This is a genomic window from Gammaproteobacteria bacterium (assembly GCA_028817225.1).
Taxonomy (GTDB): domain Bacteria; phylum Pseudomonadota; class Gammaproteobacteria; order Poriferisulfidales; family Oxydemutatoraceae; genus Oxydemutator.
This window is the reverse complement of the sequence record JAPPQC010000028.1, coordinates 1-43,911: the sequence shown is the minus strand read 5'-3', so window position 1 is coordinate 43,911 and position 43,911 is coordinate 1. Positions and strand designations below refer to the sequence as shown.

Below are 43,911 nucleotides of genomic sequence, written 5' to 3'. Positions count from 1 at the left end.
GCGCGTTGCCGGCAACCCCGAGTCGGTCGCGCCCGTCGCCGAAATCCGCCGCCGCCTGTCGTCCGCCGCCGATGTCGCGCCGGCGCTCGTCGGCGATGTGCTGTGCGAATTGTGGCAGGCCGGCGTGCTCGTCGAGCCGGGCTGGGCGCGCCTGGAAACCGCCCGCTGACGCACTTCGGGGCCGGGCTTTCGCTGCCAAAAGTTGATGAACCGCCGCGCCGCGCCGGTGCTGTACAATGCCGGTCAAGACAAACGATGCCGGGACATCTGACGATGCCGGGGCATCTTATTTTCGGAGGAAAGAAAAATGGAAGAAAAAAGTTATTCAGGCGCGCCTCAACAAACCGAGGAGGAAAAAGCCAACTGGGTGAAATTTGAGACGCTTGCGAAACAATATCGGGAAGATGCATCGTTGCGGGCGCGGATTGACGCCGGTGATGTATCCGACACGCTGGAGTATCTCGGCGTCAGCATCGCCGACGGCGTCAAGGTCAGAATCGTCGCCGACACCGCCGACCGGATTCACTTTCCGGTGCCGCCGCCCGGCAGAGTCGGGGAGATGTCGGTGGAGAATCTCAGCGCCGTCGTCGGCGGCAACACCGCCGGCACCGCGGGCTGCATCGGCACGGCGGCCACTTTCGGGTGCTCCTGCGCGCCGAGCACAATGAGTACGGCGGGCACCGGCGGCACCATCGGTTCCGCCAGTTCGGAAAGCGGCAGCCGCCCGGACAGCGTCGGCCTTGAGGCTTGAGGCCCGGGCATTCACAACTGGAGGAAAGAATCATGCATATTCCATACAATGAATCCATCGGCGCCCATGTGCGCCGGATTGCCGTAAAATACCGGAGCGACGCGGCCTTCCGGAAGGAGGCGGCGCGCGACAGTTGGGCCGTGGTGCGGCAGTTGCCGCCGGAGGACGCGGACCTGATTGGCCGCCAGGTCGGCAGCCGCGAGCTGAAGGTGCACTTCAACACCGACAAAACGCTTTATGTGGTGTTTCCCGCGATGCCCAGCGAGATGCAGGGCCTGGAGGCCGACGATTTGTCCGCCATCGCCGGAGGAGGGTCCGCCAGCAGCGTCGGCACTGTCGGCACCGCCAGCACGACGCCCAGTTGCTTCGGCAGCGCGGGCACCATCGGCAGCGCCAGTTCTAAAGGCTGAGCGCGGCCTGCGGCGGGCATCGGAAAAGCCCGCAGAGAGTCCGTGAAAACGCCCGCGCCGCACACCTGCGGCGCGGGCGTTGTCGCATGTTCGGGTGGTCGGGAAAAAAGGTGGCGCCCCGGGGGTGGGGCGCCTTGCTCAAAAAGGAGGAGCAAAAAGGGTGGAGGAGAAAGTCAGTCCCAGTTCAGCGCGCCCCCGGTCTGGTATTCAATGACGCGGGTCTCGAAGAAGTTCTTCTCTTTCTTGAGGTCGAGAATCTCCGACATCCACGGGAACGGGTTGGCGGCGCCGGCAAACTGCTCGGGCAGGCCGATTTGTGAAAGCCGCCGGTTGGCGATGAAATCCACATACTGCTTGAACAGGTTGGCGTTCATGCCGAGCATGCCGCGCGGCATCGTGTCTTCGGCGTAGAGTTTCTCGAAGCGCACGCCGTCCAGTATCAGTTCGGTGATTTCGGCCTTGAATTCGTCGCTCCACAGGCTCGGGTTTTCCATCTTGATCTGGTTGATGACATCAATGCCGAAGTTCATGTGCATGGACTCGTCGCGCAGGATGTACTGAAACTGCTCGGCGACGCCGGTCATCTTGTTGCGCCGCCCCATGGACAGAATCTGGGCGAAGCCGACATAGAAGAAGATGCCCTCAAACACGACATAGAACGCGATCAGGTCGCGCAGCAGGCGGCGGTCGTTTTCGGTGGTGCCGGTGACGAAGTCCGGGTCGCCGAGGCTTTGGGTGTAGGGCAGCGCCCATTCCGACTTGCGCGCCACCGACGGCAGTTCGCGGTACATGTTGAAGACCTCGCCCTCGTCAAGGCCGAGGGACTCGATGCAGTACTGGTAGGCGTGCGTGTGCAGCGCCTCCTCGAACGCCTGGCGCAGCAGGTACTGGCGGCACTCCGGGTTGGTGATGTGGCGGTACACCGCGAGCACCAGGTTGTTGGCGACCAGCGAGTCGGCGGTCGAGAAAAAGCCGAGGTTGCGCTCGACCACCATGCGCTCGTCCGCGGTCAGGCCGTCGGCGCTTTTCCACAGCGCGATGTCGGCGGTCATGTTGATTTCCTGCGGCATCCAGTGGTTGTTGCAGGCGGCGAGATACTTGTCCCACGCCCAGGTGTACTTGAACGGCACCAGTTGGTTCAGGTCGGCGCGGCAGTTGATAATCTGCTTGTCGTCCACCTGAATGCGCGACGCGCCCATCTCGATGGTTTCAAGGCCGGTGGCGCCGCCGCGCACCGCCGCGCCGTTGGCGGCGTTGGCGTCCGCGGTGCTCGCGCCGTTCGTGCCGTTGGCGTTCGCGGCGTGTGCGCCGTTGGCGCCATTCGTGTCGTTGGCGTTCGCACCGTTGGCGCCGTTGCCATTGGCGCCGTGTGCGCCGCCGGTGTCGTCCGGGAGTGTAACGGCGCCGTTGCCGCCGCCGTTGTTCGGGACGGGCGGGCGGATGCCGGGCGGCGGCCCGGCTTCGGCCAGCGGGTCGTCCCAGTGTCGGGTTGTCGCAGTTTGCATGTTTTGCCTCCGGTTGGTTACTGACAGGCTTCGCAGTCGGGGTCGGTGATCAGGCAGGCCCCCCTCGCGTCCTGTCCGGACGGCACCGCGTTGAGGTTGCCGTCCACTTTTTCCATCGTGCTTTTCTCGACATGTGTGGCGCCCATCGAGCGCAGGTAATAGGTTGTCTTCAGCCCCCTGAGCCACGCCAGTTTGTAGAGGCTGTCCATCTTTTTGCCGTCCGGCTCGGCCATGTAGAGGTTCAGCGACTGCGACTGGTCTATCCATTTCTGGCGCCTTGCGGCGGCCTCGACCAGCCAGCGCGGGTCCATCTCAAAGGCGGTGGCGTAGAGCGACTTGATCTCGTCGGGCACGCGGTCCATGCGCTGGACGCTGCCGTCGTAGTATTTGAGGTCGGTCACCGTGACTTCGTCCCACAGATCAAGCCGTTTCAGGTCGTCCACCAGGTGCGAGTTGATGACGGTGAACTCGCCCGACAGGTTGGATTTGACGAACAGGTTCTGGTAGGTCGGCTCGATGCTCTGGGTGACATTGCAGATGTTGGAAATCGTCGCCGTCGGCGCAATCGCCATCGTGTTGGAGTTGCGCATGCCGGTCTTGGCGATGCGCCGGCGCAGCGCGTCCCAGTCGAGCGTGGACGAGTCGTCCACCTGCAAAAACCCGCCGCGGCTTTCGGCCAGCAGGCGCAGCGAGTCAATCGGCAGCACGCCCCGCTCCCACAGCGAGCCGCGGTAACTCGGGTAGGCGCCGCGCTCGCCGGCGAGGTCGCACGACGCCTGGATGGCGCAGTAACTGACCGCCTCCATCGAGCGGTCGGCGAAGTCAACGGCGGCGTCGCTGGCGTAGGGGATGCGCAGCCGGTAGAGCGCGTCCTGGAAACCCATCAGCCCCAGCCCGACCGGGCGGTGTTTGAGGTTGGAGTTGCGCGCCTTGCGGACGCTGTAATAGTTGTAGTCAATGACATTGTCGAGCATGCGCATCGCGGTGGCGACGGTGCGCTCGAGTTTGTCCATCATCAGGCCGTCCTCGTTGACATGCAGCGCCAGGTTGACCGACCCGAGGTTGCACACCGCGATTTCCTCGTCCGAGGTGTTGAGCGTGATTTCGGTGCACAGGTTGGAGGAATGGACGACGCCGGCGTGCTGCTGCGGCGACCTCAGGTTGCACGGATCCTTGAAGGCGAGCCACGGGTGGCCGGTCTCGTAGAGCATGTTCAGCATCTTGCGCCACAGGTCGGCGGCCTCGACGCGCTTGAAGTTGGCGATGCCGCCGTTGTCGGCGGCGGCCTCGTATTCGGCATAGCGCTTCTCGAAGGCGTCGCCGCACAGGTCGTGCAGGTCCGCCGTCTCGCTCGGCGAGAACAGCGTCCACGAGCCGCCCTCGCGCAGGCGCTTCATGAACAGGTCGGGTATCCAGTTGGCGGTGTTCATGTCGTGCGTGCGGCGGCGGTCGTCGCCGGTGTTCTTTCGCAACTCGAGAAATTCCTCGATGTCCAGGTGCCAGGTCTCAAGGTAGGCGCACACCGCGCCCTTGCGCTTGCCGCCCTGGTTGACCGCGACCGCGGTGTCGTTGGCGACCTTCAGAAACGGCACCACGCCCTGCGACTTGCCGTTGGTGCCCTTGATGTGCGAGCCCATCGCGCGCACGCGGCTCCAGTCGTTGCCGAGGCCGCCGGCGAACTTCGACAGCATCGCGTTGTCCTGCACCGCCCCGAAAATGCCGTGCAGGTCGTCGGACACCGTCGTCAGGTAGCACGACGACAGTTGCGGGCGCAGCGTGCCGGAATTGAACAGCGTCGGCGTCGAACTCATGAACGCGAACGACGACAGCAGGTTGTAGAACTCGATGGCGCGGTCCTCGCGCTCCACCTCGTTCATCGCCAGCCCCATCGCGACGCGCATGAAAAACGCCTGCGGCAGTTCAAAGCGCGTGTCGCCGTGGTGGATGAAGTAGCGGTCATAGAGTGTTTGCAGCCCGAGGTAACTGAAGACATGGTCGCGCTGCGGGTCAATCGCCGCCGCCAGCCGCGCGACATCGAATTCATCGCGCAGTTTCGGGTCGAGCAGTTCCAGTTCGCAGCCGCGCGCGACATAGCGCTCGAAATAGTCGGGGTAGCGCGCCGTCATCTCGTCGCCGGTGGCCTCGTCGAACTGCCCGGCGAGGAACGACAGCGCCTCGCGCCGCAGTTTGTCGAGCAGCAGGCGCGCGGCGACGACGCTGTAATCCGGCTCTTTCTCGACCATCGCGCGCGCGCTCATGATCAGCGCGGTGCTGACATCGGCGGCCTTCATGCCGCTGAAAAGGTTGTGCAGGGTTTCCTTGATAATCGGCTGCGGCTCGACCTGGCCGGTGTCGCGGCACGCCTCCTCGACAATCAGCCGCAGGCGCGCGCTGTCGAGCGGCTTCTCGGAGCCGTCTTCGTGCAGCACCAGAATCTCCGCGCCGTCGGCGTCGGCGCGCTCGTCGCCGGCGTCGTTTTGCGCCCGCTCCTTCGCGCGCTCCTCGCGGTAGAGCACATAGCCGCGCGCGACCTTGTGGTAGCCGCCGCGCATCAGCGCCAGTTCAACCTGGTCCTGGATGTCCTCAATGTGGAAGGATTCGCCGCCGCCGCGGTTGCGCATCAGCGCGGCCACGACCTGTTCGGTCAGGTCGGCGACGATTTCATGGACGCGCGGCGACGCCGCCGCCATGCCGCCCTCAACGGCCAGAAACGCCTTGGCCAGCGCGACCTTGATTTTGGACGGGTCAAACGCGGTGACCTTGCCGTTGCGGCGAATCACCTTGTACTGGGCCAGCGCCGTGACCGGGGCCTCGGCGCGGACGGCTGCGGAGGGCGCCGCCGCTTCGGGCGCCACCGTGGATGGTTGTTGCATCAGAAAATGGTTCTCCGTTGTCGTTTGCATGGTCTGGATTATAACCCGGAAAACACAAGATATGCCAGTCCGCCGCCGCAGTCAATACGACATCTTGTGGTTTTCCGCCGGAAAAGCCTTGAAAAACCTTGTGGACAGCCTGTGAGGGCGCCCGGCGGCCCCGGCCCCGGCCCCGGCGCCTGCGCGGTTGCCAGATGTTGCTGAACGGCCTGTCCCCTTGACGGGGGAGAAAGGGGAGGGTCTAATTATTGTCAGGGAAACAAACCTTTTGGGGGAAAAAAATGGAACCTATTTATCAACAATTGAACGCTCTTTTCGAGAATCCGCAATTTGCGAAAGAGTTTGAGGCGAATCCGAAGGAAGCCTACGAAAAGCACAGCGGAGAAAAATGGCCTTATCGTCAGGCCAATGTCAAGGTGGTGACCGATGACGCCAGCACCCTGCATGTGACCTTTCCGCCGCCGCCCGGCATGCTGTATGACGACGAACTGTCGGACCTGTCCGGCGGTATTCATCTCAGCGACGCGGCGAGCGCGGCTTCGGCCAGCACTTACAGCACTTTCATCGGCTGTCTCGGCTGTCTCGGAACCGCCAGCTCGAACTCCGCGCAGCGGGTCGCGCAGGCCGCCGCGCAGATCATGCACGGCGATAGCGCAGTCACTCCGCCGGCGGACGGGCAAGCATCAAGGCCGCCGACGGAGTAAAGGCGGCCTGAAGGCAGACGCTGAAGGCGCCCATATCCCACCCCCCTCCTCGGGGGTAGAGGGATTGAAGGCAACGCCTGAAGGCAGACGCTGAAGGCGGGCCGTCAGCCGTCCATCTGCGGCGATTCCTGGTCGTGCTGATGCCCCGCCGCCGCCGTCAACCGGCCTTGTTCCGGTTGACGGCGGCGCCTTTCCCGGTTATGGTGCCGGGCCATGTTTGATGTACTGACAGGCCAGGGCCTGATCCAGTTGCCGTGGTGGGGTTATCTCGCCGCGGCGCTTGTGTTGTGTCACCTGACGATCATCTGCGTGACGCTGTTTCTGCACCGTTCGCAGGCCCACCGCAGCGTGGACTTCCACCCCGCCGTCAGCCACCTGATGCGGCTGTGGCTGTGGCTCGCGACCGGCATGAACACCAGGGAGTGGGTTGCGATACACCGCAAGCACCACGCCCGCTGCGAAACGCCCGACGACCCGCACAGCCCGGCCTTTAAGGGCATCCTGACGGTGCTGCTGCGCGGCGCCGACCTCTACCGCGACGAGGCGCGCAACGCCAAGACGCTGCGCGTATATGGCCGCGGCACGCCGAAAGACGCGCTGGAAAAGCGCCTCTACTCGCGTTTTCCGACGCTCGGCATCCTGCTGATGCTGGCGCTGGACTACATCGTGTTCGGCTTTTTCGGCATCGCGCTGTGGGCCGTGCAGATGATGTGGATACCGTTCTTCGCCGCCGGCGTCGTCAACGGCATCGGGCACTACGGCGGCTACCGCAACTTCGCCACCGACGACAACTCGACCAATTTCAGCAACCTCGGCCTGCTCATCGGCGGCGAGGAACTGCACAACAACCACCACGCCTTCCCGACTTCGGCGAAGTTTTCGTTCAAGTGGTGGGAATTCGACATCGGCTGGCTGTACATCCGGCTGCTGCGCGCGGTCGGCCTGGCGCGCGTGCTGCGGCTGGCGCCGGTGCCGCGCCGCCGCGCCGCGCAGGCCGGCGCGCTCGACCTGAAAACCGCCGCGGCGCTGTTCCACAGCCGCCTGCATGTGATGCGCGAGTACGCCGCCAGCGTCATCGTGCCGGTGATGCGCGCCGAACTGGCTTGCGCCGACAGCGGCTACCGCAAACTGCTGCTGCGCGCGCGCCGCGTGATGCTGCTGCACGACCGCCATGTCAGCGACCAGGACCGCGACACGCTGAAACGGGTGCTGGACGACAACCGCCAACTCGAGGTGGTCTATGAATTCAAGCGCAAACTGCACGAACTGTGGAGCGCCGACCACGCCGACCAGCACCGGCTGTGCGACCTGCTGCGCGAATGGTGCCGCCAGGCCGAGGAAACCGGCCTGCAGAAACTCGCCGACTTCTCGCGCCGCATCCAGGGCTACACGCTGAAGCCGTCGCTCGCGGCGATACACCACACGGGCTGAACGCCCGCCCCGCGCGCCGCGCGCCGCCGCGCCGCGCATCACCGCCCTTTCCGCGCCCGTTTCAGTTGAAGCGGGCGTCCAGCGCGAGGTTGTCGCGGTGGATGAGTTCCTCCTCGTAGCGCGCGCCCATGATGGCCTTCACCTCGCCGCCGCTTTTGCCGATGATCAGGCGCGCCTCGTCGGCGGCGTAGTTGGCGAGGCCGCGCGCGACGGCGTCGCCTGAGGCGCTGCGGCACACGACCATGTCGCCGCGCCGGAAGTCGCCGTCGAGCGCGGCGACGCCGACCGGCAGCAGGCTTTTGCCGAGATCGCACAGCGCCCGGCAGGCGCCGTCATCAAGCGTCAGCGCGCCGCGCGGCTTGAGGTTTGCAATCCAGCGTTTTCGGAGCGCCAGCGGCTTGCCGCCGGCCTGAATCAGCGTGCCGAGCGCCTCGCCCGCGGCGATGCGGGCGATGACATCCGGCTCCTGCCCCGGCGCGATGATGGTCGAGGCGCCCGACTGCGCCGCGCACCGCGCCGCCGCGACCTTGGTGATCATGCCGCCGCGCCCCAGTTCGCCGATGCTGGGGCCCGCCGCGTCGTCGAGCAGCGTGTCGCCGGAATGCGCGCGGCGTATCAGTTCGGCGCCGTCGTCGCGGTTCGGGTCCTTGCTGAACAGGCCGCGCTGGTTCGTCAGCATCAGCAGCAGGTCGGCGTCCACGAGGTTGGCGACCTGCGCCGCCAGCGTGTCGTTGTCGCCGAGTTGAATCTCGTCGGTGGAGACGGTGTCGTTTTCGTTGATGACCGGCGCCACGCCCAGTTCCAGCAGCGTCGTCAGCGTCGCGCGCGCGTTCAGGTAGCGCTGGCGGTCGCGGAAATCCTCGTGCGTCAGCAGCACCTGCGCGGTGTTGACGCCGTGGCTTGCGAAGGCCTCGCGGTAGCCCTGCATCAGCCCCATCTGGCCGACCGCGGCGGCGGCCTGCAATGCGTGCAGGGTCTGCGGCCTTTCGCGCCACCCGAGGCGGCTGACGCCCTCGGCAATCGAGCCGGACGACACCAGCGCGACCTGGCCGCCGGCGCGCACCAGTCGCGCAATCTGCGCGGCCCAGTCGCCAATCAGCCCGCGGTTGAGGCCGCAGCCGCCGTCGGTGACGAGCGAACTGCCGACCTTGATGACCCAGCGCCTGGCGCCGCCGCCGGCGTTGCCCGCGGCGTTGTCGTTGTCGTTCCCCATCGCGGCGATTATATTCCATCCCCCGCGCCGGTTGCTTTCGCCCGGCGGCGTGGTATGCTGTGCGGCCCCGCGGGGGAGAACCGTCATGTCCAGAGTCTGCCAGGTAACCGGAAAGAAGCCGATGAGCGGCAACAATGTGTCGCACGCGCACAACAAGACGCGGCGGCGCTTTTTGCCGAACCTGCATGTCCAGCGTTTCTGGGAGCCGGACGAGAAGCGCTGGGTCAAACTGCGGGTGTCGCGCAAGGGCATGCGCATCATAGACAAGAAGGGGCTGAAGGCCGTGCTCGCCGATTTGCGCGCGCGCGGCGTCAAGGTGTAGGGCGCCATGCGCGACAAGATCAAACTCGTCTCCAGCGCCGGCACCGGCCATTACTACACGACCTCGCGCAAAAAGACCGCCAACGCCGAAAAACTCGAGATCAAGAAATACGACCCCGTCGTGCGCAAGCACGTCCTCTACAAGGAAGCAAAAATCAAGTAACGGATGCGCGTTGCGCCGTTCCCGCCCCCGTTCAGAAACCTTTGTCATTATTGACAAAGCGGGCGCCGCCTCTATCATCCAAGACAGGTTATCCCTTGTGGATAAGATGACACAAGTCGTGAAGCGTGAAGGAGGATTCAATGATGGAAAAACAGGAAAAATCGCCGGTGCCGACGCCGGAGGCGACCGCCGCGCTGGTCAATCTCTACATTTGCGACGAGGGATTCCGCGCCGAATTCGACAAGGACCCGAAAGCGGCCCTCGCCATGCTCGGCGGAAAACCGCTGCCGCCCGGCCTGGAAGTCGTGGTGCACCGCAACGACGGCAACCGCTGGCATCTGACGCTTCCGTCGGAAGAAATCGTTGAAGCGCTTTCCAGGGCAATGGGGGACAAAGACCTGGACAACATCTCGGGCGGCACATCGCGTGAAGAAAGACTTCAGCGCTATCAACAGTTCCTTGCACAGCACGGCGCGTCGGCGGCGGGCAACTTGCCGCCGAGACCGGCAAGCAGACCGGAAGCGCTGCTCGACATCGTTCGCGGAGGCTGGGGATGGGAGCCTTGAGCGCCGCGCCCGCGCACGGATAGCGCGCACAGATAAAAGCCCGCGGCAGGCGCTGCCTCCGCGGGTTTTTTTATGGCTCTGGAAAGGGCGCCGGAAAAGCGCCATTTGCCAAAAGGCCGCGCCTCCCCGTTCAGGGAAACGCGGCCTTTTGTCGTTGTGCGGTGGTGGTGGCCGCTGTGCGGCGGAAAAGCCGCCGCCGCCGGCGCGGCGCTTACTGCATCTCGCGCACCAGCCGGTTCAGGCGGCTTTTGTGGCGCGCGGCCTTGTTCTTGTGTATCAGTTTCTTGGTGACGCCCGAATCAATCAGCGGCACCGCCTTGCGAAAAGCCGCGCGCGCGCCGTCGGCGTCGCCCGCGGCGGCGGCCTTGGCGATGTTCTTGATTGAGGTGCGCAGACGCGCCCGCAGGCTCATGTTGTGCCGCCTGCGCTTCGCCGCCTGCCGCGCGCACTTGCGCGCCGTGGATGTGTTTGCCATCGGTGTCTTTCCTCTATGAATACGGGCCGCGCAGTGTAACGGCAACCTTGCTGCCGGTCAAGCCCGCTGTTTGCCCTCTTCTGTTGTCAATTTTTCTGTGCAATTCCGCAAATGAACATATCAATCCGGCTTTTCCGGAGACCGTTTCCTGAAATCGAGTTTCTTCCCGACAAGTTTTGTTTTCTTCATCAATTCGATTTGCTCTCTCACCACGGGATCCGCAAAAAACTCGTCCGGGTCCACACGGACTCCGCCGTATTTGCCGACATGAATCCTGAATGTTCTGCGGGGGGTGGTGTTTTTGCTCATGGTCTCTTTCCGGTTTCGGGGTTGGTGAATGCACGATACCACAATTCCGGCCCGCAGGTGACTGCAAAAACAAGTTTGACAGCGGCGGTTGTTGTCCTGATAATCGTTCGCGCGCGGTGGCATTGGCCATCATCATCGCGTTGCACCCGCTTGTGTGATAAGCGAGGATAACCATGTCGAGCAAAGGAAAACTACACGAGCAAGGTTTCAACTACGCACTCGCCGCGTCGCTTCGCAAGTGCTTCCCTGCGTGGGGCACGGACGGATACATCAGGGCGGAACGCGCCGGTGACCGCAGCGGCAAGCGGATTGACATCAGCGTTGACATCCCCGATATGCCGCCGGTTGTGATTGAGTGCGCCTATGGCGGCGATGACGGCAAGGACGCGGCCAGCCGAATTGCTGACAGCGAGGGGCTTGACACGGCCATCTCGGTCAACATCCCGCCTTCGTTTCAGGCGATGGGCGACCAGGAAGTGGAAGTTGCGCTGGATGACGGTGCGGAAATCGGTTACGCGGTGCTGCAGCGAGGCGGCTACCGCTTCCCGCAACCGGGTTATCTTAACGGCAGCGTGCGTGACCTGGCGGCGTTCATGCAAGTCGCGTCGGTGTCCAAGGACAGCGTGGAGCAAGTCGCCGATGATGTCGTCGGGCGAATTAACCGGGCGGCGGCCACACTTTCCGAGGGTCTTCCGGAATCTGATATCGCCGAAATCAGCGAGAGCATCTCGCAGCGCTCAATCTTGACTGGCATGCGCACGATTGCGGTGTTGTGGCTGGACGCCCTGCTGGTGCAGAACATGATTCGCTGCGTCAACCCGGCAATCGCAAAATTGCCGCTGCATACTGAAACCGTGCATCCGCAGTCTCTGGTGAAAGAATGGCGCAAAATTCTCGAAACCAACTGGCGTTCCATTTTTGATCTGGCGGTAGTCAAACTGGAGAACGCTGCAAAATCGTACGACAAGTGTGTCGGCAATGCGTTGTGCAGTTTGCTCGAGGGCGTTGAAATCCTGAACGGCGCGCGCCTCGGTTCCCACATTAATGTCGGCGCCGAACTCTTCCCGAAAATCAGCGAAGACCGAAAACAGGCGGCGGCGTTTTACACCATGCCGTCCACCGCCGAGTTATTGGCGGCGCTCACCATCAAGCCGCAAGACCGCGACGACTGGCGGGACGCGGACTTGTTCAAGCGGCTGAAAATAGCCGACCTGGCCTGCGGCACGGGCACGCTGCTGCGCGCCGGACTGCGTCGTGTCGTTATGCTCCACACCAACGCCGGCGGCGACTTGGCCTCGCTGGATGTCATTTACCGCGACGCCATGGAGGGCGGGCTGACCGGCGCCGATGTTAGCCCCATCGCGGCGCACTTGTCGGTGTCCAGTCTGGTGCTGGAAGGCAACGGCAAACCGTATGTCACGTCCAACATCGGCTGGGTCGGCGCTGGGTACGAGACCTCCGACAGAAAGGGCGGGCTCACGGTCGGCTCTTTGGAGTTCTTCGCCGAAGGCCGCACTGTGGATGCTTTTGCAACCCATGAAACGCTGCTCCGCGGCAATGACGACTCAAACTCCCGCAACTGGGTCGAAGCCGAGGATGGCTCGATGGACTATGTGCTGATGAATCCGCCATATAGCCGCACGCGCGGCGGGCAGAGCGCGTTTGACATCGCAGGCCTCAATGCCGCCGAGCGCAAGGCCTGCCAAACACGCTGGGGCAAACTCACCGCAGACCAACCAGCCGACAAGCGCGCTGGCATGGCGGCGAGTTTTCTGTGCCTCGCGCGCAACAAAACCAAACCCGGCGGCAAAATCGGTTTTGTGCTGCCGCTGACCGCGGCCTTTGCGCAGACCTGGGACAAAACCCGCGCGATGCTGGTGACCGAGTTTGAGGACATCCTGGCGGTGGCGGTGCCAAGCGGCAGCGGCGGCGCCGAGAATATGAGCGCCGACACTCACATGGGTGAGATGCTGCTGGTGGCGACTAAGCGCAAAACAAAGAGCGATGATATGTCGCCGGTGCTGTGCATCTCGCTGGACAAACTGCCCAATCGCTCCGGTGAGGCCGGTGAATACGGCCGCGTGATGATGCAGGCGGTGCATGCGATGACCGATTCACATTGCCCGATTGTGGCGGGCGATGCGGAGATTGGGCGGGTGGTGCGGTTTGACCCGCCGCAGGCAAGCAGCCCGTGGTCGCATCTGTCCGCAGACAACGCGGAGTTGAGCACGGTCGCATCAATGCTGGCATGCGGTGTTTTTGAGGACCTTGCAACGCAGCAGCGCATGAAGTTGAATTGCCCGATGGTTACCATCGGCGAACTGTTCACCGTCGGTCCCACGCACCACAGAATCGGACACCTGCGCGGCGGCGACCCAATAGGCGCATTTTCGCTTGACAAGATTCAGAGCGAAAACGACACGCTCGGCAAAAACCGCGCTTTGTGGGAGGCGAGCGCAAAAGCCCAAACTGCTTTGCGCGTGCTGCCAACACACAAAGGCGTCATTGTTGACCAGAAAGCGGCGGATGCCGTCCGCAACACGCGCGGCACGTTGCACTACGCGCGCAATTTGAGATGGACTTCACAGAAACTCGTCGCTGCGACCACACCCCATCCAGTGTATGGTGGGCAGGCGTGGACGACATTGCAAACGGATGATGAAAGCATTTTGCGCGCGTTCGCGTTGTGGGCGAACTCCACGCTCGGCGCGGTCGTTCACTGGACGCGCGGCAGCCGCACCCAGCAAGGCCGGGCGCGCGTGCAAGTGAACGCCATCAAGCAAATCCCATGCCCCGACCTGCGGCAACTGCCGCCAGATAAACTCGCCGCAGCGGCGGCGGTCTTCGAAAAATTGGCAGACAAAGAACTCCTGCCGGTCTGCCAACTGCACGCCGACCATGCGCGTCATGAAATCGACCGGGCAGTCATGATGATGCTCGGCCTGCCCCACGACGCCAACGCGCTGGCGTCCCTCCGCACCCTCTGGTGCACCGAGCCCAGCGTCCACGGCGGCAACGCGCATGCCCTCGCCATGCTGAGCGCCCCGAAGCGGTAGGGCGCGATGGATGGGTTGCTTGTCCTTTCCTTAAATAGATTGTAGTTCCGGCGTATTCAAGCATGAAAAAACTTCCCAAAGGCTACCTGCTTCGGCAAAAGCGGATAGAGCATGCTCTACTCAAGAGAAAGAGCAAACAACGCGTGCGTCGCCGGGCGTCGCCATTTATTCGCAATTCAGGCCATGAAAGGATTCACGCTCCAGAATGTCTTGCCTTGCTACCGGAACATGCAGACCGAGTCATTCGTTTTGTACATGAGCTGGAACGCAAAGCCGTTGCCGCCCAAAAGATAGTCATCGATTTTTCCAAAACCGAATTAGTTCATGCATTAGGTGCAGTGTATCTCTATTCGGAAATTGACCGTGCCCGGATGAACAGAGCCGTAATCCGCGTACAAGGCATGTCCAATAATTTGCAAGTGTTCGATGCACTGCGAATCACCGGAATTTTGGCCGTATGCAGCCACCCGGCCCTGCCAGATAGTGCCCACATCCCCGTCATCAGAGGGAAAGATGATAATCATCTGCCCATGATTATTGAATACTTGATGAATACTGCCTTGGTTCAAAAGCAACTGAATATTAAAGATTCAGATTATGCCGAGAGCTTAGTGAACAAAGCCATCAGCGAAGCGATGCTTAATGTCAAGCAACATGCGTATCCTCAAAACGAGGCGAACGACTTTTGGTGGGCAACAGCAACAATCTTCGGGAACAGCCTGCATATTGCGTTATGTGACAGAGGAGTGGGAATTCCCAAAACTTTGAAGGACAAGAATTGGTTTAAAAAGGCTTGGGCAACACTGAAGTCCGACTCTAGTGATGCCGCAATGATTAAGGCGGCGATGGAATACACGAGAAGTTCGCGCGAGGGGCACGGTGGCGGACTGGGTAGTCACGACATCCAACAACTGGTGTTGGGCGCGCACGAAGGCCATTTGACCATTATCAGCGGCAAGGGTTATTACTGCCTGCGAGGCAAAAATAATGACCAAATCGCCCAGAAAATAGGTTATGATGTCGCTGGTACCCTTATCCATTGGCAAATTCCACTACATCGTCAATCGGAGGCGCATTATGAAAGAGCACATAATTGATGTTGCCCGTGACTTCACGGATCGCCCCTTTGGGCGATACCGGGATGACGGCAATCGTAGCGGCGAAGTTTTTCGTGAAGACATACTGGTGCCCGCCCTTCGCAAATACGATCATGTTACGGTCAATCTTGGCGGCACTAATTTCTACGGTTCATCATTTTTGGAGGAAGTTTTCGGCGGCTTGGTGCGCAGACATTTCTCTAGGACCGAACTGAAGCAAAAACTCACCGTGGTACATGACAAACTCCCCTCTGTCGTTAAAGAGGCGGAAAAGTATATCCGAAAAGCCGAAGAAGCCCAATCCTGATGCCCTATGTTTATGCCCATAATTGCCATTTCATTGGCCATCTTTGGGTGGTTTCTTGCCATTGTATTGACTCTTTGTGGGTGGCGTCTTATCACACGGCTAACAAAGCGCCGCGAAGCCTATGATTTATGCAGTTCCGTGCAGTCGCTCCTTGAGCAACTGGATGCCGATGGGCGACATGCATGGGAAGGCCAATCAGACACCTTGGACGAATACACTGAGCGGAAACTGCTTTCGAAAATCGCAGCAGTTGAGCAACGGCTTGGGTTGATTCGCAAACATTATTATCCTGCCGACCCCTCAGGAATCACTGATGAACAACTGCTTTACTTACGCCAACTCCTGACCGCAGACTCCCGATTAATATCCCCGAAAGAGCCGCGCACCGTCGCAATCCACGGCCTCATCACCGACATGGTGGGGAGTTTACTTGAAGAAAACTACGCGTATATCAACGAAAGCCCGTGGAGGCCAACCCAAATGTGTCCCGTGAACCGCCCGCTCCCGCCCATTTGCTGGTTACTCCTCTGCGCCGGCTTGGGGTTGCTCTGGGTGGCGGTGTATTACCTGTACGTCCTCGCAGTCATCGGCCCGGGTTTCTTCGCCGCGCCGCTCAGAGCAATTGAGTGGCTGCCAATGGCAATGATAGGCGTCATCACGCCGGTGCTGTGGTCGCTGTTTCGGCCATGGCGGTTGGCACCAGTCATGCGCCGCGGCATCCTCATCGGTTACATTGCCGCAATGCCGGTGGCCTTTTCGCTGGCGCTGGGCTTCAGGATGCTCGCCAGCCCGGTGGTCTGGGTGCCGGGCATCGGGGTTGTGCTGCTCATCGGCATGGCGCTCGGATATGCCGCCGCCCGCCTGCTATATAATCCCCGCCCTTGACGATGGCATTGCAACGATGAGCAGCAATTTATTGATAGTCGAGTCGCCCGCGAAGTCGCGGACGCTGAAGAAATATCTCGGCCCGGATTTCGAGATCATGGCCTCCTACGGCCATGTCCGCGACCTGGTGCCGAAAGAAGGCGCGGTGGACACCGAGAACGGCTTCGCGATGAAGTACGAAATCATTGACCGCAACCGCAAGCATGTCAGCGACATTCTGCGCCGCCTCAAGGGCGCCGACAACCTGTACCTGGCGACCGACCCCGACCGCGAGGGCGAGGCCATCTCGTGGCACCTGTACGAGATTCTGAAGGAGAAGAAGGCGCTGAAAGACAAGAAGGTGTACCGCGTCGTGTTCCACGAGATTACGAAGCGCGCCGTGCAGGAGGCCATCGCCCACCCGCGCCGCCTGTCGGACGACCTCGTCAACGCGCAGCAGGCGCGGCGCGCGCTCGATTACCTGGTCGGCTTCAACCTGTCGCCGCTGCTGTGGCGCAAGGTGTCCGGCGGGCTGTCGGCGGGGCGCGTGCAAAGCCCGGCGCTGCGCCTGATTGTCGAGCGCGAGGAGGAAATCGAGGCGTTCCAGTCGCGCGAATACTGGACCATCGAGGCGCAACTGGAGAAAGACGCCACTGCCTTCACCGCGAAATTGATCGAGGCCGAGGGCGACAAACTGGAGCAGTTTGACATCACCGGCGAGGAACACGCGCGCCGGCTGTGCCGCCTGATTGAGGAGGGCATCGGCGCGGCTGAAAGCAACGCCGCGGCTGAAAAGGCCGGCGCGCCGTCCGCAGGCCCGCCCGCCGCGACCATGCCGGTGGTGCGCTGCGAGAAGAAACAGCGCAAGCGCCGCCCGCCGCCGCCGTTCATCACCTCGACGCTGCAACAGGAGGGCGCGCGCAAACTCCGGTTTCGCTCGTCGCACACGATGCGCATCGCCCAGCAACTGTACGAGGGCGTTGACCTCGGCTCCGGCCCGGTCGGCCTGATTACCTACATGCGCACGGACTCGGTCACGCTGGCGCGCGAGGCCATTGACGACCTGAGGGGCTACATCACATCGCGTTTCGGCGCCGACCAACTGCCCGCCACGCCGAACCTCTACAAGACGCGCTCGAAGAACGCGCAGGAGGCGCACGAGGCCATCCGCCCGACCTCGGCGTCGCGCGCGCCGGAAGACATCCGGGGGCATCTGAGCGGCGACCAGTTCCGGCTGTACGACCTGATCTGGAAGCGCGCCGTCGCCTGCCAGATGATTCCGGCGACGCTCGACACCGTGTCGGTGGACTTCGCGGGCGGCGCCGGTTTCACTTTCCGCGCCACCGGCTCGACCGTGCGCGACCCGGGCTTCATGATGGTGTACACCGAGGGCCGCGACGAGGTTTCCGATGCGCCGCGCAAAGACGACGGCAAGGAGAAGAAACTGCCGGCGCTGGAGGAAGGCGACGATGTTGATGTGCGCGCCATCGTCCCGGAGCAGCATTTCACCGAGCCGCCGCCGCGCTACAACGAGGCGACGCTGATCAAGACGCTCGAGGAATACGGCATCGGCAGGCCCTCGACCTACGCGAGCATCATCTCAACGCTGCAAAACCGCGAATACGCGACGCTCGACAACCGGCGTTTTCAGCCGACGCCGACCGGGCGCCTCGTCAACCGCTTTCTGACCGAGCATTTCACGCAGTATGTGGACTACGACTTCACCGCGCGCCTCGAGGATGCGCTCGACGCGGTGTCGCGCGGCGAGAAAAAATGGGTGCCGCTGCTCGACGACTTCTGGCATCCGTTCAAGCAACAGGTTGACGACAAGGCGACCATCAGCAAGCAGGAGGCGGCGCTGGCGCGCGAACTCGGGCAGGACCCGAAGACCGGCAAGCCCGTCTTCGTGCGCTATGGCCGCTACGGGCCTTTCGCGCAAATCGGCTCGGCGGACGACGATGAAAAGCCGCGCTTCGCCAGCCTGATTGGCGAGCAGACGCCGGAGACGGTCACGCTGGAGGAGGTGCTGGAGTTGTTCAGACTGCCGCGCGATTTGGGCGAGACGCCGCAGGGCGAGCCGATGCTGGTCGGCATCGGGCGCTTCGGGCCGTATGTCAAGTACGGCGACAAATATGTCTCCATCCGCGACGACGACCCGTACACCATCGGCGCCGAACGCGCGCTGGAACTGGTCGAGGAGAAAAAGCGCGAGGACGAGAAGAAACTCATCCTGAACTTCGCCGACGAGGGCATCTGCGTGCTGAACGGCCGCTACGGCCCGTATGTCACCGACGGCGCGAAGAACGCAAGCGTGCCGAAAGACCGCGAGCCGTCGGAACTGACACTCGAGGAATGCCGCGAGTTGATCGCCAACGCACCGGCCAGAAGGAGAACCTCAAAGAAAGGCGCCGCGAAGAAAGGCGCCCGCAAAAAGTCGGCGAAAAAATCCACCGCAAAAAAGGCGCCGCCGAAAAAGAAAAAACCCGCCACCGCAAAAAAACGCCGCGCCGCGACAACAAAGAAAACCTGAACCGCGGCGCCTTCAGCAGGCTAAAGCCGGAGACACTTCCTTGTTATCAACCATTGAAAAAACCAGGCTGCAGATATCAAAAAACACCGGGGCGGAAGAAAAATCCCGGCTCGGCCAGTTTTTTACACCGGCAAAAACAGCGGTATTCATGGCGGGACTTTTCCCGGCAGCCGGCGGCAGATGCCATTTGCTTGACGCCGGGGCGGGTATCGGTTCTCTTTCAGGCGCCTTTCTGGAAAGGTGCATGGGGGAAGCCTTCAATTTTGACAGGATTAAACTGACGGCCTTTGAGTTGGACAAAAATCTCCATGCGGAATTGCATGGTTCGCTTCGCGGGTATGCCGATAAACTGCCTTTTGCACTGGAAATCACCGACGGCGATTTTATAGAGGCCGCAGTCAACAGGATTCAATTTGGGCGGAGCGACTTTACTCATGCCATTCTCAATCCGCCGTACAAGAAAATAAAAAGCAATTCCCGCCGCCGTCTGCTTCTTCGTCAGGCGGGAATAGAGACTGTCAATCTTTATTCGGCTTTTGTCGCATTGTCTCTTTTGCTTGTAGTTCCGGGCGGGCAAGTGGTGGCGATTGTCCCCCGCAGTTTCTGCAACGGGCCGTACTACCGGCCCTTCCGTGGCTTCATGTTGAAGCACGCGGCCGTCAGGCATATACATCTGTTTGAATCACGCAGCAAGACATTCAGGGATGACGGCGTATTGCAGGAAAACATCGTCATCCGGCTTGAGCGCGGCGGAAAACAGGGACCGGTGACAGTTTCCACATCAACCGATGACACTCTCGCCGATTTTGCCGCTCGCGTGCAGCCGTTCAACCGGATTGTGATTCCGGCCGACCCGGAACAGTTCATTCATGTGCCCGTATCGCCCGGGAAAAGCGCCATTGAGGCGTCCCCGTCCATATGTTATTCCCTGAACGACATTGGCATCAAGGTTTCCACCGGGCCGGTGGTTGACTTTCGGCTGAAGAAGCATCTGCGTGACATGCCGGAGGCCGGAACCGTCCCTTTGCTCTACGCCGGACATTTCACTGACAGCGGCATGATATGGCCGCAGACCGGCGCTAAAAAACCAAATGCCATTTGCAGAAACAGCGACACTGAAAAGTGGCTTTATCCGAACGGTTTTTATTGTGTGGTGCGCCGTTTTTCCTCAAAGGAGGAAAGGAGGCGAATTGTGGCGAGTGTGGTCAACTCCGCCGCATTCAACGGCGCGCCTATGCTGGGTTTCGAGAACCACCTGAACCTGTTTCATCAAAACAGGCGCGGTTTGCCGCAAACGCTGGCGCGCGGATTGGCCGTATTTCTCAACACAACCGCCGTTGATGAGTATTTCCGGTGCTTTAGCGGTCACACACAGGTCAACGCGACCGACCTCAAATTGATGAAATACCCAAGTCGTGAAACCCTGATTAATCTCGGCAGGTGGGCCATGCAATGCGGGAAAATAACCCAGGCGATGGTTGATGACAAACTGGAAACTCTGGTTGCATGAACACCGGGGACAATCACATTGAAGAGGCAAGCCGGATTATTGTTTCGCTGGGCCTGCCGCAGGGGCAACAAAATGAGCGCTCCGCACTCTGCCTGCTGGCCTTGCTGAATCTTGCGCCGGGCAAAGCGTGGGCTGATGTCGAAAATCCGCTTGTCGGCATCACGCCGATGATGAACTGGGTCAAAACGCACTACGACAGGGAATACGCCCCGAACACACGCGAGACTTTCCGCCGCCGGACAATGCACCAGTTCTGCGATGCGGGTATTGCATTGTGCAATCCGGACAAACCCGGCCGCCCTGTGAACAGCCCCCATACGGTTTACCAAATTGAGCCTGCAACCCTGGAACTGTTGCGGGCCTTTGGCGCCCCGTCATGGCAAGACAAATTGGCGACTTATCTGGCCCGACGTGAAACACTGGTTGCCCGCTACGCCAGAGAGCGGGAGCAAAATCGCATCCCGGTCAAGATTGCGCCGGGGAAAAACATCGCTCTTACACCCGGCGAGCACAGTGAATTGATTCGGGCGATTATCGAGGAATTTGCTCCGCGCTTCGCTCCGGGCGGCACATTGGTCTATGTCGGGGATACCGGCGACAAATGGGGTTACTTTGACAGGGCCTTGCTGGCCGGCCTGGGTGTCGGCGTGGATTCCCACGGCAAAATGCCTGATGTGTTGCTCTACTCCGCCGGGGAAAACTGGCTATTGCTGGTTGAGTCCGTTACCAGCCATGGCCCTGTTGATGGAAAACGACATGCCGAACTTGCCGCGCTCTTTTCTGAAGCGACTGCCGGTCTGGTTTATGTAACCGCCTTTCCGAACCGGGCGGTCATGGGTCGGTATCTCGCGGAGATTGCATGGGAAACAGAAGTGTGGGTGGCGGATGCGCCGTCCCACCTGATTCACTTTGATGGTGAGCGTTTTCTCGGGCCATACAACGATTCTGCGCCGCCTGTTTGAGACTATGCCGCCGCGCCTTCAGCGCCACAACTTCAGCGGTGTGCGCGCGCCGCGTGAATCCAGTGTCAGTGTCTGCAAACCGGAATCGGCGCGCACCGGCGTCGCCGACAGCCGGATGCAGTCTTCCAGGCCGCCGCCGCAGGCGGCGCCGGTGATGCGGTAGCGCTCGTTGTCCGACAGCGCGCCGGCAATATCCAGGTCCTTGACAAGGCGCACGGTGTAGGCCGCCTTTCTCGCGTGGTGGTCGTTTTGCAGGTGCATCAACTCCGTCAGTTTGTTGCGCGCGTCCAGCACCGCCATTTTCTCGCCCCACGTGCGGTACGCGGGGATTGCCGTCGTCACCAGCACGGCGACGATGGCGATGACCGCAATCAGTTCAATCAGCGTGAAGCCGCGCGCGCGATGCGCGCGACGCGGGAACAAACGGTTCATGCGTCTCACGGCGTGATGACGCGCACCGCGTCGAGCGTCACCGGCGGCATGGAAACCACGACGGCGCCGGTCGCAGCCGCCGCCGCCAGCGGCGCCGACACCAGCGCCTGCGCGAACAGCACCTGGCCGCCTGCGGTTTGCGCGCGCGCCGTCACCAGCAGGCGGCACTGCGCGACGGTCTTGCCGCCGGCGTGCAGCGCAGGCCCCCGCGCCAGTTGTTCAATGATGAAACCGTCGCCGTCTTTCCACGAATAATCGCGCCGGCGCCCGTCGTGCGCGCCGGTGAACAGGCCGTCCTTGCCGGCGGAAAAGTCGTCCGCATGACGCGCGCGCGCGTCGGCAACCCCCGCAGCCAGCGCCGACATCGCCGCTTCGTGCAGTTGCCCGCGCTCATCGGCGCCGCCCGCCAGCAGACGCTGGTCGGCGGAACGCTCCAGCCCGGCGACCGCCACCAGCGCCGTCAGCGACAGCAAAACCAGCACAACCGGCAGAATGCCGCCACACTGCGCCCGCCGCGTTTTGCAATGCCGCCCCATCACGCCGCCGCCGATTTGCCCGGCAAATTGCCCGGCGAGGACACTGCGCGCCCGCCGCTTCCGGCAATGCGGTCTTTCTGCACCGCCTGCGATTTGCCCGGCGAGACCATTGCATTGCGCCCGCCGCGTTTTGCAACGCCGCCCCATCATGCCGCTTGTGATTTGCCTGGCAAAACCGCCGCGCCCGTGCCGCTTCCTACAATGTAATGACAAACGCATGACTTTCCTCGCCGCCGCCCGGGCCGTTGTGTCCGTTGACGACGGCTTCCAGCGCAATCGCAAACGGTGAACCGCCGCCGCTGCCGCCGCCGCCGGCGTCGGCGTAGCGCAGGCGCCCGCCGTGCCGCACGACGACCTCGGCTGCAATCTGTTGCACGCCGGTGATGATTTCCTCCGCGCTCAATGTCAGGCGGCGCGTGGCGCCCGCGCGGACGACGCCGGGCCGCTGCCGGTACAGCGAAAAACCGCCGCCGGACTTGCCGACGCCGACATAAAACACCGACGCCGCATAGCGCGCAATAACGGCGCCGCCGCCGAAGCGGTGCTGCTGCGCGCAGCCGCCCGCCGCGAAAGCGCCGGCGCAGTTGCCGGGCCGCACGCCGCCGCCGCCGTAGCCGAGCGAGTGCGCGCCGACATCGGTCACCTGAAACAGCGCCGCCGCGTGTTCGTCGCAAATCAGCGCGGCGTCGCCGGGCCTGAAACCCGCCGTGTCCGAAACGACAAACGCGCGCGTGCCGGTCGCGTGGCCGCTGACGCTGACCGCCGGCAGCGCCGCGCCGCGCACAATCAGCACATCGCTTTGCGCGCGGCGCTCGCCGGGGCGGTCGCCGGCGCGCTTGAGGCCGTCCGGCGCGCCGCCTTCGCCGCCGCCGATGACCTGCACGGTGCTTTCAAACAACTTCAGCCAGAACGGCGCCGACGCACCGGCGGTCATCAGGTTGAAGCGCCGCGCCTTCGCGCTGCACATCGGCACGATGCCGGCGACCGACTCGCCGACGGCGCGCCGCAGCACAATCAGTTTCTGCGCGATGGCGGCGCGGTTGGCGGCGGCGGCGTGCGCCCACTGCGCGTTGTGATGCAATTTCAGCAACGCGGCAATCAGCAGCGCGCCCAGCGTCAGCGCGGACAGCAATTCAACCAGCGTAAAGCCGCTGCGCCGGTCGCAAGTGCGGCGGCGGAACATTCCGGAGTTGCCGCCGCGTTGGTTGCCGGCGCGGGGACGAAACATTCCGCAGTTGCCGCTGCGCCGATTGCCGGCGCGGGAACGGGACATCCTGCGGTTGCCGTCTTGCCGGTTGTTGGTGCGCGAACAAAACATCATGCCGCCGTTTTGCCACGATTGCCGCCGCACCGGGCCGCGCGCCCGACGAAACGCCCTGTTCAGCCGACGAAAGGTCGCTTTTGCTATACTGCGGCTCGCGCCCGGCTTTCAGGGGCACGCCCATGCCGCAAAGCCGGACGCACCGGTCGCGCGGCGCGGCGGACTGACAACGGGCACACGGCGCCCCGCTCCGCCCCGCAACGGGCGCCCCGCAACGGGCGCCACCAACGGGCGCCACCGACAGACACCATCCATGGGCATCAGGCAATACCAGAACCGCAAACCGCGCATCCATCCGACGGCCTTTGTGGATGAAGCCGCGCTGGTCATCGGCGATGTCGTCGTCGGCGCCGACAGTTCGCTGTGGCCGATGAGCGTCGCGCGCGGCGACCTCGCCGAAATCCGCATCGGCGAACGCAGCAACATCCAGGACGGCTCCATCCTGCATGTCACCGGCGACAGCCGCTTCGTGCCGCACGCCTGGCCGCTGCACATCGGCAGCGGCGTCACCGTCGGCCACAATGTCATCCTGCACGCCTGCACCATTGAGGACGACTGCCTGGTCGGCATGGGCTCAACCGTGCTCGACGGCGCCGTCATCCGCACCGGCGCGATGCTGGCCGCCGGCAGTCTGGTGCCGCCGGGCAAGACCATCGAGGGCGGCTTCCTGTGGCTCGGCAACCCGGCCCGCAAGGTCCGCGAACTGACCGGCGACGAACGCGACTTCCTGCTGTTCTCGGCACAAAGTTATGTGGATCTGAAAAACGCCCACATGCCCCGCCCATAAGCGGCCCGCACCGCGCGCCGCAGCGTTTTCTATCACTCAAAAAGCGCCGCGGCATGAGTTACAAGACCGAAGTCTATAACTCATGCAATGGAGTCGGCGGCAAAAATGCCGGCCTCGCCGGTCAAGGCCGCGCACCCGAACGGCGCGCCCCTTATTGTTGTTCGCGCAACGCGCGGATGATGGCGGCGGTTTGCGGGCGGACGCCGCGCCACAGCAGGAAGGATTCGGCGGCCTGCTCAACCAGCATGCCGAGGCCATCAAAGGCGTGTTCAACGCCGTGCGCGCGGAGCCAGCGGACGAAGGCGGTGTCGCCGGTTGCGTCGTAGGCGAGGTCGTATCCCCAGGCGGCGCCAGGCGCGTTGGGCAGCGCCGGCACTTCGCCGGCGAGGCTGGCCGAAGTTGCGTTGACGATGCCGTCGAAACGGCGCCCGCCGAGTTCGTCGAGCGCGCACGCCGTCACATCGCCGAGCGGCGCGAACAGGCGTTCCAGCGTGCGCGCGCGTTCAACGCCGCGGTTTGCGATGACCAGCGACGCGGCGCCGCTTTCCATCAGCGGCGGAATGATGCCGCGCGCCGCGCCGCCGGCGCCGAGCAGCAGAATCGCGCGCCCTTCCGGTTGCAGTTTGCAGTTGACGCGCAAATCGCGGATAAAACCGGCGCCGTCGGTGTTGTCGCCGTACAGCGTGAAGGCGGCGTTGCCGCCGGCATCGGCGTCGTTGCGGTTGTTGGCACTGCCGTCGGCGTTGTTGTGGTTGCCGTCGCCGGCGCCGCCACCCCGCGCCGCCCGCAACACCAGCGTATTGACCGCGCCCGCCGCCTGCGCGCGCGCGCTGACATCGTCCGCCAGGCGGCGCGCCTCCTCCTTGAACGGCAGCGTCACATTCAGCCCTTTGCCGCCGTCGCCGGCAAACCGCCTGACCGCGTCGGCAAACCCGTCGCGCGGCGCTTCAAGCAATTCATAGCGGACGGCCTCGCCGGTTTGCGCGGCAAAGCGCGCGTGGATTTGCGGCGAGATGCTGTGCTCCACCGGGCAGCCAATCAGCGCATAGCGGTCCGCGGCCCGCGCCGCCGCGCCGCCGGTCACCGCCGCCGCCCCGGAAAGCGGTCCCGGCATTCGTTCATGCGCCGCCGCGCCGCCTGCTCACGCGCCTTCGCGCAGCCACTTTGCGGCGGTTTTGGCGTAGTAGGTCAGGATGGCGTCGGCGCCGGCGCGGCGGATGGCGGTCAGCGCCTCCAGCGCGCACGCGCGTTCCGGCAGCCAGCCGTTGGCGGCGGCGGCCTTCAGCATCGCGTATTCGCCGCTGACCTGGTAGGCGAAAGTCGGCGCGCGAAACTCGTCCTTGACGCGGCGGATGACATCCAGGCACGGCAGCGCCGGTTTGACCATGACGATGTCGGCGCCCTCGTCAAGGTCGAGCGCAACTTCGGCCAGCGCCTCGTCGCCGTTGGCGCAGTCCATCTGGTAGGTTTCCTTGCCGCCGCCGCCGAGATTGGCCGCCGAGCCGACGGCGTCGCGGAACGGCCCGTAAAACGCCGACGCATATTTCGCCGAATAGGCGAGGATGCGCGTCGTCGTGTGGCCGTTGTCTTCAAGCGCGTCGCGGATGGCGCCGACGCGCCCGTCCATCATGTCCGACGGCGCGACGATGTCGGCGCCGGCGGCGGCGTGCGACAGCGCCTGGCGCACCAGCAGCGCGACCGTCTCGTCGTTCATCACATAACCGGTTTCGTCGGTGACGCCGTCGTGGCCGTGCGTCGTGTAGGGGTCGAGCGCGACATCGGTGACAACGCCGAGTTCGGGCGCGCGCCGCTTCAGTTCGCGCACCGCGCGCTGCACCAGGCCGTCGTCGCGCCAGGCCTCCTCAGCGCCGTCGCTTTTGGCGTCGGCGGCGACGACCGGAAACAGCGCCACCGCCGGCACGCCGAGCGCGCACAGCGCGTCGGCCTCGGCGGCCAGCAGGCCGACGGGAATGCACTCGACATCCGGCATGGACGCGACCGCGCGCGCGCGGTCGCCGTCAAGGACGAAAAGCGGCTGAATCAAATCGCCGCAGTCGAGCGCGGTCTCGCGCATCAACCGCCGGCTGAAATCATCGCGGCGCATGCGCCGCGGACGGGTACGCAGACGGGTCATCGTTCGTCTGTCGCAACCCGGTTTCCGGCGCGCTGAAAACGGCGCTTGTTGTGCGGGCGAATCATCATTCGTCTATGGTAAGCCAGTCCCTCGGTTTCAGATAGTCCCGGCACAGTTTTTCCTCCGGGCTTCCGGCGTCCGGCTTCCAGCCGTAGCGCCACACCACCCGCGGCGGCAGCGACATCAGGATGGATTCGGCGCGCCCGCCGGATTGCAGGCCGAACAGCGTGCCGCGGTCGTACACCAGGTTGAACTCCACATAGCGCCCGCGGCGGTATAACTGAAAGTCGCGCTGCCGCGGCCCGAAGGGCGTGGCGCGGCGGCGCTCGGCAATCGGCAGGTAGGCGCCGGTGAAACTGTCGCCGACGCTTTGCATGAACGCGAAGCAGCGCTCAAACCCCCACTCGTTGAGGTCGTCGAAGAACAGGCCGCCGACGCCGCGCGTCTCGCCGCGGTGCTCAAGGTAGAAGTATTCGTCGCACCAGCGCTTGAAGCGCGGATAGACATCGTCGCCGAACGGCTCGCAGGCGCGGCGCGCGGCGCGGTGCCACGCGACGGCATCCTCGGTGAACGGATAGCACGGCGTCAGGTCGTAGCCGCCGCCGAACCACCACCGCGGCGCGCCGTTCGCCGGCGTCTGCGAGAAGAAGCGCACATTGCAGTGCGCCGTCGGCACATACGGGTTGCACGGGTGCAGCACCAGCGACACGCCGGCGGCCTCGAAGGCGCCGTCGCGCTGCGGGTGCGCCGTTGTCGCCGCCGCCGGCAGGCGGTCGCCGTGAATGTGCGAGAAGTTGACGCCGGCCTTCTCGAACACGCCGCCGTCGGCGAGAACACGGCTGTCACCGCCGCCGCCGCCGGGCCGCCGCCAGACATCGCTGACAAAACGCGCGTCGCCGTCCGTGCGTTCCACCGCACCGCAGATTTTTTCCTGCAACGCGGTCAGGTACGAGACCACGCGCGCGGTTTCCGCCGCCTCCGTCATTCGCCGTCGTTCGTGTGTTCCGCCGCGCCGCGGATTTTTTCCTGCAACGCGGTCAGGCGCGGGATTATCCGTCTTGCTTCCGCCGTCTTCATCATTCGCCGTCGTCCGCCTCATCCGCGCCCTGCCGTATCAGGCGCCCGCTGGCGGCGTCGCGGATGGCGGTCGGCGCGGCGGCGCCGCCGACATCGCCTTCGACAATGCAGTCCAGTTGTTCGCCGAAACAGTCCGCGACTTCGCGCGCCGTGCGCAGCGGCGGCTGGCCGCTGAGGTTGGCGCTGGTCGAGACCAGCGCGCAGTTGCACACATCGCAAAGCGCCGCCGCCACCGGATGCGCGCTGACCCGCACCGCGATGCCGGCGGAGCGGTCGTGCAACCACGGCGGGCACTTCAATGTGCGCGGAAAAACCCATGTGTGCGGGCCGGGCCAGGTCTGCTTGACGCGCCGCCACGCCGCGTTGCCGATGACGGCGCAAAACGGCGCCAGTTGCGAGAAGTGGCTGGCGATCAGGATAAAACCCTTGCCGGTTGGCCGCCCTTTCAGCGCCGCGATGCGCGCCACCGCCCGCTCGTCGAGCGGGTCGCAGCCCAGCCCATAGACGGCCTCGGTCGGATAGGCGACAACGCCGCCGCCGCGCACCGCCGCGCGCGCCGCTTCAAGATCGGGGATGTTCAGCATGGGGGATACCATCCTTGTATAATCCGGTATTGAACGGGATTATATGGGAAAGTCGGCCCGGCCGCCGCCCAACCGGTTCCGCGCAACTTCCCGCCAGTCCATGTCTGATTCCGCCCCCGGCCCTGTTCTCTACCGCCCGCGCCCGCTGAAACTGCCCGCGCATCTCGGGCTGGAGCGCGAGGTCGCGCGGTTTTCGGAAAACATCAAGCCGCACCATCCGTCGTTTGACCTGGACACGCTGTTCTACGATGTGTTTCGCAGCCACGACCGCCGCAAAATCATCGCCCTCGGCCCGGAGTTGCGCAACCTCGCCGCCGATGTCCTGCCGCTGCGGATTGAATGCCGCGGGCGGCGACTGCGCTACCGCTGCAACAAACTGCGCAACCGCAAACTTGCGCTGCATTATCCGGAAGAACTGCACATCCTTGAAATCTTCGCCGATGAAAGCCTGCCGGCTGCGGACGAACCGCTGGAACTGGTGTTCCGGTGGAAGTCGTTTGAACAGCGCGCGGTGGTGCCGCCGAACCCGCTGGCGGCGCTGCCGCCGGTCACGCTGACGCTGTACACGCTGCAAAAAGACAACCCGCCGGAGTGGATACGCGACTGGTGCCTTTACCACCACCGCGTGCACGGGGTCGAGCGCGTCGTCATCTACGACAACGGTTCCGCCGACGCCGCCGATTTGCCGGGGCATCTGGCCGCGCTCGACGCCGGCCTGGAAACGGTTCTGGTTGACTGGCCGTTCCCCTACGGCGACCACCTCAACCAGCCCTGCCAGCACGGTTCGTTGAACCACTGCCCGCGCATTTTCGGCGACCGTTCGGCGTATTATCTGAGTTTTGATGTGGATGAATACCTCGTCAACCGCACATCGCTGCCGCTGCGGGATTATCTGAAGAAGCGCCTGACCGGCGCGGTTTCGGCGCTGCTGGTGCCCGAGGTCTGGGCGCCGTACATCAGGCTCGACACCGGCCGTCTCGCCCGCGTCTCCGATTACAATGTTCGCTACAAATCACCGGCGGATGTTCATCCGGATGCCGTGATGCGCCCGAAACCCGTCTTCAGGCACGAGGGAACCCGCTATGTCGGCGTGCACCTCTGCCGCCCGCAAATGCCGAAAGCCGGGCTGGTTGTCGAGAAGTTGCGCAGGATATGGGAATGGCTGCATTGGCGCTGCGGAGTCTGGATGCCGTCCCACTGCTTTCGCAAAATGCAAATCCGGCTGCCCGGCTATTATCTGTGGGAAGAGTGCGCCGAGCGCGACCTGTATTACCTGCATTACCAGGGACTGTTCAGCGACTGGAAGGAGGGAGAATCGCCCGCCCGCGTCCCCGTCGCCTTCGACCCGGCCGTCCACGAGGCCGACACCGAAATGCCGCCGATACTGGAGAAACACGGCATCGGCCGCTGACGGCGCGCCGGTGTCGTGGTGGAGCCGAGGGGATTTGAACCCCTGACCTCGACAATGCGAATGTCGCGCTCTCCCAACTGAGCTACGGCCCCGGTGCGACGCCCGCCATTGTACGGCCTCGCGCCCGTCAAGCCAAATCGCCGCCGGGGCGCAGTTCCTTCGGCAGCGGGAAGGTCACGGTTTCCTCGATGCCGGCGACCTCGCCGATGCGGTGGGCGCCGCGGCTTTGCAGTTCGGCGACGACGGCCTGCACCAGCGTTTCCGGCGCCGACGCGCCCGCCGACAGGCCGATGCGGCGTTTGCCGTCGAGCCAGCGCCGCTTGATTTCGGCGGCGCCGTCTATCAGGTGCGCCTCGACGCCGCGTTTCAGCGCGATTTCCAGCAGGCGGTTGGAATTGGAACTGTTGCGCGAGCCGACAATCAGTATCAGGTCGCATGTGCCGACCAGTTGCTTGACGGCGTTCTGGCGGTTCTGCGTGGCGTAGCAGATGTCGTCCTTGCGCGGGCGGCGGATGCCCGGAAAGCGCCTCTCCAGCACCGCGACGATGTCGGCGGTGTCGTCCACCGACAGCGTCGTCTGGGTAACAAAGGCCAGCCGCGCCGGGTCGCGCACGCGCACCGCGCGTGCATCGGCGACCGTCTCGACGAGGTGGATTGTGCCGCCGCCCTCATCACACTGCCCCATTGTGCCCGCCACTTCCGGGTGGCCGCGGTGGCCGACGAGTATTGTTTCCAGCCCTTCGCGGCTGTTGCGCACAACTTCAAGGTGCACCTTGGTAACCAGCGGGCAGGTCGCGTCGAGCACTTTCAGCCGCCGTTGCCGCGCCTCTTCGCGCACCGCGCGCGACACGCCGTGGGCGCTGAAAATGACGACGGCGCCGTCGGGAACATCTTTCAGTTCCTCGACAAAAACCGCGCCCTTGCCGCGCAGCGTCTCAACGACAAAGCGGTTGTGCACAACCTCGTGGCGAACATAAATCGGCGGCCCGAGGGTTTCCAGCGCACGCTCGACAATCTCAATCGCGCGGTCCACGCCGGCGCAGAAGCCGCGCGGATTAGCCAGCAGTACTTCCATCGTTCCCCCCAAGACCGCTCTTGCATTCCCCGCGCAGGCAAGCGCCGGCGGGCACAGCGCCGCCGGGCCGCCAAAGGCCGCTCTTGCATTCCCCGCGCAACGGCGCGCGCGAATCAGCCGGCGGCGCTTCCATCCTTTTCCTCTTTGCCGGCGACGGCGACGGCGACGATGAGCAGCGCGCCGGCGGTGATGCAGGCGTCGGCGACATTGAACGCGGGCCAGTGGTACAGGCCGTAATACAAATCGAGAAAGTCCACGACATGGCCGCGGAACAAGCGGTCTATCGCGTTGCCGACGGCGCCGCCCAGAATCAGCGACAGGCCGGCGGCGGCGGTTTTGTCGCCGGGGCCGAGCCGCGCCAGCCACGACCACAGCAGCGCCGACACCGCGACCGCCGCGCCGATGAAAAACCAGCGCTGCCAGCCGCCGGCGTCGCTCAGCAGGCTGAAAGCGGCGCCGCTGTTATAGACCAGCGTCAGGTTGAACGACGGCAGCAGCGGCTGCGGCGCGTGCAGCGCCAGCCAGTGTACGGCGGCAAACTTCGTCGCCTGGTCAACGACAACCGCCGCCAGCGACAACCCCAGCCAGTTACGCACAGCGCCGCTCCGCGAAGCCGCCGGTTGCAGACTCCGGCCAGTTACGCATGATGCCGCCCGCAAAACCGCTTGCCGCAGGCTTCAACCAGTTACGCACAGCGCCGCTCCGCGAAGCCGCCCGCCGCAGACTCCGGCCCATCACGCCCGTTGCCCGCCGTCGCTGCCGCCCGGTTACGCATACAGCCGCACCTCGCCGTCGCCGCTGACATTGGTTACGCAGCGGTCGCACAGGTCGCGTCCGTCGGCGAGTTCGTCGCGGTGGTGCCAGCAGCGTTGGCACTTCATGCCGCCGCTGTTGACGACGCGCAGTTTCATCTCGTCGCTGATGGCGACGGCGTCTTCACCGGCGTCGGCCAGCGGGCGCACGGCGGCCTGCGATGTAATCATCACAAACCGCAGTTCGCCGCCCAGCGCCTCGAGCAGGCGGCGGTCGTCGCCGTCGCAGAAAATCTCGACGCCGGCGTCCAGCGACGAACCGATTCTGTCGTCGCGCCGCAACCGCTCCAGTTCGCCGGCGACGGCGCCGCGAATGCCGATGATGCGCCGCCACTCGTCCATCGTCAGCGCGTCGCCGTCGCCGAGATCAAACAGCCCGGTGTGCCACTCGCACAGAAAAACCGACTCGCGTGTCTCGCCCGGCAGCGCCCGGTGTATCTCGTCGGCGGTGAAACTCAGCACCGGCGCAATCCACCGCGCCAGCGCCAGCGCGATGTGGTGCATCGCCGTCTGCGCCGAGCGCCGCGGCACGCCGTCGGCGGCGGTGGTGTAGAGGCGGTCCTTGATGATGTCCAGGTAAAAGCCGCCCATCGCGGTGGTGCAGAAGTTGTGTATCCGGTGCACGATGCGGTGGAACACATAATCGCCGTAGTCGCCGCGGATGTCGCGCTGCAGGGCCGCCGCCGCCGCCACCGCCCAGCGGTCCAGCGCCAGCATTTGCGCCGGCGCCACGGCGTGTTGCGCCGGATTGAAGCCGTGCAGGTTGGCGAGCAGAAAGCGCGCGGTGTTGCGGATGCGGCGGTAGGCGTCGGTGGTGCGTTTCAGTATCTCGTCGGAAATCGCCATCTCGCCGCTGAAGTCGGTCGCCGCGACCCACAGCCGCAGCACATCGGCGCCGAAACGCTCGATGACCTTCTGCGGCGCGACGACATTGCCCCGCGACTTCGACATCTTCTGCCCGCGCGCGTCCACCGTGAAGCCGTGCGTCAGCACGCCCTTGTACGGCGCCCGCCCGCGGCACGCCACCGAGGTCAGCAGCGACGACTGAAACCAGCCGCGGTGCTGGTCGGAGCCTTCCAGGTAGAGGTCGGCGGGGCTTGCCAGTTCGTCGCGGCGGTCGAGCACACAGGCGTGGGTGACGCCGGAGTCAAACCACACATCGAGCGTGTCGGTCACCTTGTCGTAGTCGCGCGCCTCGTCGCCCAGCAGGTCGCGCGCGTTGAGTTCAAACCACGCCTCAACGCCGTCCTTCTCGACAAGGCGCGCGACCTGCTCGATCAGTTCGTGCGTGCGCGGATGCGGCGCGCCGTCCTTGCCGGCGGTGAACAGCGCAATCGGCACGCCCCAGTGGCGCTGGCGCGACACGCACCAGTCGGGGCGCGCCTCCAGCATGCCCTCCATGCGCGCGCGGCCCCACGCCGGCGTCCAGCGCACACCGGCGCACGCCGCCAGCGAGCGTTGCAGCAGGTCTTCGTGTTCCATGCCGATAAACCACTGCGGCGTCGCGCGCGAAATCACCGGCGTCTTGTGGCGCCAGCAGTGCGGGTAACTGTGGCGGTGGTCTTCGGCGTGCAGCAGCGTGCCGCGCCGTTTCAGCGCGGCGGCGATGTCGTCGTCGGCCTTGCGGATGTGCTTGCCGGCCAGTTCGCCCGCCGTTTGATTGAACAGGCCGTCGCCGCCGACCGGCGTCGTCGCCGGCAGTTGATGGCGCAGGCCCAGGTGATGGTCGTCGGCGCCGTGCGCCGGTGCGATGTGCACGGCGCCGGTGCCGGCGTCGGTCGTTACATGGCCGCCGGGCACCACCGCCACCTCGCGCCCGTCGAGCGGATGGCGCAGCCGCAGACCGTCCAGCGCGGCGCCCTTGAAGCGCGCCATCACCGTCGCCGCCATGCCGTAGCGCGCGGCGCACGCCTCGGCAAGGCTTTCGGCGACAACAACGCCGATGCGTTTGCCGCCGCCATCGCCGCCATCCGGCCCGCCTTCAAGCACGCCGTCCAGCAGCACATAATCCAGTTCCGGGTGCAGTGCGACGGCCTGGTTGGCGGGCAGTGTCCACGGCGTCGTCGTCCAGATGGCGACGCCGCCGCCGTCGCCGGCATCGGCGCCGGTGCGGCGTTGGAAGTCGGCGGCGTCGTTGATGACGAACAGCGCGTCCACCGCGCGCGAGGTCTTGTCGCGGTATTCCACTTCGGCCTCGGCCAGCGCCGACGCGCATTCAAGGCACCAGTACACCGGCTTTTCACCGCGGCGCAGGTAGCCTTTGTGCATCAGCGCGCCCAATGTCCTCAGGATGTCGGCCTCGCAGCGGAAGTCCATGCTGAGATAGGGGTTCTGCCAGTCGCCGAGCACGCCGAGGCGGATGAAATCGCGCCGCTGCCGCTGCATCTGTTCGCCGGCGTAGTCGCGGCATCGTTTGCGAAAGCGCGCCGCGCCCGCAGCGTCGGCGGGCTTGCCGAGTTCCTTCTCGACGCGCTGTTCAATCGGCAAGCCGTGGCAATCCCAGCCCGGCACAAACGGCGCGTCAAAGCCTTCCAGCAGTTTGCTCTTGACGATGATGTCTTTCAATATCTTGTTGACGGCGTGGCCGATGTGAATGTCGCCGTTGGCGTAGGGCGGGCCGTCGTGCAGGATGAACCGGTCGCGCCCCTTGCGCGCCTCGCGCACGCGCCGGTAGAGGCCGGCGGCCTCCCAGCGCGCCAGCATCTCCGGCTCGCGCCGCGCCAGGTTGGCGCGCATCGGAAACGCCGTTTGCGGCAGGTTCAGCGTGTCTTTGTAGTCGTTCGCCATGATGCGCCGTGCGCCGCGCTCCCCCGGTTTGCGGAACGCCGGTTCAGCGTGTTCTTGCAGTCGTTCGCCATGCGCGCCACCGGTGCGGCTTCAGGCGCGCGCGGCGGCGCGGCGGCGCGCGCCGTCGTCAAACCAGCGGCGCGCGGCCACGATGTCGTTGGCGATGTTCTCTTTCAGTTCCTCGACCGACGAGAATTTTTTCTCGTCGCGTATCCGGAAAAGCGGGCGCACCTCCAGGCGCCGCCCGTAGAGGTCGCCGCTGAAATCAAGCAGGTGCGCCTCCAGTTGCCACCGGCGCAGCCCGGCGTCATTGAGCGTCGGGCGAAAGCCGGCGTTGGCGACGCCGCGGCGCGTGTCGCCGCCGCCGGCGACCTCAACGGCGAACACACCGGCCAGCGGTGGCCGGCGCGGCCCGCAGGCGATGTTGGCGGTCGGAAAGCCGAGTTGCGCGCCCAAACCGCGCCCGGCGACGATGCGCCCGGCAACGCTGTAAGGCCGCCCCAGCAGGCGGTTGGCGGCGGCGATGTCGCCGGCCAGCAGCGTCTCGCGGATGCGCGTGCTGCTGATGCGCGCGCCGTCGCCGGAAACCGCGGCGACCTGTTCGGCGTCAAAGCCGTGGCGCGCGCCGGCTTCGCGCAGCATGGCGAAATCGCCTTCGCGGTTTTTGCCGAAACGAAAATCGTGGCCGACGACCAGCCCGCTGACGGCGAGGCCCCGCACCAGAAACCGCTCGATGAAAACGGCGGCCTCCATGTCGGCGATGGCGCGCGAAAACCGCAGGCACACGAGGCGTTCCACGCCGAGGCCGGCCAAGTGCGCCGCGCGTTCGCGCAGGCGGTACAGGCGCGGCGGCGGCGGCGCGGCGAAAAACTCCGGCGGCAGCGGCTCGAACAACACAACGACCGACGGCAGGCCGCGCGCCGCCGCCATCCGCCGCAGCCGCCCGATGACGGCCTGATGGCCCGGATGCAGCGCGTCAAATCCGCCGACGGTGGCGACGCAGGGGCCGCCCGCGCGCGCCAGGCCGCGTTCTCCGTGGAAGCACTCCATGCGCCGATTATACAGGCGCCGCCGTTCAGAAACCTTTGTCAATCGCGCTTGTGCGGGGGGGGGGTGGCCGTTTTCGCTGTATAATCCGCGCATGTCCGGGGAGAGGAAAAGTCGGGCGCCGCGGTTTGCCAGCGGCGTGCGCCCCGCGCCTGCAACACGGCGCGGACACGCCGCAAGAAAAAGTTGGGTGTCGCGGCTTGCCGGCGGCTGTTGCGTGCCGCACCTGCTGGCCGTCCTGCTGGCGTCGCCGGCGGCGTGGCTGCCGGGGGAGGCCGGGGCCGATCATATTCTGCCGGCCCAGGTTCGCCTGGACAAATTCAGCGGCGATCCGAATCTTGAAATAATAGCCGACCCTGTTCGCAGGCCCGGAATATACCCGCATAATTTTCTTGGCGAGGATGTCTTGCCGCAGGGATACACCCGGCGGTGTGTTAGCAGATTCGTGGACGGGAGTTGCGATATAGAGCACATCATTGCCCCCGACGGGACCGACCTCGGCTCGTACGAGGGTTTGATTGCCATTGACCGGGGAATCCTCTCGTCTTCTTCAACCCATGCCCTGACGGACTTCAGAAGGGTCTATCGCGCGAACGAAGGCAGGCTCAACGCCGACGGCATTCTGGTGAACGGCATGCCGGTGTTCTCGACCTACAGTGCGCCGACCGCCGCATGCACGCAGGAGGCCATTGCCATGTGCGTGGATCCCGCCGAGCACTGCCCGGATGTGGAGCAGACCTCCGAATCGCAGGGCCTGTGGCGAAACACCAGCCTGACGCCGATTTCCACCTGCTGCACCTTCGGCTACAGCGGAGACGATGGCCCCCCCACCAAGTTGTCCGGCGTGCTGGAGCAGGCGCGCTTCGTTGAATACGCGCCGCACTTTGACCCGGTGTTCATCAATGCCACCCGGTCGCACACCGAAGTCTGGGCTGGCCCGTTCCAGATAACGGTGCCGAGCGGGCAAGGCCCGCGGTGGCAGGCGTGCCAGACGGTGCGCCGGGATGTGGTGTCGCAGGAAGTGCTGGTTTTCCGGTGCACCGTGCTGACCTTCGAGGTGCTGAGGGCGGACGGATGCGTCAGGGACCGGGAAGTCGGCCACATCAGTTCGCAGGTCTATACGACTTATATTGAGGTCAACGATGTGGAGCCGCCGACCGCGCGCGTGGAGTCGCGGCCCGGCGTGACCGTGGAAGAAGTTGAGACCTTTGAGGGCAGAAGCCATGCGCTGACCGGCATCGGCGCCGACCCGGACGGCGACACCGTTACCTACCAATGGAGCCAGGCCGCCGCCGTCGGCGGCGCCCGTGTCTCGATACAGTCGCCGACGACGGCGAGGAGCAGTTTCGTCATGCCGGAAGTGCGCGCCCCGGGAGGGCGGGCGGTGCACACGGTGCGGCTGACGGTGACGGACAGTGTCAGATTGTCCGATTTCCACGAGGTGCGGTTTGTCGTCAAGGACACCAGTCCGCCGCGCCCGCACGCCGGCTTTGACCAGCAGGTGACGGTGTCGTCCACCGACAGCGCGCCGAACCGGTTCGCGCTGGACGGCGGCCTCAGCCGCGATGCGCGCGGCGGCAGTTTCACCGACCGGCTGCGCTACACCTGGGAGGAGGTGGACGGCGCCGCCAGCAACCGGCCCGTCGCCGGCGGCGGGTCGCTGATTCCGGGCGGGCGCGCTTTCAGCGTGAGGGTGACGCTTGATGTGCCGACGACGCTGACAACGCACCACTTTCGCCTGACCACCCGCGACATCTTCACCGAGCGCCAGGCGCAGGACTGGGTCACCGTCATCGTGCGTCCGCCCGCCGAAGTGGAAATCGCCGTCACCGGCACCACCAGCATCCGCGACGGCGTCTTCACGCCGCTGCCCGACGGCGGCGCCTTTGAGGAAGGCGCCATCGCGCCGTTCACCGTGTCGGTGCCTGAAACGTCGATCTTTGAAGACGGCAATATCAGCGCCAACTGGCGGATTCTGCCGACCGGCGTCAATCCGCTGGAGCCGGAGGACTTTGAAGTCATCCCCGGCGAGATCGCCGTCAACGGCGTCACCGTCGAGATCAGGGAAGACTACATCGGCGGCACGCTGGTGCTGAGGCCCGGCAGAACCCGCGTGCAGCTGCCCATCCGCGTCGTGGACGATGTCCTCAACGAAAGCACCGAGACGCTGACGATTGAGTTGAGCAATGTCCAGAATGCCGCCAATGCCGAGTCCGCTCTCCGGCATGTCGTCAGCGTGGCGCAGAGCGACCCCATCCGCTATTTCATGGGCCTGGATCACGCGGGCGCGCCGCTTCAATACCCCGTCGTGGACGAGGACGCGAACCCGCAGGGAACCCCGGTCAGTGTCGTCGCGTCGCTGACCGGCCCGTCGGAAGGCCAACTGATTGTCTTCGCGCGTCTTTCCGGCACCGCCATCGCCGGCACCAACACCGAGGTTGCGCTGAGCACCACCGGTCGTCTGACGGCGGTGTTCGAGCCGTTCCAGACCAGCCAGACTTACGACCTGAACATCATTGACGACGACGAGACCGAGGTGGGCGAGACCATCTCGCTGACGCTGGAGGATCGCTTCATTGCGAATGTCCGCGCCGGCGAGGTCAGCCGCACGCCGCGCGTGGGGCGCATCGGGCTGGTTACTTCCACCGTCGTCATCGCCGAAAGCGACTTCCGCACGACGCTCGGTTTTCGCCGCGATTACACGCTGGTTGAAGGCGCCAGCACGCAGGTGTGCGTGTCGGTGTCGTCGCCGCCGCCCGCCGAATTCAGGCCCGGCAGAAATGTCTATGTCGAGGTGGCGCCCGTTTTCGGCGCCGACGAGCCGGGTGTCGTCGGCGGCGACGAAAGCACCTTCGCCGCCGCCGGCGACATCGGCGCCGGCCTGGCCGGGCTGCGTCTCGGCCCCTTCAACAACGCGAACAACGGCAACAACCTGGAGCACTGCTTCAATCTGGCCACCATTGAAGACGCGGTGCCCGAGGACACCGAGCGGCTGGTGCTGCGGCTGGCGACCACAACGGTGGCGACCGGCCCCGAGGCCCTGCGAACATCGGTGGCGGACCGGCATGTCACCTTTCAGTCCGGCCTCAGCATCGTCACCATCACGGATGACGACCCCGTCGTCATCGGCTGGGAGCAACAGTTCGTTGACATCGCCGAGGGCGGTTCGGCCACCATCAGCGCCGTCATCATCAGCCCGCCGGACAGCACGCCCATCGAGCGCAACCCCTTCTATCTGGGCGTTGGCACGGTGGCGGGCAGCGCCGCCCCCGGCGACTATACAACCGCCACCGCTGCGCGGCTGGGCCGGGCGTTCGGCCACGACCGGCGCCGCGTGGACTTCCCGATTCGCGCGCCCGGCCCGGCAGGCGTTGTGGACGACCCGCTGAACGAGGCGGCAGAGGCTTACGGCATTGACCTCGTCTTTCTGGACGAGGACCTGATTGAAGACCTGGAACTGGATCCCGTTACCGGCCTTTTGCGGCCCGTCAGCGCCGAGGATGTGGATTTGTCGTACGGCGCCGTCGAGAATGTCGTCATCCGCGCATCGTCGGCGCGCGCGATTGTCCGCATTCCGCAAAACGACCCGCTCTTTGTCACCATCATCGGCCCCGCCGGGCAGGTAACGGAAGGCCGCACGGCGGTGTTTTCCGTGTTGATGCTCACCCCCACGAACCCCCCCGCCACCGCGCCCTCGCAAGGCTTTGTCGCCGTTACCTGGACTGTTGCCGGCGTTACGGCGGGCGATTACACCGACGAAAGCGCGTTGCCGGGGTTGCCGCCGGGAACGACGCTGATTCCGCCGGGCGCGCCGGGCGCGCAAATCCGCCTGCGTATCACCGACGATGACGAGGCCGAGACCGCAGAGACGCTGACGGTTACGCTGCACGGCGTGTCGGTCGGCGCCGGCGGCGGCGCGGTCAGCCGGATTCCCCAGGCGGCCAGCGCCGCCGTCATGCTGCGCGACAAGCCGCCGCTGCCGGTTCCGGGCATCGCCTTCGGCGCCGCCGCGCCGGTGGCCGAGAACACGCCCGCCAACTTCACCGCCACCATCAGCCGCGCCCCCGGCACGCCGCCGGACGCGGTGCTGCAATACACCGTTACGCAGGTGGCCGACGCCACCACCGACACCGCCGTTGCCCGGGCCGACCCGAACCACGCGCCGATTGACAACCCGTCCGGCGCGGTTGCCGCCGGCGGCGGCATCAGCGTCGCCTGGACGGCGCCGTCGGTGGTCAGCCAGACCGCCGTTTATTTCCGCGTTGTCGCCACCGCCGCCGCCGCCGATTATCTTTCTTCCAGCGCCGCCGCCGTGTACGCCGTGAATGTGCGCGACACCGCGCCGCCGTCGGCGCAGGCGGGCGCCGATCTCGCCGTTGTCGAGCACACGACTTCAACCCTCGCCGCCGTCATCGCCGACCCCGACGGCGACGCCGTAACCGCGCGCTGGAGCGGGCCGCCGGGCGTTGTTTTTGACGACAGCGCCGACCCCGCCGCCGTCGCCACCTGGACGGGCGTCACGGCGGGAACCACCGGCGGCCTGACGCTGACGCTGACGGTGACCGACTCCGTCGGCCTGACGGCGACCGACACGCTGCAAGTCGTCGTGCGCAGCGACGCGGCGCCGACGGCGCGCGCCGGCGACGACCAGACGCAAATCACCGGCGAGGAAATCACGCTGGACGGCGGCGGCAGCCGTGACGCGCGCGGCGGCGGCCACACCGGCCAACTGCGCTACGGCTGGCGGCAGACGGACGCGGACGGCGGCGCGTTCAGCGGGCCGCAAGCCGACCGCGCCGAACTGGCGTCGCCGCACGCCGCCGCAACCACCTTCAGCGCGCCGCTGCTGCCGACGACGCAGTACTTTGAACTGACGGTGACCGACACCGTAACGATGCGCGCGACGACCGACAGCGTCGCCATTGCGCTGATTGCGCCGGTGGGCCGCAGTTTTTCGGTCGCCGCCGCGCCGCGGGTGGACGAGGGCGCGACGCTGACCTTCACCGTCCGCATTGGCCGCACCGAGGATGTGCCCGCTCCCGCCGACCGCATCAGCGTGGCGTGGGTTGTTACCGGCACCGGCGTCGTCACCAGCGTCGCCGAGGCCGACTTCGGCGGCACCGCCGCCGGCACAACCTTTCCGTCCGGCACCGCGACCATTCCGGACGGCGCGCGCGAGGTCGTCGTCGCCGTGCCGACATTCAACGACACCCTTGATGAGAACGCCGAGACCTGGAATGTCATCATCCGCAACCCGCAGGGGCTGGGCACCAGGCTGGGCGCGGTGACTTCGCAGGCCGGCGTCATCAATTCCAGCGATGCGGCATCGCCGCCGCCGGCGCCCGTCGCCGACGCCGGCGCCGACCGCAGCGTCGCCGAGGGCGTTGTCGGCAACGACGGCATGCTGGTTCCGGCAACCATCACGCTGGCGGCGACCGGCACGCGCGCCGCAGGCGACACCGCCAGCGATTTCCTGACCTTCCGCTGGACGCAGGTGTCCGGCGACTTTGACGGCGCCCCGGCCATCGCCGACACCGACCCCGCCGCCGTGCAGTTGAGCGGCGCCGACACCGACCGCGCCCGTTTCACCGCGCCGAATGTCGCCGCGTCGGCGACGCTGGTTTTCCGCTTCACCGCCACCGCCGCGCGCGGCGGCATGAGCACCTCGTCAAGCGACCTGGTGCAGGTGACGGTTCACGATGTGCAGCCGCCGGCGGCGGATGTGGCCGCCGACTTCATTGAAGTCATTGAAGGCGAAGTCACGACGCTGACCGCCACCGCCGCCGACCCGGACGGCGGCGCGGTGGCGCTTGCATGGAATCTCCCGCAGCAACTCAGCAGCGCGCGCGCGCTGACCGTCTTCAATGCAGTCACCGACGGCGCGTCCGCCGCCACCACCGCCACCTCGGTGTTTGTGTGGCCGGACATCGGCTCCGGCATCAGCCGCAGTTTCACGCTGACGCTGGTTGCGACCGATGCCGCCGGCCTCGCCGGGGCGGATTCGGTTGTCGTGCGCGTCCGCGACAACACGCCGCCGCGCGCCAATCCGGGGCCTGACCGCACGGTGTTCGTCGGCGACACGGTGGTGCTGGACGCCGGCAACAGCCGCTCGGCCCTGACCACCGACAGCACCGCCGGCCTGTCGTTCCTGTGGCAGCAGGCGCTCTCGGAAGACCCGCGCGACCCGGTGCTGCCCGAAGGCCAGTTCGGTTATGTGCTGACTTCCACCGGCACCGCCGTAACGACCTTTGTCGCGCCCGACCTCGGCGCGGATGAACTGGCGTTTTACTTCCGGCTGACGGTGGACGACCTTGCCAGCGTCAGCCGGCAGAGCGCCTCGGCGACGGTGGTCATCACCGTGCGCAGGCGCCCGTTGCCGCCGCTCAGCGTCGGCGCCATCCCGGCGCAGGCCGTCAACGAGGGGCGGCGCGTGGTCCTTGCAGGCGCGGCGGTGCAGGACATGCGGTTTGTAACCTCCACCGTGGCGTACCGCTGGACGCAGACCGGCGGCGCCGCCGTGCAACTGAGCGGCGCCGACACCGCCAACGCGTCGTTTGTCGCGCCGGATGTCGCCGCGCCCACTGACTACACCTTCCGGCTGACCGCGATGGCGAGCCGCCCCGGCTATATGGACGCCGCCGCCAGCGCCACCGCGCTGGTAACCGTCAACGACACCGAGGCGCCGGTGGTGACGCTGCCCGCCGACATCGCCGTCGCCATTGAGGGCACGAGCGCGACGGTAACCGGCGCCGCGTCCGACCCGGACGGCGACGCCAACCTGACCTGGTCGTGGCGGCAAATTGTGCCCGACCCGAACAACCCGCGGGCGCCGCGCGTCGGCATTGAGGCGACGACGGGCACCGCCGTTGTGACCTTCCCCGACATTTCGGCGAGATTGGGAACGCAGTCGTTCACGCTGGAACTGGCGGCAACCGACAGCCAGGGGCTGGTGGGCGCGGACACCATCAGCGTTACCGTGCGCGACAACAGCCCGCCGACCATCGGCCCGTTCGCGGTGCCCGGAACCTTCAACCCGTACGCGGAGTCCGGATCCTTCTGGCAAAACCCGGACAGGCCGAGGGTGGCCATCCTGAACGCCGATGCCAGCCGCAACGCCGCCGGCGGCAGAGCCGACCTGGTGTACCGCTGGGAGCAGATTGTGTCGAACACGCCCGCCGCCGCCGCGGTGTCCGGCGGCAACCCCCTCGCGCTGACACTGAGGAACAGCACCAGCACCATCGCGAGTTTCACGCCGCCGCACTACAATGTTGTGACCCCGGTGCACTTCCGCTTCACCGTAACCGACACTCTCACACAGCAGAGCAGCATGGTGCAGGCGACGGTGAGACTGACGCCTCATACCGCGCCCGGGGCGTACTGGGTTTCCCGTAACTTCAGGCGGCAGGGCGGGTGGATACCGAGTTCTTACCGGGTCAACGAAGGCGCCCGGATTCGCGTGCGCGTGCCTTATACGGGGGATATCCTGTTCAACAGGGTTGAAAGGAGTGTCTGGCAGCAGGTGGACAGAAATAACACCGCCCTCGCCTTGCCGCTGCGCGATGATGACCCGCACCGCATCGCGTTTGGGCCGCCGCCGCCGCGCCCGGCGCTTGAGCCGCCCGGCCCGCAGTCAGGGGTGTTTGGTCGCAACGACAACCCGGCCACTTGGCTGGACGCGTGGTTCCGCGCGCCGGATGTGAGCGAACCCACCAGGCTGTACCTCCGCTATACCGTTGTTACGCATCATTCAGACGACCGCCATATCTCTTGCCTGACTCACAACGGATTGTGGACTGATGACGGTCGCAACTGCCCCGGGTTGAACCACGATTACGCCCCCACCACCGGAGACAGCCGCATCTTTACTATTCTCGTCAACGACACCGAGCCGCCGGTGGTGGAGGCGGGCGAGGCCATCATGGTTGACGAGAACGAGGAATTCCGGATTGTCAGCGCCACGGCCAGCGACCCGGACGGCAGCCCGCTGCAACTGGAGTGGAGCCAAAGCCCGTCGTTTCCGCCGGTTGTTTTCTCGACCGACGCGGTTCTCGGCGACGAGATGACCGCCTACAATGTCCTCAATCCCGTCATCAGCGTCGTCAATATCCAGCGCGGCACCGTCGGCGCCGTCACCCTGAGGCTGACGGCGACCGACCGGCAGGGCCTCACCGGGTTTGATGAAGTCGTCGTCAACTACCGCAGCGGCGCCGGCGCGCGCGCCAGCGCGGGCCCCGACCAGACGCTGTATGCGCCGCTGGAGGGCATCGTCGTAACGCTGGACGGCAGCGGCAGTCTCGCCGCCCGCGACAGCGTGGACGCGGCCAGCCGCAGCGAGCGCTTGCAGTATTCGTGGCGGCAGGTGGCCGCCGACGATGTCAATGCCCCGGCAATCGCCAGCACCGCCCCCGCCGCCGTGCTGACGCGACTGACCGGCGCCGACACCGCGAGACCGACGGTGCTGCTGCGGGCGCACCAGGGCGCCGCGCCGCTGCCGCGCTACTTCCGGCTGACGGTGACCGACAGCGTTACCGGCGGTTCCGATTCCGATGTGGTGGCCCTCGTCGTCAATCCGCCGCGCGTTCTGGATGTCGCGGTGCTGAACCGGCAATTCACCCCCGCCGCCATCAGCGCGGACGAAGGCGAATTTCGCCTGGTTCTGATGCGGCTCACCAGCGGGTTGGACCATCCGACAACGGTGACGGTGAACTGGGAAATCAGGCCGAACCGGGTGGCGGGCCGCGACCCGGCGGAACCGGAGGACTTCTGCCCGGCGGCGGGCTTCCGCGTGGGCAACAATGTGTTCCCGAACAACGCCTACCCGGGCGGGCCCGCCGCGTTTCCGGTGGGCCAGCGCCAGTTGG

At 65.2% G+C, this 43,911-nt stretch carries 32 protein-coding genes, 1 tRNA gene and 1 pseudogene; 17 read left to right on the top strand and 17 right to left on the bottom strand.

Translation table 11 applies throughout. The features are described 5' to 3' along the window. Nucleotides 1–307 precede the first annotated feature (307 nt). Nucleotides 308–751 carry a hypothetical protein gene (locus OXU50_04055; GenBank protein ID MDD9869051.1) on the top strand — a complete coding sequence of 148 codons (444 nt, stop codon included), beginning with the start codon at nucleotides 308–310 and terminating at the stop codon, nucleotides 749–751. Between the two features lie 32 nt (nucleotides 752–783). Next, entirely contained in the window at nucleotides 784–1,161 is a 378-nt protein-coding gene (locus tag OXU50_04050) for a thiocillin family RiPP (GenBank protein ID MDD9869050.1), read from the top strand. A gap of 173 nt (nucleotides 1,162–1,334) precedes the next feature. Here the strand turns inward: OXU50_04050 and OXU50_04045 are convergent, their stop codons facing one another. Together OXU50_04045 and OXU50_04040 are read right to left on the bottom strand one after the other, a co-directional pair. Beyond that, nucleotides 1,335–2,666 (bottom strand): ribonucleotide-diphosphate reductase subunit beta, encoded by a 1,332-nt coding sequence (locus OXU50_04045; protein MDD9869049.1) that lies wholly within the window; start codon nucleotides 2,664–2,666, stop codon nucleotides 1,335–1,337. Nucleotides 2,667–2,683: 17 nt separating this feature from the next. After that, complete coding sequence (locus OXU50_04040) at nucleotides 2,684–5,569, bottom strand: ribonucleoside-diphosphate reductase subunit alpha (protein ID MDD9869048.1); 2,886 nt, start codon at nucleotides 5,567–5,569, stop codon at nucleotides 2,684–2,686. A gap of 251 nt (nucleotides 5,570–5,820) precedes the next feature. On the opposite strand from OXU50_04040, the gene OXU50_04035 reads away from it, so the two are divergent. Together OXU50_04035 and OXU50_04030 are read left to right on the top strand one after the other, a co-directional pair. After that, complete coding sequence (locus OXU50_04035) at nucleotides 5,821–6,243, top strand: thiocillin family RiPP (GenBank protein ID MDD9869047.1); 423 nt, start codon at nucleotides 5,821–5,823, stop codon at nucleotides 6,241–6,243. Between the two features lie 213 nt (nucleotides 6,244–6,456). Continuing rightward, complete coding sequence (locus tag OXU50_04030; GenBank protein ID MDD9869046.1) at nucleotides 6,457–7,674, top strand: fatty acid desaturase; 1,218 nt, start codon at nucleotides 6,457–6,459, stop codon at nucleotides 7,672–7,674. Nucleotides 7,675–7,735: 61 nt separating this feature from the next. Here OXU50_04030 and proB read toward each other — a convergent pair whose 3' ends face one another. Further along, complete coding sequence (proB, locus tag OXU50_04025) at nucleotides 7,736–8,887, bottom strand: glutamate 5-kinase (protein MDD9869045.1); 1,152 nt, start codon at nucleotides 8,885–8,887, stop codon at nucleotides 7,736–7,738. A gap of 85 nt (nucleotides 8,888–8,972) precedes the next feature. Here proB and rpmB point away from each other — a divergent pair, with 85 nt between their 5' ends. From rpmB to OXU50_04010, 3 genes are all read left to right on the top strand, one after another. Next, nucleotides 8,973–9,209: a 50S ribosomal protein L28 gene (gene rpmB, locus OXU50_04020; GenBank protein ID MDD9869044.1), complete on the top strand. Its 237-nt coding sequence runs from the start codon at nucleotides 8,973–8,975 to the stop codon at nucleotides 9,207–9,209. Between the two features lie 6 nt (nucleotides 9,210–9,215). Then, nucleotides 9,216–9,371 carry a 50S ribosomal protein L33 gene (rpmG, locus tag OXU50_04015; GenBank protein ID MDD9869043.1) on the top strand — a complete coding sequence of 52 codons (156 nt, stop codon included), beginning with the start codon at nucleotides 9,216–9,218 and terminating at the stop codon, nucleotides 9,369–9,371. A gap of 140 nt (nucleotides 9,372–9,511) precedes the next feature. Then, a complete protein-coding gene (locus tag OXU50_04010; GenBank protein MDD9869042.1) occupies nucleotides 9,512–9,937 on the top strand; it encodes a hypothetical protein in 426 nt (141 codons plus the stop codon). 211 nt (nucleotides 9,938–10,148) lie between these two features. On the opposite strand, the gene rpsT is transcribed toward OXU50_04010, so the two are convergent. Further along, on the bottom strand, nucleotides 10,149–10,412 hold the full coding sequence (rpsT, locus tag OXU50_04005; protein MDD9869041.1) for a 30S ribosomal protein S20: 264 nt from the start codon (nucleotides 10,410–10,412) through the stop codon (nucleotides 10,149–10,151). Between the two features lie 120 nt (nucleotides 10,413–10,532). Next, entirely contained in the window at nucleotides 10,533–10,721 is a 189-nt protein-coding gene (locus OXU50_04000; protein MDD9869040.1) for a hypothetical protein, read from the bottom strand. 173 nt (nucleotides 10,722–10,894) lie between these two features. Between OXU50_04000 and OXU50_03995 the strand changes: the two genes are divergently transcribed. From OXU50_03995 to OXU50_03965, 7 genes are all read left to right on the top strand, one after another. Then, entirely contained in the window at nucleotides 10,895–13,777 is a 2,883-nt protein-coding gene (locus OXU50_03995) for a hypothetical protein (protein MDD9869039.1), read from the top strand. A gap of 62 nt (nucleotides 13,778–13,839) precedes the next feature. Then, a complete protein-coding gene (locus OXU50_03990) occupies nucleotides 13,840–14,874 on the top strand; it encodes a hypothetical protein (protein ID MDD9869038.1) in 1,035 nt (344 codons plus the stop codon). Continuing rightward, a complete protein-coding gene (locus OXU50_03985; GenBank protein ID MDD9869037.1) occupies nucleotides 14,855–15,181 on the top strand; it encodes an STAS-like domain-containing protein in 327 nt (108 codons plus the stop codon). Before OXU50_03990 ends, OXU50_03985 begins: the two co-directional genes overlap by 20 nt. Nucleotides 15,182–15,193: 12 nt before the next feature. Beyond that, complete coding sequence (locus tag OXU50_03980; GenBank protein MDD9869036.1) at nucleotides 15,194–16,066, top strand: hypothetical protein; 873 nt, start codon at nucleotides 15,194–15,196, stop codon at nucleotides 16,064–16,066. 16 nt (nucleotides 16,067–16,082) lie between these two features. Next, a complete protein-coding gene (locus tag OXU50_03975) occupies nucleotides 16,083–18,575 on the top strand; it encodes a DNA topoisomerase I (GenBank protein ID MDD9869035.1) in 2,493 nt (830 codons plus the stop codon). Between the two features lie 40 nt (nucleotides 18,576–18,615). Next, on the top strand, nucleotides 18,616–20,085 hold the full coding sequence (locus OXU50_03970; GenBank protein ID MDD9869034.1) for an Eco57I restriction-modification methylase domain-containing protein: 1,470 nt from the start codon (nucleotides 18,616–18,618) through the stop codon (nucleotides 20,083–20,085). Continuing rightward, on the top strand, nucleotides 20,082–21,047 hold the full coding sequence (locus tag OXU50_03965) for a BsuBI/PstI family type II restriction endonuclease (GenBank protein MDD9869033.1): 966 nt from the start codon (nucleotides 20,082–20,084) through the stop codon (nucleotides 21,045–21,047). Before OXU50_03970 ends, OXU50_03965 begins: the two co-directional genes overlap by 4 nt. Nucleotides 21,048–21,347: 300 nt before the next feature. Here the strand turns inward: OXU50_03965 and OXU50_03960 are convergent. The 3 genes and pseudogenes from OXU50_03960 to OXU50_03950 form a co-directional block, all read right to left on the bottom strand. Beyond that, nucleotides 21,348–21,479: pseudogene (locus tag OXU50_03960) on the bottom strand (prepilin-type N-terminal cleavage/methylation domain-containing protein). A gap of 5 nt (nucleotides 21,480–21,484) precedes the next feature. Further along, nucleotides 21,485–22,015: a hypothetical protein gene (locus tag OXU50_03955; GenBank protein ID MDD9869032.1), complete on the bottom strand. Its 531-nt coding sequence runs from the start codon at nucleotides 22,013–22,015 to the stop codon at nucleotides 21,485–21,487. Nucleotides 22,016–22,211: 196 nt separating this feature from the next. Continuing rightward, complete coding sequence (locus OXU50_03950; protein ID MDD9869031.1) at nucleotides 22,212–23,243, bottom strand: prepilin-type N-terminal cleavage/methylation domain-containing protein; 1,032 nt, start codon at nucleotides 23,241–23,243, stop codon at nucleotides 22,212–22,214. 346 nt (nucleotides 23,244–23,589) lie between these two features. Here OXU50_03950 and OXU50_03945 point away from each other — a divergent pair, with 346 nt between their 5' ends. Next, nucleotides 23,590–24,123 carry a gamma carbonic anhydrase family protein gene (locus tag OXU50_03945; protein MDD9869030.1) on the top strand — a complete coding sequence of 178 codons (534 nt, stop codon included), beginning with the start codon at nucleotides 23,590–23,592 and terminating at the stop codon, nucleotides 24,121–24,123. A gap of 151 nt (nucleotides 24,124–24,274) precedes the next feature. On the opposite strand, the gene OXU50_03940 is transcribed toward OXU50_03945, so the two are convergent. The 4 genes from OXU50_03940 to OXU50_03925 form a co-directional block, all read right to left on the bottom strand. Further along, nucleotides 24,275–25,237, bottom strand: coding sequence for a shikimate dehydrogenase (locus tag OXU50_03940; GenBank protein ID MDD9869029.1), 963 nt, complete (start codon nucleotides 25,235–25,237; stop codon nucleotides 24,275–24,277). 27 nt (nucleotides 25,238–25,264) lie between these two features. After that, nucleotides 25,265–26,257 (bottom strand): porphobilinogen synthase, encoded by a 993-nt coding sequence (hemB, locus tag OXU50_03935; protein MDD9869028.1) that lies wholly within the window; start codon nucleotides 26,255–26,257, stop codon nucleotides 25,265–25,267. 64 nt (nucleotides 26,258–26,321) lie between these two features. Beyond that, complete coding sequence (hemF, locus tag OXU50_03930) at nucleotides 26,322–27,242, bottom strand: oxygen-dependent coproporphyrinogen oxidase (protein ID MDD9869027.1); 921 nt, start codon at nucleotides 27,240–27,242, stop codon at nucleotides 26,322–26,324. A gap of 91 nt (nucleotides 27,243–27,333) precedes the next feature. After that, nucleotides 27,334–27,918 (bottom strand): L-threonylcarbamoyladenylate synthase, encoded by a 585-nt coding sequence (locus OXU50_03925; GenBank protein ID MDD9869026.1) that lies wholly within the window; start codon nucleotides 27,916–27,918, stop codon nucleotides 27,334–27,336. A gap of 100 nt (nucleotides 27,919–28,018) precedes the next feature. Between OXU50_03925 and OXU50_03920 the strand changes: the two genes are divergently transcribed. Continuing rightward, entirely contained in the window at nucleotides 28,019–29,329 is a 1,311-nt protein-coding gene (locus OXU50_03920; GenBank protein MDD9869025.1) for a hypothetical protein, read from the top strand. 16 nt (nucleotides 29,330–29,345) lie between these two features. Here OXU50_03920 and OXU50_03915 read toward each other — a convergent pair. The 5 genes from OXU50_03915 to ribF all read right to left on the bottom strand — a co-directional run bounded on the left by OXU50_03915 (nucleotide 29,346) and on the right by ribF (nucleotide 35,053). Further along, nucleotides 29,346–29,421, bottom strand: a tRNA-Ala gene (locus OXU50_03915). Nucleotides 29,422–29,456: 35 nt separating this feature from the next. Further along, nucleotides 29,457–30,404 (bottom strand): 4-hydroxy-3-methylbut-2-enyl diphosphate reductase, encoded by a 948-nt coding sequence (ispH, locus tag OXU50_03910; GenBank protein ID MDD9869024.1) that lies wholly within the window; start codon nucleotides 30,402–30,404, stop codon nucleotides 29,457–29,459. Between the two features lie 113 nt (nucleotides 30,405–30,517). Continuing rightward, entirely contained in the window at nucleotides 30,518–31,000 is a 483-nt protein-coding gene (lspA, locus tag OXU50_03905; GenBank protein ID MDD9869023.1) for a signal peptidase II, read from the bottom strand. Between the two features lie 171 nt (nucleotides 31,001–31,171). Further along, nucleotides 31,172–34,003, bottom strand: a complete 2,832-nt coding sequence (gene ileS, locus OXU50_03900) for an isoleucine--tRNA ligase (protein ID MDD9869022.1) — start codon at nucleotides 34,001–34,003, stop codon at nucleotides 31,172–31,174. Between the two features lie 90 nt (nucleotides 34,004–34,093). After that, nucleotides 34,094–35,053 carry a bifunctional riboflavin kinase/FAD synthetase gene (ribF, locus tag OXU50_03895; GenBank protein MDD9869021.1) on the bottom strand — a complete coding sequence of 320 codons (960 nt, stop codon included), beginning with the start codon at nucleotides 35,051–35,053 and terminating at the stop codon, nucleotides 34,094–34,096. Nucleotides 35,054–35,267: 214 nt separating this feature from the next. Here ribF and OXU50_03890 point away from each other — a divergent pair. Continuing rightward, nucleotides 35,268–43,911: hypothetical protein (locus OXU50_03890; GenBank protein ID MDD9869020.1), on the top strand; the 8,644-nt coding region annotated here is incomplete at its 3' end.

Excerpts from the sequence above, each read along its gene's own strand:
- OXU50_04030 (MDD9869046.1), top strand. The coding sequence starts at position 6,457 with ATGTTTGATGTACTGACAGGCCAGGGCCTGATCCAGTTGCCGTGGTGG.
- ribF (MDD9869021.1), bottom strand. The coding sequence starts at position 35,053 with ATGGAGTGCTTCCACGGAGAACGCGGCCTGGCGCGCGCGGGCGGCCCC.
- proB (MDD9869045.1), bottom strand. The coding sequence starts at position 8,887 with ATGGGGAACGACAACGACAACGCCGCGGGCAACGCCGGCGGCGGCGCC.
- OXU50_04040 (MDD9869048.1), bottom strand. The coding sequence starts at position 5,569 with ATGCAAACGACAACGGAGAACCATTTTCTGATGCAACAACCATCCACG.
- OXU50_03980 (MDD9869036.1), top strand. The coding sequence starts at position 15,194 with ATGCCCATAATTGCCATTTCATTGGCCATCTTTGGGTGGTTTCTTGCC.
- OXU50_03945 (MDD9869030.1), top strand. The coding sequence starts at position 23,590 with ATGGGCATCAGGCAATACCAGAACCGCAAACCGCGCATCCATCCGACG.
- hemB (MDD9869028.1), bottom strand. The coding sequence starts at position 26,257 with ATGACCCGTCTGCGTACCCGTCCGCGGCGCATGCGCCGCGATGATTTC.
- rpmG (MDD9869043.1), top strand. The coding sequence starts at position 9,216 with ATGCGCGACAAGATCAAACTCGTCTCCAGCGCCGGCACCGGCCATTAC.
- OXU50_04035 (MDD9869047.1), top strand. The coding sequence starts at position 5,821 with ATGGAACCTATTTATCAACAATTGAACGCTCTTTTCGAGAATCCGCAA.
- OXU50_03990 (MDD9869038.1), top strand. The coding sequence starts at position 13,840 with ATGAAAAAACTTCCCAAAGGCTACCTGCTTCGGCAAAAGCGGATAGAG.
- OXU50_03975 (MDD9869035.1), top strand. The coding sequence starts at position 16,083 with ATGAGCAGCAATTTATTGATAGTCGAGTCGCCCGCGAAGTCGCGGACG.
- ileS (MDD9869022.1), bottom strand. The coding sequence starts at position 34,003 with ATGGCGAACGACTACAAAGACACGCTGAACCTGCCGCAAACGGCGTTT.
- rpsT (MDD9869041.1), bottom strand. The coding sequence starts at position 10,412 with ATGGCAAACACATCCACGGCGCGCAAGTGCGCGCGGCAGGCGGCGAAG.
- OXU50_03950 (MDD9869031.1), bottom strand. The coding sequence starts at position 23,243 with ATGTTTCGTCCCCGCGCCGGCAACCAACGCGGCGGCAACTCCGGAATG.
- OXU50_03965 (MDD9869033.1), top strand. The coding sequence starts at position 20,082 with ATGAACACCGGGGACAATCACATTGAAGAGGCAAGCCGGATTATTGTT.
- hemF (MDD9869027.1), bottom strand. The coding sequence starts at position 27,242 with ATGACGGAGGCGGCGGAAACCGCGCGCGTGGTCTCGTACCTGACCGCG.
- ispH (MDD9869024.1), bottom strand. The coding sequence starts at position 30,404 with ATGGAAGTACTGCTGGCTAATCCGCGCGGCTTCTGCGCCGGCGTGGAC.
- OXU50_04050 (MDD9869050.1), top strand. The coding sequence starts at position 784 with ATGCATATTCCATACAATGAATCCATCGGCGCCCATGTGCGCCGGATT.
- OXU50_03925 (MDD9869026.1), bottom strand. The coding sequence starts at position 27,918 with ATGCTGAACATCCCCGATCTTGAAGCGGCGCGCGCGGCGGTGCGCGGC.
- OXU50_03920 (MDD9869025.1), top strand. The coding sequence starts at position 28,019 with ATGTCTGATTCCGCCCCCGGCCCTGTTCTCTACCGCCCGCGCCCGCTG.
- OXU50_03995 (MDD9869039.1), top strand. The coding sequence starts at position 10,895 with ATGTCGAGCAAAGGAAAACTACACGAGCAAGGTTTCAACTACGCACTC.
- OXU50_04055 (MDD9869051.1), top strand. The coding sequence starts at position 308 with ATGGAAGAAAAAAGTTATTCAGGCGCGCCTCAACAAACCGAGGAGGAA.
- OXU50_04045 (MDD9869049.1), bottom strand. The coding sequence starts at position 2,666 with ATGCAAACTGCGACAACCCGACACTGGGACGACCCGCTGGCCGAAGCC.
- OXU50_04000 (MDD9869040.1), bottom strand. The coding sequence starts at position 10,721 with ATGAGCAAAAACACCACCCCCCGCAGAACATTCAGGATTCATGTCGGC.
- OXU50_03940 (MDD9869029.1), bottom strand. The coding sequence starts at position 25,237 with ATGCCGGGACCGCTTTCCGGGGCGGCGGCGGTGACCGGCGGCGCGGCG.
- OXU50_04010 (MDD9869042.1), top strand. The coding sequence starts at position 9,512 with ATGATGGAAAAACAGGAAAAATCGCCGGTGCCGACGCCGGAGGCGACC.
- OXU50_03985 (MDD9869037.1), top strand. The coding sequence starts at position 14,855 with ATGAAAGAGCACATAATTGATGTTGCCCGTGACTTCACGGATCGCCCC.
- OXU50_03955 (MDD9869032.1), bottom strand. The coding sequence starts at position 22,015 with ATGGGGCGGCATTGCAAAACGCGGCGGGCGCAGTGTGGCGGCATTCTG.
- rpmB (MDD9869044.1), top strand. The coding sequence starts at position 8,973 with ATGTCCAGAGTCTGCCAGGTAACCGGAAAGAAGCCGATGAGCGGCAAC.